General features: G+C 69.7%; 48 protein-coding genes and 1 other RNA gene (1 of these 49 cut by a window edge). 18 read left to right on the top strand and 31 right to left on the bottom strand.

Features of this window, described 5'->3' with window-relative positions:
- Positions 1–33: 33 nt before the first annotated feature.
- The 14 genes from I4Q42_RS00510 to I4Q42_RS00445 all read right to left on the bottom strand — a co-directional run bounded on the left by I4Q42_RS00510 (position 34) and on the right by I4Q42_RS00445 (position 13,775).
- Positions 34–1,167 carry an alpha/beta fold hydrolase gene (locus tag I4Q42_RS00510; RefSeq protein WP_198574119.1) on the bottom strand — a complete coding sequence of 378 codons (1,134 nt, stop codon included), beginning with the start codon at positions 1,165–1,167 and terminating at the stop codon, positions 34–36.
- 257 nt (positions 1,168–1,424) lie between these two features.
- Entirely contained in the window at positions 1,425–2,837 is a 1,413-nt protein-coding gene (gene murD / locus I4Q42_RS00505) for a UDP-N-acetylmuramoyl-L-alanine--D-glutamate ligase (RefSeq protein WP_198574118.1), read from the bottom strand.
- A gap of 14 nt (positions 2,838–2,851) precedes the next feature.
- Positions 2,852–3,967 carry a phospho-N-acetylmuramoyl-pentapeptide-transferase gene (gene mraY / locus I4Q42_RS00500; protein WP_198574117.1) on the bottom strand — a complete coding sequence of 372 codons (1,116 nt, stop codon included), beginning with the start codon at positions 3,965–3,967 and terminating at the stop codon, positions 2,852–2,854.
- Positions 3,967–5,358: a UDP-N-acetylmuramoyl-tripeptide--D-alanyl-D-alanine ligase gene (locus I4Q42_RS00495; protein ID WP_198574116.1), complete on the bottom strand. Its 1,392-nt coding sequence runs from the start codon at positions 5,356–5,358 to the stop codon at positions 3,967–3,969. The genes mraY and I4Q42_RS00495 overlap by 1 nt, the downstream gene beginning before the upstream one ends.
- Positions 5,351–6,808 (bottom strand): UDP-N-acetylmuramoyl-L-alanyl-D-glutamate--2,6-diaminopimelate ligase, encoded by a 1,458-nt coding sequence (locus tag I4Q42_RS00490; RefSeq protein ID WP_198574115.1) that lies wholly within the window; start codon positions 6,806–6,808, stop codon positions 5,351–5,353. The genes I4Q42_RS00495 and I4Q42_RS00490 overlap by 8 nt, the downstream gene beginning before the upstream one ends.
- Complete coding sequence (locus I4Q42_RS00485) at positions 6,805–8,571, bottom strand: peptidoglycan D,D-transpeptidase FtsI family protein (RefSeq protein ID WP_198574114.1); 1,767 nt, start codon at positions 8,569–8,571, stop codon at positions 6,805–6,807. The genes I4Q42_RS00490 and I4Q42_RS00485 overlap by 4 nt, the downstream gene beginning before the upstream one ends.
- The gene (gene ftsL, locus I4Q42_RS00480) at positions 8,568–9,005 is read right to left on the bottom strand and encodes a cell division protein FtsL (protein WP_198574113.1); all 438 of its coding nucleotides are present in this window, start codon (positions 9,003–9,005) and stop codon (positions 8,568–8,570) included. Before ftsL ends, I4Q42_RS00485 begins: the two co-directional genes overlap by 4 nt.
- A complete protein-coding gene (gene rsmH / locus I4Q42_RS00475) occupies positions 9,002–9,943 on the bottom strand; it encodes a 16S rRNA (cytosine(1402)-N(4))-methyltransferase RsmH (protein ID WP_198574112.1) in 942 nt (313 codons plus the stop codon). The genes ftsL and rsmH overlap by 4 nt, the downstream gene beginning before the upstream one ends.
- Positions 9,940–10,407, bottom strand: a complete 468-nt coding sequence (locus I4Q42_RS00470) for a division/cell wall cluster transcriptional repressor MraZ (RefSeq protein ID WP_198574111.1) — start codon at positions 10,405–10,407, stop codon at positions 9,940–9,942. The genes rsmH and I4Q42_RS00470 overlap by 4 nt, the downstream gene beginning before the upstream one ends.
- 275 nt (positions 10,408–10,682) lie before the next feature.
- An RNA gene (gene rnpB / locus I4Q42_RS00465) (RNase P RNA component class A) lies at positions 10,683–11,066 on the bottom strand.
- 213 nt (positions 11,067–11,279) lie between these two features.
- Positions 11,280–11,885, bottom strand: coding sequence for an FMN-binding negative transcriptional regulator (locus tag I4Q42_RS00460; RefSeq protein WP_198574110.1), 606 nt, complete (start codon positions 11,883–11,885; stop codon positions 11,280–11,282).
- On the bottom strand, positions 11,885–12,160 hold the full coding sequence (locus tag I4Q42_RS00455) for a hypothetical protein (protein ID WP_198574109.1): 276 nt from the start codon (positions 12,158–12,160) through the stop codon (positions 11,885–11,887). The genes I4Q42_RS00460 and I4Q42_RS00455 overlap by 1 nt, the downstream gene beginning before the upstream one ends.
- On the bottom strand, positions 12,160–12,885 hold the full coding sequence (locus I4Q42_RS00450; protein WP_198574108.1) for an N-acetylmuramoyl-L-alanine amidase: 726 nt from the start codon (positions 12,883–12,885) through the stop codon (positions 12,160–12,162). Before I4Q42_RS00450 ends, I4Q42_RS00455 begins: the two co-directional genes overlap by 1 nt.
- A complete protein-coding gene (locus tag I4Q42_RS00445; RefSeq protein WP_198574107.1) occupies positions 12,882–13,775 on the bottom strand; it encodes a DMT family transporter in 894 nt (297 codons plus the stop codon). Before I4Q42_RS00445 ends, I4Q42_RS00450 begins: the two co-directional genes overlap by 4 nt.
- A 163-nt stretch (positions 13,776–13,938) precedes the next feature.
- Here I4Q42_RS00445 and I4Q42_RS00440 point away from each other — a divergent pair, with 163 nt between their 5' ends.
- Both I4Q42_RS00440 and I4Q42_RS00435 read left to right on the top strand, forming a co-directional pair.
- Entirely contained in the window at positions 13,939–15,414 is a 1,476-nt protein-coding gene (locus I4Q42_RS00440) for a flavin-containing monooxygenase (protein WP_198574106.1), read from the top strand.
- A gap of 240 nt (positions 15,415–15,654) precedes the next feature.
- Positions 15,655–16,230, top strand: a complete 576-nt coding sequence (locus I4Q42_RS00435; RefSeq protein ID WP_198574105.1) for a hypothetical protein — start codon at positions 15,655–15,657, stop codon at positions 16,228–16,230.
- A gap of 121 nt (positions 16,231–16,351) precedes the next feature.
- Here the strand turns inward: I4Q42_RS00435 and I4Q42_RS00430 are convergent, their stop codons facing one another.
- Both I4Q42_RS00430 and I4Q42_RS00425 read right to left on the bottom strand, forming a co-directional pair.
- Positions 16,352–16,957, bottom strand: coding sequence for a DUF3052 family protein (locus I4Q42_RS00430; RefSeq protein WP_198574104.1), 606 nt, complete (start codon positions 16,955–16,957; stop codon positions 16,352–16,354).
- A gap of 2 nt (positions 16,958–16,959) precedes the next feature.
- Entirely contained in the window at positions 16,960–17,763 is an 804-nt protein-coding gene (locus I4Q42_RS00425) for a crotonase/enoyl-CoA hydratase family protein (protein WP_198574103.1), read from the bottom strand.
- Positions 17,764–17,996: 233 nt separating this feature from the next.
- Between I4Q42_RS00425 and I4Q42_RS00420 the strand changes: the two genes are divergently transcribed.
- Together I4Q42_RS00420 and I4Q42_RS00415 are read left to right on the top strand one after the other, a co-directional pair.
- On the top strand, positions 17,997–18,359 hold the full coding sequence (locus tag I4Q42_RS00420) for a response regulator (protein WP_332872993.1): 363 nt from the start codon (positions 17,997–17,999) through the stop codon (positions 18,357–18,359).
- 66 nt (positions 18,360–18,425) lie between these two features.
- The gene (locus I4Q42_RS00415; protein WP_198574102.1) at positions 18,426–19,040 is read left to right on the top strand and encodes a pyridoxamine 5'-phosphate oxidase family protein; all 615 of its coding nucleotides are present in this window, start codon (positions 18,426–18,428) and stop codon (positions 19,038–19,040) included.
- 125 nt (positions 19,041–19,165) lie between these two features.
- Here I4Q42_RS00415 and I4Q42_RS00410 read toward each other — a convergent pair whose 3' ends face one another.
- From I4Q42_RS00410 to fliX, 3 genes are all read right to left on the bottom strand, one after another.
- Positions 19,166–20,992, bottom strand: coding sequence for a DUF885 domain-containing protein (locus tag I4Q42_RS00410; protein WP_198574101.1), 1,827 nt, complete (start codon positions 20,990–20,992; stop codon positions 19,166–19,168).
- A 205-nt stretch (positions 20,993–21,197) separates the two neighbouring features.
- A complete protein-coding gene (dksA, locus tag I4Q42_RS00405) occupies positions 21,198–21,626 on the bottom strand; it encodes an RNA polymerase-binding protein DksA (protein ID WP_198574100.1) in 429 nt (142 codons plus the stop codon).
- Positions 21,627–21,840: 214 nt separating this feature from the next.
- Complete coding sequence (gene fliX, locus I4Q42_RS00400; RefSeq protein WP_198574099.1) at positions 21,841–22,269, bottom strand: flagellar assembly regulator FliX; 429 nt, start codon at positions 22,267–22,269, stop codon at positions 21,841–21,843.
- A 234-nt stretch (positions 22,270–22,503) separates the two neighbouring features.
- Between fliX and I4Q42_RS00395 the strand changes: the two genes are divergently transcribed.
- The 3 genes from I4Q42_RS00395 to I4Q42_RS00385 are packed head-to-tail and all read left to right on the top strand — an operon-like array spanning position 22,504 to position 24,391.
- Complete coding sequence (locus tag I4Q42_RS00395; protein ID WP_198574098.1) at positions 22,504–23,619, top strand: flagellar basal body P-ring protein FlgI; 1,116 nt, start codon at positions 22,504–22,506, stop codon at positions 23,617–23,619.
- Positions 23,619–23,954, top strand: a complete 336-nt coding sequence (locus I4Q42_RS00390) for a rod-binding protein (protein WP_198574097.1) — start codon at positions 23,619–23,621, stop codon at positions 23,952–23,954. The genes I4Q42_RS00395 and I4Q42_RS00390 overlap by 1 nt, the downstream gene beginning before the upstream one ends.
- On the top strand, positions 23,951–24,391 hold the full coding sequence (locus tag I4Q42_RS00385; protein ID WP_198574096.1) for a flagellar basal body protein: 441 nt from the start codon (positions 23,951–23,953) through the stop codon (positions 24,389–24,391). The genes I4Q42_RS00390 and I4Q42_RS00385 overlap by 4 nt, the downstream gene beginning before the upstream one ends.
- Before the next feature lie 171 nt (positions 24,392–24,562).
- Here I4Q42_RS00385 and I4Q42_RS00380 read toward each other — a convergent pair whose 3' ends face one another.
- A complete protein-coding gene (locus I4Q42_RS00380) occupies positions 24,563–25,876 on the bottom strand; it encodes a M20/M25/M40 family metallo-hydrolase (protein WP_198574095.1) in 1,314 nt (437 codons plus the stop codon).
- A gap of 151 nt (positions 25,877–26,027) precedes the next feature.
- Between I4Q42_RS00380 and I4Q42_RS00375 the strand changes: the two genes are divergently transcribed.
- Positions 26,028–26,540, top strand: coding sequence for a hypothetical protein (locus I4Q42_RS00375; RefSeq protein WP_198574094.1), 513 nt, complete (start codon positions 26,028–26,030; stop codon positions 26,538–26,540).
- A gap of 161 nt (positions 26,541–26,701) precedes the next feature.
- On the opposite strand, the gene I4Q42_RS00370 is transcribed toward I4Q42_RS00375, so the two are convergent.
- The 4 genes from I4Q42_RS00370 to I4Q42_RS00355 form a co-directional block, all read right to left on the bottom strand.
- Positions 26,702–27,427 (bottom strand): response regulator, encoded by a 726-nt coding sequence (locus I4Q42_RS00370; RefSeq protein WP_198574093.1) that lies wholly within the window; start codon positions 27,425–27,427, stop codon positions 26,702–26,704.
- Positions 27,428–27,435: 8 nt separating this feature from the next.
- On the bottom strand, positions 27,436–30,675 hold the full coding sequence (locus tag I4Q42_RS00365) for an autotransporter outer membrane beta-barrel domain-containing protein (RefSeq protein ID WP_198574092.1): 3,240 nt from the start codon (positions 30,673–30,675) through the stop codon (positions 27,436–27,438).
- Between the two features lie 522 nt (positions 30,676–31,197).
- Positions 31,198–32,718 (bottom strand): aldehyde dehydrogenase (NADP(+)), encoded by a 1,521-nt coding sequence (locus tag I4Q42_RS00360; protein WP_198574091.1) that lies wholly within the window; start codon positions 32,716–32,718, stop codon positions 31,198–31,200.
- A 111-nt stretch (positions 32,719–32,829) separates the two neighbouring features.
- A complete protein-coding gene (locus tag I4Q42_RS00355; RefSeq protein WP_232792756.1) occupies positions 32,830–33,771 on the bottom strand; it encodes a Gfo/Idh/MocA family protein in 942 nt (313 codons plus the stop codon).
- Between the two features lie 434 nt (positions 33,772–34,205).
- On the opposite strand from I4Q42_RS00355, the gene I4Q42_RS00350 reads away from it, so the two are divergent.
- Positions 34,206–36,005, top strand: a complete 1,800-nt coding sequence (locus I4Q42_RS00350; protein WP_198574090.1) for an IlvD/Edd family dehydratase — start codon at positions 34,206–34,208, stop codon at positions 36,003–36,005.
- 479 nt (positions 36,006–36,484) lie between these two features.
- Here the strand turns inward: I4Q42_RS00350 and I4Q42_RS00345 are convergent, their stop codons facing one another.
- Positions 36,485–36,946: an Lrp/AsnC ligand binding domain-containing protein gene (locus tag I4Q42_RS00345; protein ID WP_110119836.1), complete on the bottom strand. Its 462-nt coding sequence runs from the start codon at positions 36,944–36,946 to the stop codon at positions 36,485–36,487.
- 446 nt (positions 36,947–37,392) lie between these two features.
- On the opposite strand from I4Q42_RS00345, the gene putA reads away from it, so the two are divergent.
- The 4 genes from putA (at position 37,393) to I4Q42_RS00325 (ending at position 44,629) form a co-directional block, all read left to right on the top strand.
- A complete protein-coding gene (gene putA / locus I4Q42_RS00340) occupies positions 37,393–40,482 on the top strand; it encodes a bifunctional proline dehydrogenase/L-glutamate gamma-semialdehyde dehydrogenase PutA (RefSeq protein ID WP_198574089.1) in 3,090 nt (1,029 codons plus the stop codon).
- A 37-nt stretch (positions 40,483–40,519) separates the two neighbouring features.
- Entirely contained in the window at positions 40,520–40,786 is a 267-nt protein-coding gene (locus tag I4Q42_RS00335) for an antitoxin (RefSeq protein WP_198574088.1), read from the top strand.
- Positions 40,787–41,022: 236 nt separating this feature from the next.
- Positions 41,023–42,363 (top strand): glycoside hydrolase 5 family protein, encoded by a 1,341-nt coding sequence (locus tag I4Q42_RS00330; protein ID WP_198574087.1) that lies wholly within the window; start codon positions 41,023–41,025, stop codon positions 42,361–42,363.
- 94 nt (positions 42,364–42,457) lie between these two features.
- Positions 42,458–44,629 (top strand): hybrid sensor histidine kinase/response regulator, encoded by a 2,172-nt coding sequence (locus I4Q42_RS00325; RefSeq protein WP_198574086.1) that lies wholly within the window; start codon positions 42,458–42,460, stop codon positions 44,627–44,629.
- A gap of 42 nt (positions 44,630–44,671) precedes the next feature.
- Here the strand turns inward: I4Q42_RS00325 and cydX are convergent, their stop codons facing one another.
- The 3 genes from cydX to I4Q42_RS00310 are packed head-to-tail and all read right to left on the bottom strand — an operon-like array spanning position 44,672 to position 47,525.
- A complete protein-coding gene (gene cydX / locus I4Q42_RS00320) occupies positions 44,672–44,791 on the bottom strand; it encodes a cytochrome bd-I oxidase subunit CydX (RefSeq protein ID WP_198574085.1) in 120 nt (39 codons plus the stop codon).
- A gap of 12 nt (positions 44,792–44,803) precedes the next feature.
- Positions 44,804–45,946: a cytochrome d ubiquinol oxidase subunit II gene (gene cydB / locus I4Q42_RS00315; protein ID WP_198574084.1), complete on the bottom strand. Its 1,143-nt coding sequence runs from the start codon at positions 45,944–45,946 to the stop codon at positions 44,804–44,806.
- 13 nt (positions 45,947–45,959) lie between these two features.
- A complete protein-coding gene (locus tag I4Q42_RS00310; protein WP_198574083.1) occupies positions 45,960–47,525 on the bottom strand; it encodes a cytochrome ubiquinol oxidase subunit I in 1,566 nt (521 codons plus the stop codon).
- 124 nt (positions 47,526–47,649) lie between these two features.
- Between I4Q42_RS00310 and cydD the strand changes: the two genes are divergently transcribed.
- The 4 genes from cydD to fixJ are packed head-to-tail and all read left to right on the top strand — an operon-like array spanning position 47,650 to position 53,071.
- On the top strand, positions 47,650–49,293 hold the full coding sequence (gene cydD / locus I4Q42_RS00305; RefSeq protein ID WP_198574082.1) for a thiol reductant ABC exporter subunit CydD: 1,644 nt from the start codon (positions 47,650–47,652) through the stop codon (positions 49,291–49,293).
- Positions 49,290–50,945 (top strand): ATP-binding cassette domain-containing protein, encoded by a 1,656-nt coding sequence (locus I4Q42_RS00300; protein ID WP_198574081.1) that lies wholly within the window; start codon positions 49,290–49,292, stop codon positions 50,943–50,945. Before cydD ends, I4Q42_RS00300 begins: the two co-directional genes overlap by 4 nt.
- Before the next feature lie 3 nt (positions 50,946–50,948).
- A complete protein-coding gene (locus I4Q42_RS00295; RefSeq protein WP_198574080.1) occupies positions 50,949–52,466 on the top strand; it encodes a PAS domain S-box protein in 1,518 nt (505 codons plus the stop codon).
- On the top strand, positions 52,463–53,071 hold the full coding sequence (fixJ, locus tag I4Q42_RS00290) for a response regulator FixJ (RefSeq protein WP_198574079.1): 609 nt from the start codon (positions 52,463–52,465) through the stop codon (positions 53,069–53,071). The genes I4Q42_RS00295 and fixJ overlap by 4 nt, the downstream gene beginning before the upstream one ends.
- Here fixJ and I4Q42_RS00285 read toward each other — a convergent pair.
- From I4Q42_RS00285 to I4Q42_RS00275, 3 genes are read right to left on the bottom strand one after another with little or no spacing between them, the layout of a single operon-like run.
- Positions 53,068–53,400, bottom strand: coding sequence for a gamma-glutamylcyclotransferase family protein (locus I4Q42_RS00285; RefSeq protein ID WP_198574078.1), 333 nt, complete (start codon positions 53,398–53,400; stop codon positions 53,068–53,070). The two genes, fixJ and I4Q42_RS00285, sit on opposite strands and share 4 nt — an antisense overlap.
- 1 nt (position 53,401) lies before the next feature.
- On the bottom strand, positions 53,402–54,103 hold the full coding sequence (locus tag I4Q42_RS00280) for an alpha/beta fold hydrolase (RefSeq protein ID WP_198574077.1): 702 nt from the start codon (positions 54,101–54,103) through the stop codon (positions 53,402–53,404).
- Positions 54,096–55,316 carry an MFS transporter gene (locus I4Q42_RS00275; RefSeq protein ID WP_198574076.1) on the bottom strand — a complete coding sequence of 407 codons (1,221 nt, stop codon included), beginning with the start codon at positions 55,314–55,316 and terminating at the stop codon, positions 54,096–54,098. The genes I4Q42_RS00280 and I4Q42_RS00275 overlap by 8 nt, the downstream gene beginning before the upstream one ends.
- 76 nt (positions 55,317–55,392) lie before the next feature.
- Here I4Q42_RS00275 and I4Q42_RS00270 point away from each other — a divergent pair, with 76 nt between their 5' ends.
- Positions 55,393–56,141 carry the 5' portion of a LysR family transcriptional regulator gene (locus I4Q42_RS00270; protein WP_198574075.1) on the top strand. The gene runs 139 nt beyond the window's last position, so only the first 749 of its 888 coding nucleotides appear in the window; the start codon lies at positions 55,393–55,395; the stop codon falls past the right edge of the window.

The following is a 56,141-nucleotide window of genomic DNA, read 5'->3' as shown; positions in this document are numbered from 1 at the left end:
GCGACGAAATCGCGGCCGTCGTCATTTTCCCCATTATTCCGCAGGCTTGACCGCAGAGACCGGTGCCGGGGCCCCATACTCCCGCGCCTTGGCCAGGGGCAGCACATAATCGTGCAGGGCCTGGCCGAAGCGGACCGACTGCATCTGGATCGCCGCGTGGCCCGTGCCCGGCAGCACCACCAGCTGCTTGCTCGGCGCCTTGAGGCCGTCGAACCACGGCCGCACGAAGTCGGGATGATCGTACTCGCCCTGGATCAGCACCATCGGCATGGCGAAGTCCCGGCCCAGCGGCGCGGCCGTCCAGGCGTTGTTGGCGTTGTAGACGGCCAGGGTGCGCTGGCGACGGATGATCCTGCCGCCGTCCTTGTAGGTCAGCAGGTCCTTGACGCTCCAGTCGGGCATGGCCAGGGCCTGGGCATAGAGCTGGCCGTCGCTCTTCTTCGGCCCTTCGGTCTTCAGATAGATCGGCTCGAGGTCGTCGACTTCCTTCCAGCGGCTGGGCGGATCATAGGGCGGCGGACCCAGGCCGGTCAGCTTGGCCAGCAGTTCGGGATGCTTGCCGGTCTTGGCCACCGCCAGCATGTGATCGTAGATGTGGCGGTCGCGGGCGCTGTTGTCGACCGCTTGGCCGGTGCCGACATAGACCGAGAACAGGTCCGGCCGCTGGTGCGCCATGGTCAGCGACACGCGCGAGCCCCACGACCAGCCCAGCAGAGCGATGCGCGGCTTGTGCAGGCGCTTCCTCAGGTCCTCGGTCAGGGCGATCCCGTCGGCGACGAAACTGTCGACGCCCTGGTCCGGGTCGATGCGATTATCGGCGTGGGACAGGCTCTTGCCATGGTCGCGGCGGTCCCAGTGGACGACCGTGAAGTCCTTCTCCCAGCTCTTGAAGTCCTCCGCGAACAGCGAGGTCGCCACCCCGCCGCCGTGCACGATCAGCAGCACCGGGTTGTCGATGTTCTCGCCGCGGACCACGACCCATTGCTCGCCGCTGGGCAGCTTCACGAAGCCGCTTTCCTGGACGCCCTTCTGGGTGTCGATCCGCAATCGCTCGGCCGTCTCGTACTGGAAGAACGCCCGCGTCGCCGCCGCGCCGCCCACCACGGCCACCGTCAGCGCCGCCAGCCCGACCGCTCCCCGGCGCAGCCATGTCTTCGTCTTGCTCATCTCGCCCCCTCGAATGAAAACTACAGTCGTAGTTACATGAGGGCGCAAGCAAGATTCTTACAAGCGTAAAATTGAATCCCCTTCCATAGGGAGAGGGAGGGGCCCGCCGCGCAGCGGTGGGAGGGTGAGGGGTTTCAGCGTTGGGGGAGGACACGCAGCCTTATGGCCGCGCCTGGTTTGGTGAGTTTGTTACCTCTCACCCTCCCACGCCAAAGGCGCGGGCCCCTCCCTCTCTCGATGAGAGAGGGCTCACGAACCTAAGCCCTTTTCGCCTTCGGCTTGGCCACCAGCCCGTTCACGGCGGCGCGGAAGGCCTCGCCGCGGGCTTCGAAATCCGCGAACTGGTCGAACGAGGCGCAGGCCGGCGAGAGCAGGACGATGGCGTCCTGGCCGGTGGCGGCGGCGTCGGCATGGGCGGCGGCGACGGCGGTTTCGATGTCGCCGCACTGCTTGACCGGGGCCTTGCCGTCCAGGGTCTTGCCGAACGCCTCGGCCGCCTGGCCGATCAGGTAGGCGGTGGCGACGCGCGGGAACAGGTCGGCCAGATCCTCGATGCCGCCGGCCTTGGGCACGCCGCCGGCGATCCAGTAGAACTTGGGATAGGACGACATCGCCTGGCGGGCGGCGTCGGCGTTGGTGGCCTTGCTGTCGTTGACGAAGGCGACGCGCCCGATCTTGCCGACCGTCTCCATGCGGTGGGCGAGACCCGGGAAGGTCATCAGACCCTCGACCGCCTGCTGGGGCGGGATGCCGATGGCGATGGCGGCGGCGTAGGCGGCCGCGGCGTTCTGCCAGTTGTGGCGGCCCGGCAGGCTGCGGGCGCGCAGCAGGTCGGCCATCTCGGTGACCCGCTCGCCGGTGGCGTCGTACAGCACGCCCTGCAGGGCGTAGACGCCCCGGCCCATCGCCTTGCCGGCGCTGATCGGCCAGATGGTGCGGCGGTTGGCGGCGGTGATCTCGGTGCAGATCTGCTGGCACCAGGGATCGTCGACCCCGATGATCGCCGTGTCGCCCTTGCCCTGGTTGAGGAAGATGCGGCGCTTGGCGGCGATGTAGCCTTCCATCGAGCCGTGGCGGTCGATGTGGTCGGGCGACAGGTTCAGCAGCACCGTGGCGTCGGCATGCAGGCTGGAGGTCAGGTCCAGCTGGTAGCTCGACAGCTCCAGCACGTAGACCGCCCCGCCGTGCATGTCTTCCAGGCCCAGGATCCCGGCGCCGATATTGCCGCCGACGCGGGTGTCGCGGCCGGCCTTCTGGCACAGATGGCCGATCAGGGCCGTGGTCGTCGACTTGCCGTTGGTGCCGGTGATGGCGATGATCTTCGGCTTCTTGTGGGCCGGCGCGGCGTTGACCGTGCGGGCGAAGAGCTCGACGTCGCCGAGGATCTCGACCCCGGCGGCCTTGGCCTTGTCCACCGTCCAGTGCGGCTTGGGATGGGTCAGCGGCACGCCGGGCGACAGCATCAGGGCGGCGAACTGGCTCCAGTCGGCGGTCGAAAGGTCGACCACCGGCAGGCCCTCGGCCAGGGCGGCCTCGCGGCTGGCGGGCTTTTCATCCCACAGGGCGACCTTGGCACCGCCGGCGATCAGGGCGCGCGCAGCCGTCAGGCCGGTGCGGCCCAGGCCGAACACCGCCACCGTCTTGTCCTCGAACCCACGGACCGGGATCATCGCGCGCCCTCCCCCTACCGTAGCTTCAGCGTGGCGAGGCCGACGAACGACAGCATCATCGCGACGATCCAGAAACGGACGACGACGGTGCTCTCGGCCCAGCCCAGCTTTTCGAAATGGTGATGGATCGGCGCCATCAGGAATATGCGCTTGCCGGTCTTCTTGAAGTAGGCGACCTGGATCATCACGCTCAGGGCCTCGGCCACGAACAGGCCGCCGACGATGCCCAGGACCAGCTCGTGCTTGGCGCAGACGGCGATCGAGCCGAGCGCGCCGCCGAGGGCCAGCGAACCGGTGTCGCCCATGAAGATCTTGGCCGGCGGGGCGTTGTACCAGAGGAAGCCCATGCCGCCGCCGATGATGGCGCCGCACAGCACCGCCAGCTCGCCGACGCTCGGCACGTAGTGCAGGTTCAGATAGTCGGCGAACTTCACGTTGCCGACCAGGTAGGCGATCAGGCCGAAGGTCGAGGCGGCGAACATCACCGGCACGATGGCCAGGCCGTCCAGGCCGTCGGTCAGGTTCACGGCGTTGGAGAAGCCGGCGATCGTGATCGCGGCGAAGGCCACGTAGAACCAGCCGAGATTGATCACCAGGTTCTTGAGGATCGGGAACACCACCGAGGTCTCGAGCCCCGGCGTGGTCGGCGACTGCGGCGCGAAGATGATCAGCGCCACGGCCGCCAGGATCGAGACGATGAACTGGGCGACCAGCTTCTGGCCGCTGGAGAGGCCGGCAGTCGTCTGCTTGGTGACCTTGGCGTAGTCGTCCATGAAGCCCAGCACGCCGAAGGCGGCCGTGATGCCCAGCACCACCCAGACGTGGATGTTGCGCAGGTCGCCGAACAGCAGCGAGCCGACGAACAGGCCGGCCAGGATCATGAAGCCGCCCATGGTGGGCGTGCCGGCCTTCTCGGTGACGTGACGGGCGATGCCGTCGGTGCGGATCGGCTGGCCCTTGCCCTGCTTGGCCTTCATCCAGCGGATGAAGCGCGAGCCCATGGCCACGGCCACGATATAGGCCGTCAGCATCGACATGCCGGTGCGGAAGGTCAGGTACTTCAGCAGGTTCAGCACCGGAACGTGCTCATGACCGCCGCGCGAGAGCCACTCGTAGAGGAAATACAGCATCAGACTTTTTCCCGCAGGCCGAGCGCGGACAGGGCGGCGGCGATGACGCCGGCCCGTGACCCGTTCGACCCCTTCACCATCACCACGTCGTTCGGCTCTATGGCCGATACGATCTGCGTCGCCAGATCCGACGCCGCGTCCGCATAGCCGCCGCGGCGCTGCGCCGGAAGCGCCTCCCACAGCGATTTCATCAAGGGTCCGGCGCAGAACACCAGATCGATGTCCGCCTGCGCGATCGGCGCCGCCAGCTGGGCATGGAAGGCGCCGCTGTCGGGGCCCAGTTCCAGCATGTCGGTCAGGGCCACGATCCGGCGACCGGCGACCTTGCGCGCGCCCAGGGTGGCCAGGGCCGCCTGCATCGACACCGGATTGGCGTTGTAGCTCTCGTCCACCAGGGTGAAGGCGCCGCCGTCGATGGCGACCACCTGCTCGGCCCCGCGGCCCTCGATCGGCGCGAACTCGGCCAGGGCGGCCAGGGCCGTGGCGCGATCGACGCCCAGGGCCTCCAGCATCAGCAGCACGCACAGGCTGTTGGGACCCCAATGCACGCCGGTCTGGCGGATCGGGAAGGACAGCGCCTCGCCGTCGAGCTCGACGGAGACGGTCGCGCCCTGCCCCTCGACCGCGAAGCCGACCAGGCGGGCGTTCGCGCGCTCGGCCTTGCCGAAGCTGCGCACGGTCGCGCCGACCCTGTCGGCCTCGGCCTTCAGCAGGTCGAACCATTGATTGTCGGCGTTCAGCACGGCGACGCCGCCGGGCTCGAGGCCGGCGAAGATCTCGGCCTTCGCCTTGGCCACGCCGATCTCGCCGTCGGCGAAGTTCTCCAGGTGCACCGGGCCGACCGTGGTGATCGCCACCGCGTGCGGGCGGATGAACTTGGAAAGGGGTGTGATCTCGTCGGCGTGGTTCATGCCGACCTCGAACACGGCGCGCTCGGTGTCGCGCGGCATGCGGGCCAGGGTCAGGGGCACGCCGAGGTGGTTGTTGTAGGACTTCACCGACGCGTGGGCCTTGCCGGCGCGGCGCAGGCCGGCCTCGACGGCGCGGGTGACGCTGGTCTTGCCGACCGAGCCGGTGACCGCGCCGCGACGGGCCTGGGGCGCGCGCTCACGGGCGGCGACACCCAGGGCTTCCAGGGCCTTGAAGGTGTCGGCGACGACGACGGCGGGGGTGGCGACAGCTTGCGAGACCAGGGCGCCGGCCGCGCCCTTGGTGGCGGTCTGGGCGACGAATTCGTGGCCGTCGCGCACGCCGGCCAGGGCGATGAACAGGTCGCCCGGTTCGAGGCTGCGGCTGTCGATCGACACGCCGGTGGCGGCGAAGTCGCCGGCGACCTGGCCGCCGGTGGCGGCGGCGATCTCTTCAGCGGTCCAGAGCGCGGCTTCAGGCATCGACGGCCTCCAGCGCGCTGAGGGTCTCGGCCACGTCGTCGAACGGGTGGACGACGCCGGCGACGGTCTGGCCCTGCTCGTGGCCCTTGCCGGCCACCACCAGCACGTCGCCGTCCTCCAGCAGGGCGACGCCGGCGCGGATGGCTTCGCGGCGGTCGCCGATCTCGCGCGCGCCCGGGGCGGCGGCGAGGATGGCGGCGCGGATGCTGGCCGGCTCTTCCGAGCGGGGATTGTCATCGGTGACGATGGCGACGTCGGCCAGGCGGGCGGCGATCTCGCCCATCTGCGGACGCTTGGTGCGGTCACGGTCGCCGCCGGCCCCGAACACCGCCACCAATTTCCCACGAACGTGCGGACGCAGGGCCTTCAGCACCGTTTCCAGGCCGTCGGGGGTGTGGGCGTAGTCGACATAGGCCTCGCCCTTGCCGCTGCCCTTGCCGACCCGCTGCAGCCGGCCGGCCGCGCCTTCCAGCTTTTCCAGGGCGGCGAGCACGGCGTCGAGATCCTCGCCGGTGGCCAGCACCAGCCCAGCGGCGACCAACACGTTGGAGGCCTGGAAGTCGCCGGCCAGCGGCAGCTTCACCTCGAACTCGCGGTCCTGGGCGGCGATCTTCAGCAACTGGCCCCACGGCGTCGGCTCGCGCGAGATCAGCTTCAGGCCCTGGCCCTGCGCGCCCACCGACAGGATGGTCTCGCCCGAGGTCACGGCGGCGGCGGCGAAGGCCGGGAAGGCGTCGCTGTCGGCGTTGAGCACGGCGGTGGCGCCGCGCGGCAGCAGGGCCTCGAACAGGCGCAGCTTGGCGGCCCGGTAGCAGCCCATGGTGCCGTGATAGTCCAGGTGGTCCTGGGTGAAGTTGGTGAAGCCGGCGGCGCGAATCTTCAGCCCGTCCAGGCGGCGCTGGTCGATGCCATGCGACGAGGCCTCGACGGCCAGGTGCGTCACGCCCATGCCGGCCAGCTTTGCGGCCATCTCGGCGACGTCGGCGGCGTCGGGCGTGGTCAGGCCCGGCGGGGTCAGCTGCTGGTCCGCAACGCCCGGCGCGCTGATCACCACGCCCAGCGTGCCCATGCTGGCGGCGGTCCTGCCCAGCAGGGCGTAGATCTGGCGGGCGAAGCCGGCGACCGAGGTCTTGCCGTTGGTGCCGGTCACCGCGATCACCGTCGCCGGTTGGACCGCCCAGAACTCGGCGGCGGCCAGGGCGTAGGCGCGGCGCAGGTCGCCGGCGTGGGCCACGGGCACGGACAGATCGGTCACGTCGTCGGGGGCCAGGATGGCGGCCGCGCCCGAGGCGATGGCGCCGGGGACGAAGGTCCGGCCGTCGACCTTGCTGCCCGGCAGGGCGGCGAACAGGAAGCCTTCACGCACCTTGCGGCTGTCGGCGGTGACGCCGGCGATGGCCGGGTCAGCGTCGAACGAACGATGCAGGATCTGTGAAAGCGTCTTGGTCAAAGTCCCGCCCCTGGCGTGGTGGCTTTCGGCTGGCCGCCGGCGATGGTCAGAAGGTCGTTCTTGCGCTGGACGCCCAGGAACGGCGCGATGCGGTCGATCACCCGGCCGGCGGCCGGCGCGGCGACCCAGCCGCCGGTCGAGAAGCCGAAGGTCTTGGGCGTGCCGTGCGGCTCGTCCATCAGGATCAGCACGAAGTAGCGGTCGGCCTCCAGCGGCCCGTCGGTGGGGAACACCGCGGCGAAGGACGAGACCTGACGCTGGTGGTTGTAGCCGCGGATCGACGGGTCGTACTTCTCGCCGGTGCCGGTCTTGCCGCCGACGCTCAGGCCCTTGATGTCGGCCGACTTGCCGCTGCCGCCGGTGACGTTGGCGCGCATGATCTGCAGCATCTGCTGCGAGGTCTCTTCCGACACCACCCGTGGGGCTTCGGGGCGAACGCCCGGGGCCAGCTTGCGGATGGTCAGGGGCGGCAGCACGCCGCCGTTCAGCAGCGGGCCGAAGGCGCGGGCCAGGGCCAGCGGGCTGACGTTCATGCCGTGGCCGAACGAGGTGGAGGCCACCGCGTCGTTGTCCCACTTCTTCGGGGTCAGCGGGCGGGCGGACTCGCGCAGCTCCACCTTGGCCGGCTTGGTCAGGCCCAGATTGGTGAAATACTGGCTCAGCCGCTGGGGACCGACGCCCTCGGCCAGGCGCGCGGTGCCGATGTTGGACGAGTGCTGGAACACCTCGACCAGGGTCAGGATCTTCCGGGCGGCGTGGTAGTCGTGGATCGTGCGGTAGCCGAGCTTGTAGGGCTCGCGGGCGTCGAAGGTCGAGTTGGGGGTGGCCACGCCGGTGTCGAGGCCGATGGCCACGGTGAAGGCCTTGAAGGTCGAGCCCATCTCGTAGACGGCGGCGGCCGCGCGGTTCAGCTTGACATCGTCGCTGGCCTTGCCCGGATCGTTCGGGTCGAAGTCCGGATAGCTGGCCAGGCCCAGGATCTCGCCGGTGTGGACGTTGGTGACGATGCCGACCGCGCCCTTGGGCTGGAACTCCAGAGCGGCCTTGCGGACCTCGTCCTCGAGGGCGGCTTGGATGCGCAGGTCGATCGACAGGGCGATGGGCGCTGCGCCCTCGCCCTTGGCGGCCGCGGCGTGGATGTCGTCGTTCAGAGCGCCCTCGGCCCCGGCCAGGCCCTTGCCGGCGATGTCGACGAAGCCGACGAAGTGGGCGGCCGAGACGCCGAGCGGATAGACCCGGCGGGCCTGCTCCTCGAACTCCACGCCGGGCAGGCCCAGGTTGAAGATGGCGTCCTTCTGGGCCGGGTCGAGACCGCCCAGCAGGAAGGCGCGACGGTCGCCGAACACGGCCTTGTCCAGGCGCTTGGCCTGCACCTGCGGCAGAGCCTTACCCAGGGCCGCGCGCGTCGCCTTGGCGTCCCAGACTTCCTTGGGGTCGATGTAGAGAGCGTAGTGGACCAAGTCGACGGCCAGCAGCTTGCCTTCACGGTCGACGAGGTCGCCGCGCGCGCCCTCCATGGCCGTCAGGTAGCCGCCGTTCTTGCCGGCGTTGGAGAACACCGCCGCCCAGGTGGCGCCGATGGCCAGCACCATGAAGGCGCAGCCGAACAGGGCCAGGACGAAGAAGATCCGGATGCTGGTGTCGTCTTCGGGCTTGGCCGCGGCGCGCGAACGCTCGAAGGCGTGCTCCAGGCGCCAGACGCGCTCGACCAGCCAGCGCCAGGCCGGACCGCCGCCCTGGGGCACGAGGTTGGCCAGGCTCATCGCGGCGCCTCCGCGGGCGCCGGATCGGCGGTGACGCCGTCAGGGGCGTCGGCGGCGGCCAGGGCCGGATCGGTTGCGGCGGCGACCGGCGCGGCGGACCTCTTCGACGGCGGAGCCGGACGGCGGGCGACGTCGATCAGGGCGTCTTCGCTGGTCTCGCGGTCGGCGGCGATCGGGGCCAGTTGCGCGGCCTGGGCCAAGGACTCGATGCGGCGGGGCTGCTCCAGATGCGCGACCTCGGCCTGCAGCAAGCGCACCTTGAGGCGCTCGTCCTCGATCTGGCGCTCGACCGAGGCGATCTCGGCGCGCTCGCGGCCGGCAAAGGCCTTGGCCATGTAGACGCCCAGCACCAGCACCAGCAGGACGCCGACGCCGACCAGCTCGACGACGCGGAAGCCGCGGACGCGGCGGTTGAAGATCTCCGAGGCCCTCATGCCGAGGGCTCCCAGACGGGGGCTTCGGTGCGCACGGCGGCGCGCAGCTTCGAGGAGCGGGCGCGCGGATTGACCGCCAGCTCCGCCTCGCCCGGCGCGATGGCCTTGGTCGAGATCAGGGTGAAGCTGGGCGGCGCGCCGGCGGCGGTCGGCGGCGCGTGGCGCGAGCCGCCCGGCGTGCGCCCGGCGCGCTCGGCCAGGAAATTCTTGACGATGCGGTCTTCCAGCGAATGGAAGGTCACGACGGCCAGGCGGCCGCCCGGCTTCAGCGCGCGCTCGGCGGCGGCGAGACCCGCCTCCAACTCGCCCAGCTCGTCGTTGACGGCGATGCGCAGACCCTGGAACGAGCGCGTGGCCGGATGCACCTTGGCGCCCTTGCGGCCGCCCAGGGCGCGCTCGATCACGGCGGCCAGATCGAGCGTGCGGGTGAAGGGCTCCTCGGCCCTACGCCGGACGATGAAGCTGGCCACGCGGCGCGAGGCGTGCTCCTCGCCGTAGACATAGAGGATGCGGGCCAGTTCGACCTGATCCAGGGTGTTGACGAGATCGGCCGCCGTGGGGCCGTCGTCGCCCATGCGCATGTCCAGCGGACCGTCGCGCATGAAGGAGAAGCCGCGCTCGGCTTCGTCGAGCTGCATGGATGAGACGCCAAGATCCAGGGTTACGCCGTCGACCGACGCATCCCCAAAATAGGCGCTGATTTGCGAGAAACGGTCCTGAATCAGCCGAAAGCGACCATCCGCCGCGGAAAGGTCGGCCGTAAAACGGACCACCGTCGGGTCGCGATCGAAGGCCGTCACCGAGGCCCCGCTGGCCAGGATCGCGCGGGTGTAACCGCCGGCCCCGAAGGTGCCGTCGAGGATCATGTCGCCGGGCTTGGCGTCCAGCGCCTCGACCACTTCGCCGAGCAGGACCGAGATGTGCGGGGCGGCGGTCATGCGGCGCCTCCGAGGCGCATCGTGCGCTGCTGGGCGCGCAGCGCGGCCAGGCCGTCGCAGGCCAGTTCGCGCTGAGCGGCGCGGTGGGCCTGGAAGGCGTCGCGCGACCAGATCTGGAACCGCTCGCCCAGGCCGACGATCGTCACCTCGTCGGTGAGACCAAAGGTGTCGCACAGCACGTCGGGCAGGGTGATGCGGCCGGCGGTGTCGAACGACAGCTTGGCCATGCCGCCCAGGACGCTGACTTCCAGCGCCGAGCGCACCGGATCGCCGAAGGGCAGTTCGTCGATCACCGACTGGTAGCGGTCGAACAGCGCCTTGCCGCCGGCTTCGAGGCAGTCGGCCTCGATCGAGGGGAAGCAGAAGATGCCGTCGAACGGGCCCGAGACGGCAGCGCGGAACTCCTGCGGCACGACGATGCGCCGCTTGCTGTCCAACTGCTTCTCGAACGTCGAGAGGAACACCCCGCCAACCCCAAACGCCGTCGCCCCGCCATGGATCGATCCAGCCCGAATGGGTTAACATGGGATGAACTGGGAGACAATGACACCAGAGGCCATTTCATCAGGAATTCAAAGGCGCTAGCGGTAATATCAGACCGCATGAAATGGTTAATTTCGGAACATACAGACAACGCTAAATCCATCCACAGCCTCGCGCACAGACGCGTCCCATCGCGGCCCATTTCGCGGCGCGCGAAGACTCCCCAGGCGGGGCTGGGAGTCGCTGAAAAATGTGATGGACCAGACGGCCTGTAAGCCGGGTTCTGTGCCGCCCCTGTGTACAGGGACGCGACGATCATTCCTCTTGGCCGCCCATTGCTGGACGGCTCTCGCGACCAACCCGGATCCTCTTGGCCAGTGACGGCCTAGCCGGCAAGCCGGCGCGGGATCCCTATTCGGTCTTGCTCCAGGCGGGGCTTGCCATGCCGTCCCTGTCGCCAGGTCCGCGGTGGGCTCTTACCCCACCCTTTCACCCTTCCCGCCCCGTAGGGAGGAGGTTTGCTTTCTGTGGCGCTTTCCCTGGGATTGCTCCCGGTGGGCGTTACCCACCGCCTTGTCACCGTGGAGCCCGGACTTTCCTCGATTCCCGTGAAGGGTACCGCGATCGCCCGGCCATCTGGTCCGCGCGCTGTTTGCGGCGCCGGGGCGGCGAGGTCAATGACGGATCACGCCGCCCTCACTCCCGTCATTCCCGCCCTCGTGGCGGGAAACCCTGGTTCCGCTTGCACGTGAGGCGCAAGCGACGTGCTGAGCACGTCGCCCCTCCTGCCCTTGCGGCTGACAGAGGGGTTCCCGCCACGAGGGCGGGAATGACGGGAGAAGATGGAGGCGGTCTAACTCTCGCCCCGCATCCAGCCCGCCACCGGGTGATCGCCCAGCGCGGCGATCACGCCCGCGCGCTCGGCGTCGCGCTTGTTCTGGCCGAGCTTGAACGTGCCTTCCAGGCGCTCGACGTGCAGCCGCGCGCCGACGATGCCGCGCAGCATGGCGTCGAACTTCGCGGGCGTCATCTTGTCCCGCGTCCATGGCGGCTTGGGCAGGAGGCGGGCCTCCTCCTGGGCCGACAGGTCGTCGAGCAGTTGAACCGTCTCGGCCTCCGACAGAGGCGTCACGAAGCCTCCGGCCTCGACCGAGACGTAGTTCCAGGTCGGCACCTGGTCGTCGGTGCCGTACCAGTCGGGGCTGACATAGGCGTGCGGGCCGGTGGCCAAGGCGACGGCGGAGAAGCCTGTCACCACCGCGCCGGCCACGGCGTTCATCCGCGACAGGTGGAAGTCGAGGAACAGGCCGTCGCTGCCGAGGTCGCGCACCACCACCGGCGCCTGGGCCGCGAAGGGCCGGCCGGCGACGCTGGCGCACAGGGTGACGAACGAGTGGTCGCTGAGGGAGGCCAGCAGCCGCGCGCGATCCTCGACATGGAAAGCCTTGGCCGGATGCATCAGACGTCGGCTCCACAACGCGAGCAGCGATCGGAGGGCCAGAGGGTCCGCCGATAGCGAAAAAGGGAGGACGTGTTCGGGCCGCAGTCCTGCAGATTCACATGCAGGCCGCACGACCGGCAGCGCGACTTCGACCAGATGAATACCAGCCACAACGGCAGCAACACACCCAGCACCCAGGCGCCGGGCAACAACCACCCGCCAAACGCGGTGAACGGCAAGAGGAAGGCCGCCGTACCGCCCATGCCCAGACGATGGACCGTCGATGGCTTCATCAGACCCCCGCCGCCGCCCGCAGCAGGCCCACCAGCCGCGCCCGGGTCTCGCCGTCGGCGACGCCGTCGAAGCGGTTCTGCAGCCAGTGGCGCTGGAAGGCGCCGACCACGGTCTCGGTCCACTCGTCGTACTGGCCGGACGGGGCGCAATCGAAGCCCAGGCGGGTCAGGCCGGCCTGAAGGGCGAAGACGCCCGTCCCCCCCTCGCCCCGGCCCAGCGGCGCGCCCGGCGAGGACGGCGGCTCGACCCACAGGCCATGGCCGCTTTCGGCCAGGCGCTTCCACGGGAACAGCTCGCCCGGATCGATCTTGCGGGCCGGGGCGACGTCGGAGTGGCCGATGATGCGGTCGTCGTCGATGGTCCAGCGCGAACGGATGTCGGCCAGCAGGTTGATCACCGACGCGATCTGGACGTCGGGAAAGGCGCGATAGCCGAACTCATGGCCCGGATTGACGATCTCGATGCCGATCGACGACGAGTTGATGTCGCGCACGCCCTTCCAGAAGGCCGCGCCGGCGTGCCAGGCCCGCCGCTCCTCTGCCACCAGGCGCAGCACCTGGCCGTCTTCCTCCACCACGTAGTGGGCGCTGACCTTGGCTTCGGGATCGCGCAGGCGCTCGATGGCCGCCTCGCCGCTTTCCATGCCGGTATAGTGCAGCACGACGGTGTCGGGCACGGCCTTGCGGGCGTCGAAATTCGGCGACGGGGCCTCGACGATGGTCATTGCGAGCGGTCCTTGAGAAGCATCAGCAGCGGCGTCACCTGGTTGCGGCGCAGGGCGACGATCAGCACGCCCGCAAGCGCCAGCGCCGCGCCGATCCCCATGCGCAGGTCGAAATGGTCATGGGTGATGGCCACGCCCAGGCCGATGGTCATCAGCGGGGTCATCAGGGTGAGCGGAGCGATCAGGTTGGCCTCGTAGCGCTGGATCAGGCCGTAATAGCCGGTGTGGGCGATCACCGACACCACCAGGGCCGAATAGGCCACGGCCGCCACGAACGGCCAGCCGGCGGCCAGGGCCTTGTCGCTGGCGCCGGGCTCCAGGGCGAAGCTGGCCGCCGCCAGGATCCACACCGAGGTGAAGCCCACCCAGGCCTGCAGCTTCAGCGGTTTGACGCCCTGGATCTGCTTCATCATCACCGCGCCCAGTGACCCGGCCAGGGCCGAGGCCACGATCAGCCACAGGCCGACCGACAGCGAAAAGCCGTGCGGGTTCCAGATCACGATCAGCGCTCCGGCCAGGGTCAGGGCGATGCCGATCCCGCGCCGCCAGTGAATCTTCTCACCCAGCATCAGCACCGACAGCAGGGTGGTGAAGGGTACACCCGCCTGCACCACCACCGCCGCGGCCGACGGCGAGGCGGTCTTGAAGCCCATGAACAGCAGAGCAAAACCGCCCGCCCCCATCAGCACGCCGACGGCCAGCATCCGCCACGTCGGCCGCGGCGCGGGCAGCAGCCACGGCAGGGTCACGGCCGCGACCAGGGCGAAGCGCACCGCCGCATAGAACAGCGGCGGCACGCCCCAGTGGGCGACCACGATCTTGGAGACGATGTTGTTGCTGGCCCAGATCAGGCAGACCAGCACCAAGAGGCCGAAATCACGCAGGGACATGCCTTCCGCATACTTGGCCTGGAGGTCCATGCGCAATGAAAACCGACGCCGCCTTCGACGCCGCAATTGACGCAAGGTCCAAACGGTCGTTTGCTGGTGAACATCGTTCACTTGAAAACAGCATCCGGGCCAACCGGATCGCGAGGCGGGGACGGAGACGCGGATGAGCACGGACCATGTCGACGTCCTGATCGTGGGCGCGGGCCTGTCGGGGATTGGGGCGGCCCATCACCTGACGCGGCGGCTGCCGGGCAAGACCTACGCCATCCTCGAGGCCCGCGAGGCGATCGGCGGCACCTGGGACCTGTTCCGCTATCCGGGCATCCGCTCCGACAGCGACATGTACACCCTGGGCTATTCGTTCAAGCCGTGGCGCGAAGCGAAAGCCATCGCCGACGGCCCGTCGATCCTGCGCTATGTGCGCGAGACGGCGACGGAAGCCGGCGTCAACCAGCACATCCGTTTCCGCCACAAGGTGCGCCGCGCCGCATGGAGCAGCGAGACGGCGACCTGGACCGTCGAGGCCGAGCGCCTCGAGACCGGCGAAATGGTCCAGATCACCTGCGGCTTTCTCTATATGTGCGCCGGCTACTACGCCTACGACGCCGGCTACACGCCCGACTTCGCGGGAACCGAGCGCTTCAAGGGCGAGATCGTCCATCCCCAGCACTGGCCCGAGGACCTCGACTACGCCGGCAAGCGGGTGGTGGTGATCGGCAGCGGCGCGACGGCGGTGACCATCGTGCCGGAGATGGCCAAGACCGCCGCCCACGTCACCATGCTGCAGCGCTCGCCGACCTATGTGGTCTCGCGTCCGGCGGAAGACGGCCTGGCCAACTGGATGCGCAGGCGCCTACCGGCCATGACCGCCTACGGGATCACGCGCTGGAAGAACGTGCTGATCACCATGCTGTTCTTCAACCTGGCCCGGAAGAAGCCGGCCAAGACCAAGCAGCAGCTAATCGACCTGGTCCGCGAGCAGCTGCCCAAGGACTACGACGTCGAGACCCACTTCACGCCGCGCTACAATCCCTGGGACCAGCGGCTGTGCCTGGTGCCCGACGCCGACCTGTTCGCGGCGATCGGAAACGGCTCGGCCGAGGTGGTCACCGACCATATCGACAGCTTCACCGAGGACGGCCTGCTCATGAAGTCGGGCAAGACCCTGCCGGCCGACATCGTCGTCACCGCCACCGGCCTGCGCATGCAGCTGATGAGCGGCCTGGAGGTGGTCGTCGACGGCCGCGCCGTCGATCTGGCCAAGGGCTTCAGCTACAAGGGCATGATGTTCAGCGATGTGCCGAACCTGGCCTCGGCCTTCGGCTACACCAACGCCTCCTGGACGCTTAAGGCGGACCTCACCAGCGAATATGTCTGCCGCCTGCTGGCCCACATGGACCGCGCCGGCGCCGACTGGTGCGTGCCCCATCTGAACGAGCCGAACATGGAAGCCGCGCCCTGGCTCGACTTCTCGTCGGGCTACGTGCAGCGGGCCATGGACCAGTTCCCCAAGCAGGGCGTGAAGGCGCCGTGGAAGGTGCATCAGAACTACGCCCTGGATCTGGCGGCCCTGCGGCTGGGCAGGCTGGAGGACGGGGTGATGACCTTCGGGCGTCGCAAGGCCAGAGCGGCGGCGTAATTACGCTCAACGACACTTCGCCTCCCTCGCCCTCGTGGCGAGGTCCATGCCGACGACCGCGCAGACCTTAGTCATCCCGCAAAGATCTGAGCAACGGAACGATGGATCCTGGGCACGAGGTCCAGGAAGGCGTCCCTATGGTGCAACCCCGCAAGCGGGTGGGAACCCAAGGCCCAGCTTGCCGTTCCTGATCGGCGTTCATCCAGCTAGGATGGGCAGACCAACAGGATGGCGGGTGAGATGACGGGGACCTTGACGAAACTGGCGGTGCTGGCCGCCGCCGCGGCGATGGCGACGGGCTGCGCGACGGCGCAACCGAGCTATCCGGCCAAGACGCCTCCGGCCTCGACGGCCGGAAAGCCTCCGCCGCCCCCCGCCAAGGACTCCAACGGCGACGGCAGGCCCGACGGCTGGCGCGAGAAGTCGATGGACATCGGCAGCCAGCCGGTCCGCGACGTCGGCCTGTCGAAGAAGAAGATCCCGCCGGTGCTGGAAGAGGCCCTGAGCGACCCCTACAGCGTCAAGGGCCTGAAGACCTGCGCCAAGCTGACGGGCGAGATCGTCCGTCTGAACGAGGCCCTGGGTCCCGACTACAAGACCGACAACGAGTACACGGAAAACCGGGCCGGCAAGCTGGCCGAGGCCGGCGGCAAGGCGATCGTCAATTCGATCATCCCCTTCCGCAGCCTGGTCCGCGAGATCTCCGGCGCCGCCCCGGCCGACCGCCACCTCGACGCCTTGGTCGACGCGGGCCTGGCCCGCCGCGGCTTCCTGCGCGGCGTGCACCAAAAGCAGGGCTGCAAGCAGCGGTTCTAGTCTCGGCGAAGACCCCCTCCGGCCCTCCGGGCCACCTCCCCCAGAGGGGGAGGATCTAGGAGCGCCGCGCCCAGAAGATGCTCGCCCTCTGGGGGAGCTGTCGCGGAGCGACTGAGGGGGCCTATTCCCCCTTCCGGCGCACGAACCGCAGCGCCGTGTGCGTCGCCGAAAACCCGCAGACCTTGGTGTCCGACAGGCTCACGCCGCGCGCGGCGGCCAGGACATCGGTATCCTTCAGCGGCGCGCCCTTGCCCTTCTGGGAGACGATCCAGATCGCGCCCTTGTCGGCCAGCACGCCCTTGAGGTCCTCCAGCCGGTCCAGCTCGGCCAGGTCATCCGCGGCCAGGAACAGCAGGTCGACCTCTTCGAAGTCCTCCGCCGTTCCGATCTCGGCCTCGACGCGGCCGGCCAGCTCTTCGAGGAAGGCCTCGTCGTCGACGCCGTCGACCACCACCCTCATGCCCGGCTTGACGCCCAGCTTGTCCAGCCGCGAGGGCGGATTGAGGATGGCGTGCACCCACTTTTCGGCCTGACCGGGGTCCAGCGTGAAGCGCGTGCCGTCGCTGAGCACGATGTCGTCGCCCTCGACGCGGATCCCGCGCAGGGCGTGGCCCTGGTAGATGCCGCGCACCGCGCCGCGGAAGATCAGCTTGGGCGGCTCCCATAGCAGCTTGCCGTCGCTCTCGCCGTCGCTGAGCTGCCCCCAGGCCTTGGCCTCCTTGCCCATGCTCAGGCGCCCCGGAAGGTGGGCTGGCGTTTTTCGAGAATGGCGTCGACGCCTTCCATGTGGTCCTCGGTGTGGTGGGCGATGGCCTGAGCGGCGGCGCTCATCTCCATCAGGGTGTCGTAGCTCGCCGTCTGGCCGTGCTTGAGCAGACTCTTGGCCATGCGCAAGGCGTGCGGCGGCTGCAGGGCGATCCGCTCGGCCAGGGCCAGGGCCTCGCCCATCAGGTCGGCCGAGGGCACGGCGCGGCTGATCAGGCCCCAGTCGGCGGCCTTGGCCGCGTCGATGACGTCGCCAGTGAACAGCAGTTCGGCCGCCCGGCTCATGCCCACGGTGCGCGGCATCAGCCAGGCGCCGCCGTCGCCGGGGATCAAGCCCAGCTTCAGGAAGGTCACCCCGAACTTGGCGGTGTCGGCGGCGATGCGGATGTCGGTCATGCAGGCCACGTCGCAGCCCAGGCCGATGGCCGCGCCGTTGACCGCCGCGATCGACGGGACTTCCAGGCCGTAGATGGCCCGCACGATGCGGTGGATGTTCTTGCGGTAGCCATCGCGGACGGCCACGCCGTTGCCGCCGAAGGCGCCCTCGCGGGCCTTCATCGCCTTGACGTCGCCGCCGGCCGAGAAGGCCTTGCCCGCCCCGGTCAGGATCACGCAGCGGATCTCCTGGTCGTCGTTGATCGCCTCGCAGGCGGCCGCCACCTGGTCGCCGTCGCCCGGCGCGCCCAGGGCGTTCATGGCCTCGGGACGATTCAGGGTGAGGATGGCGACGTGGCCGCGCTTTTCGGTGAGGACGAGGGGCTGGGACATGGGTGTGGGCGCTCCTGCGGCTGTTCTGTTTTATGTTTGAATAGAAGCTTTCGGCCCCCGAGGGAAACGGCCTGGCGCGACTCTCGCGGAGCGGGCGGCGCCATCACGGCGGCGTGAGGGTTCGTGCGTGCAGAGACACATTTCTGCAAACCCTGGCGCGAAATCGATTGGCGCGGCATTAAAGTTCGGGTTGTAGTTCTTCCCAGGGACGACAGCGGATTGGCGTAAGTGCAGTGACAAGGTCCCAAGGCCACGCGCTCATTATCGAGGACGAGATCCTCATCGCTCTCGAGGTCGAGGCGCTCCTCGCCGCCCAGGGCTATTCCAGTTTCGACATCGCCGACAGTCCGCAGGAAGCGCTCAGCTGCGCCCTGGCCCGGGCTCCAGACCTGATCACGGCCGACTTCCGGATCATCGGCGGCACCGGGCTGGAGGCGGTCGAGGCCATCGAGGCCAAGCTGGGCCGCATCCCGACGGTGTTCGTCACCGGCAATGCCGACCAGCTGGCCAACGCCCGCCGCGCCATCGTCGACAAGCCGATCTCGCCGCGCCGCCTGGCCGAGGCCTGCCAGCAGGCGGTCACCGGCCAGGCCTGACAACCCCGAAACTGACATGGAAGATCGCGGCTGCTAGGTTTCCTCTCGAACGACGGGGAGACGCGCATGGCGATCATCGACACCGTGGAGGCGCTGGAGGCGATCTACAGCCCAGCCCCCGTTCCGGCCTCGACCGTCAAGGTCAGCGACCGGCTCACCCCGCACTATCGCGCCCTGGTCGAGGCCTCGCCGTTCCTGGCCCTGGCCACGGTCGGCCCCGAGGGCCTGGACTGCAGCCCGCGCGGCGACGCCCACGGCCTGGCGACCATCGCCGACGACCGCACGCTGATCCTGCCCGACCGCCGCGGCAACAACCGCATCGACAGCCTGCGCAACATCGTCCGCGACCCGCGCGTGGCCCTGCTGTTCCTGATCCCCGGCTCGGGCACGACCTTCCGGGTCAACGGCCGGGCGGTGATCAGCGTCGAGCCGGCGCTGCTCGAAAGCCTGGCGGTCGAGGGCAAGGCGCCGCGCACGGCCCTGATCGTCACCATCGAGGAATGCTACTTCCAGTGCGCCCGGGCGGTGATCCGCTCGGGGCTGTGGAAGGCCGAGACCCAGGTCGATCCGAAATCCCTGCCGACGGCCGGCGCCATGCTGGCGGCCGTCACCGCCGGCGAAGTCGGCGGCACGGCCTATTACGAGGCCTGGCCGGCCCGAGCGGCGGCGACGATGTGGTGAAGACCCCCTCCGGCCCTCCGGGCCACCTCCCCCAGAGGGGGAGGATCTAGGAGCGCCGAGCCAACGAGATGCTCCCCCTCTGGGGGGAGCTGTCGCGGAGCGACTGAGGGGGTTGCCGCAGGCGACTACCCCTTCGCCCCCTTCACATACCGATCCACCACCTCGCCCAGCACGGTCAGCGGCGTGCCGCCGGTCGAGACCACGACGTCGTTGAAGTCGCGCAGGTCGAAGCGCGGGCCGAGAGCCGCCTTGGCCTTTTCGCGCAGGCGCAGGATCTCGGTGTGGCCGATCTTGTAGGCGCAGGCCTGGCCAGGGCTGGCGCAGTAGCGGTCGACCTCGCTGACCATGGCCGGCTTGGCGCGGCCGGTGGTCGAGGTCATGAACTCCACGGCCTGGTCGCGGGTCCAGCGCTTGTGGTGCAGGCCGGTGTCGACCACCAAGCGGGCGGCGCGGAACTGCTGGGCCTGCAGGTAGCCCAGCTGGCCCAGGGGATCGCCCTCGTAATAGCCGGCCTCGTCGGCGATCTGCTCGGCATAGAGCGCCCAGCCCTCGACGAAGGCGCCAAAGCCCATCAGCGAGCTGATGGTCGGGATCTGGTTGGCCCGCTCGGCCAGGTACGCGCCCTGCCAGGCGTGACCGGGGATGGCCTCGTGGGTGGTCAGGGTCGGCAGGCTGAACTTGGGCCAATTGCCGATGTTTTTCAGATTGATGTAGTAGATCGCCGGCCGCGAGCCATCGAGCGAGGCGAAGTTCATGTAGCCCTGCGGCGCGCCGTCCTGGATCTCCTTGGGCACAGCCTTGACCATGACGTCGGCCTTCAGGCCCAGGCGCGACAGCTTGGGCATCAGCAGGCGGATCGCGGCGATGCGGTCGTTCAGATAGGCCAAGAGCTCGGCCCGGCCGGCGTCGCTGTCGGCGAACAGATAGCGCGGGTCCTTGGTCAGGGCGGTGACGCGCTCGCCGACGCTGCCCTGCGTCAGGCCCTGGCCCTTCAGCAGCACGTCCATGCGCGATGCGATCTCGCGGCCCTGCTCCAGACCCAGGGCGTGGATCTCCTCGGCGCCCATCGTGGTGGTGGTGTTGTAGCGCAGGCCCCAGCCGTAATAGGCCTCGCCCTGCGGCAGCTTCCAGACGCCGGCCTTGTCGTCGGCCTTGGCGCGAGCGGCCTTGAGGGCGGCGATCTGGCGCTCCAGCGCGGGATAGACCTCGCCCTCGATGATCTTCGTCGCGTCGCCGGCCCGGTCGGCCAGGCCCTTCTCCTTGGCGCGTTCTGCCAGGGAGCCGACCATGCGGCTGTCGGCGGCCTTCTGGGCGCGCAGCTCGGTCAGCTGGCCGATGGCGTTGTCGAGGATGAAGGTCGGCGGGATCACCCCAGCGCCGGCGTCCTCGGCGATACGGTCGTTCTCCTGGTCGACGATCTTGGCGAAGGCGGCCAGGCGCGAGACGTAGGCGTCGACGTCGGCGGCGGCCTCGATGCTGTGCTGCGAGTTCAGGAACTCCGGCACGAACGAATAGGCCCCGCCCTGTTGGCTGACGACATAGGGGTTGGCGTAGTCGCCGCCGTAGCTGAAGGCCGCGCCCTCGGCGCCGATCTTCTGGGCCGCCAGCACGGTGTCGCGGATCGTCAGGTCGTGCGGGTTGAGGGTCTTGGGATCGACGGCGGCGATGCGCTTGACGCGGTCTGCATAGGCGGCGACCTGGGCGCGGCGGCCGGCGGCCGAGCTGTCCGACAGCTTGGCCTTCAGGCCGGCGCGGGCGCCCTTGTCGAGGCCCAGGCCCGTGGCCGCCTCGGGCGCGTCGTTGAGAATCTCGTCGACGAAGGCGTCGAGCAGCTTGGCCAGCTTGGGATCGGCGACGGGGCCCTTGGCGGGCGTGGCGGCGAAGGCCGGCAGGCCCGAGGCGGCGGTCGCGGCGGCGGCCGAGAGGAGAAGATGGCGACGGGACAGGCGCATGGTCGGCGGCTCGCTGCAAAGGGCTTCGAGCGGCCGTAGGCGCGGACCTCTCCCCGCTCAACGGCCCTCGACGGACGGGAGAAGATCATTCCTCCGCCGCCGTGAAAAGCAGCAAGCTTGGGCTGAAATCGGGCAAAAACGCAGACGGCCCCGCCCTGGTCGGGGCGAGGCCGTCGCGAAACACATCAGTCTGACCCAGAGGGCCTCAGTCGTCGCGGTGGACCCGCTCGCGGCGCTCGTGACGTTCCTGGGCCTCGAGGCTCAGGGTGGCGGTCGGACGGGCGTCCAGACGGGCAAGGCCGATGGGCTCGCCGGTCTCTTCGCAGTAGCCGTAGCTGCCGTCTTCGACGCGGCGCAACGCCTGGTCGATCTTGGAGATCAGTTTCCGTTGCCGATCGCGGGTCCGCAGTTCCAGCGCTCGGTCGGTTTCCGACGACGCCCGGTCGGCGAGGTCGGCATGGTTTTCAGTCTCAGTCTGTAGGTGGGACACCGTCTCGCGAGATTCCCGCAGGATCTCTTCTTTCCAGGCGAGCAGCTTAAGCTTGAAATATTCAAGCTGACGCTCGTTCATGAAAGGCTCGTCCTCGGAAGGACGATAGGTGTCCGGTTCTTTAAGAACAGTGGCCGTCTGCATCAACGCCTCACGCCCCGATGAACTCCGCCCTCAGCGGGCGGTGTGCTTATACCAAAACGATAGCCCCGTTCAATGAACGTCGCATGAGCGTCGCGTTCAAGCGCGCGAGCCTGCCTGGAACGGCGGCGGCGACGTTCGGGGGCGACGAGCTTCGCCGCGCCGGCCGGGGCATTAAAATCGCGGGAGAGGGCTTGAGGTTCCATCCCGCCGCTCCTCACGAACCGCGCATCACGGAGAGCTTGGCCTCTTCGACGGCCGCGCGGGTCTCGATCTCGTTGAGCAGGCTCTGCAGCTTCGGATCATCGACGGACTCGCGATGCTCGCGAACGGCGCGCTTGAGCTTGTCGATGGTGCTGGAGGAGACCTCCCCGTCCAGCACGGCGATCTTCAGCCCGTCGAGGATGTCGAGAATGTCGTCGGCCCGGCGGATGGCGCGACGCTTGCGCTCCATCGGGTCCATGTTGGCCTGCAGGGCCAGCAGGGCGTCCAGGGAGCCCACGCCGGCCAGGCCGCCGGCCGCGGCCGCTCCGGCCACGCCGCTGGCGGCGCCGACGCTGGGCAGGGCGAAGTTCGACCCGCCGCCCGCTGGCCGCGCGCGTGATGCGCCAGCCGCGCCCACGCCTCCCGTGCTCGAAACCTTCATGACGACCGTCGCTCCACGCTGGTCTTGTACGCCTACATATAGGGAGTCGCGCTCCCCGATGAGAGCTCATCTTCGAGAAGCGCGCTTGCAGTATGGTTAATGCCGGGCAGAATCTGCCGGATACGAATGTCGCAGGCGTTTCTGCCCGCCTTTTTCATTGATTTTCCTCACCTTTTCCTCTGGCCCGGTTCTGGCATGGGCCGCGACGGAATTGCGTCTCCGATGTGGAAACCCATGCGTCGTTCATTTTTCAGCTCCGTTCTCGCCGGCCTGGCCCTCGCGGCCATGGCGGTCGTCGCCAGTCCGGCCGCCGCCAAGTCGCGGATCAAGGACATCGTCGCCTTCGAAGGCGTCCGCGAGAACCAGCTCGTCGGCTACGGCCTGGTCGTGGGCCTCAACGGCACGGGCGACAGCCTGCGCAACGCGCCGATGACCAAGCAGAGCATGGAATCGGTGCTCGAGCGCCAGGGCGTCAACGTCCGCGACGCCAACCTCAACACCAAGAACACCGCCGCCGTCATGGTCACGGCCAAGCTGCCGCCGTTCGCGGCCACCGGCTCGACCATCGACGTCACCGTCTCGACCATGGGCGACGCCAAGAGCCTGCAGGGCGGCACCCTGGTGGTCACGGCCCTGCAAGGCGCCGACGGCCAGACCTACGCGGTGTCGCAAGGCACGGTGCAGACCGGCGCCGTCTCGGCCGGCGGGGCCTCGGGCAGCTCGGTCACCCGCGGCGTGCCGACCTCGGGCCGCATCGCCGCCGGCGCGACCATCGAACGCGAGACCGGCTTCCAGATGGTGGCCATGACCGAACTGCGCCTGACCCTGCGCAACCCGGACTTCACCACCTCGCGCCGCATCTCCGACGCCATCAATGCGAAGTTCCCCGGCTGCGCCCAGGCCCAGAACCCGACCATCGTCGCCATCCGCTCGCCGGCCAACATGGACATGATCAGCTTCGTCACCGCCATCGAGAACCTGGAAGTCGAGCCCGACGGCCCGGCCAAGGTGGTCATCGACGAGGTCAACGGCGTGGTGGTCATGGGCGACGACGTCCGCATCAGCCAGGTGGCGATCGCCCAGGGCAACCTGACCATTACCGTCCAGGAGAGCCCCGCCGTCAGCCAGCCGGCTCCGTTCAGCCAGGGCCAGACCAAGGTCGTTCCGCAGTCGGCCATCAGCGTCGACGAGGAAAAGGGCAAGAAGCTGATCACGCTCGGCGGCGGCGCGTCGCTGAAGAGCCTGGTCGGCGGCCTCAACGCTCTGGGCGTGACCCCGCGCGACATGATCTCGATCCTGCAGGCCGTGAAGGCCTCGGGCGCCCTGCAAGCCGACATCGAGGTGATGTGATGAGCGCCTTCTCCGTCGCCTCCACCCCGGTCACCGGCCTGACGGCCACAGTCGGCCCCACCGCCTCCTCCGCCGCCGAGCTGCTCAAGCGCGGCAAGATCAAGGAAACGGCCCAGAAGTTCGAGGCCTCGTTCCTGTCGTCGATGATGCAGGCGATGTTCGAGGGGGTGAAGACCTCCGAGCCCTTCGGCGGCGGCCAGGGCGAGGAGATGTTCAAGTCGATGCTGACCGACGCCATGGCCAAGGAAGTGGCCAAGGCCGGCGGCGTCGGCGTCTCGGCCTCGGTCCAGCGCGAAATGCTCAAGATGCAAGGTCTCCAGGAGGTCGCCCAATGAGCCTCTCCCCCGCCGACGATCGCGTCGAACAGCTGATCATCCTGACCGAGCGCCTGACCGACCTGATCGCGCGCCAGGCCACCGCCTTCGAGGCCCGCCGCCCGCACGAGGCCGCGCGCCACGTCGAGGAGACGGCCAAGCTCGCCAACATCTACCGGCACGAGTCGGCCCGGGTCCGCGCCAACGTCGCCATCGTCCAGGCCGCCGCGCCCGAGCGCCGCATGCGCCTGGTCCGCGCCACCGAGGCCTTCGACGCCGTGCTGGCCCGCCAGTCGCGCGCCATCGCCGCGGCAAAGACCGTCACCGAGGGACTGGTCCGCGCCGTCGCCAACGAAATCGCCGCCCAGCGCCCGCAAGCCGCCGGCTACGGCCCCAGCGCCCAGGGCGCGGCCTACCGCAACAGCGCCACGGCGATCACGTTGAATCAGCGGGCCTGATCTTCCCTCTCCCCTTGCGGGAGAGGGTGGCCTCCCGGAGGGAGGTCGGGTGAGGGGTCGCACGAACAGAAACGCCGCGAAAGCCGATCAGCTTTCGCGGCGTTTTGCGTCTGAGAAACCCCTCATCCGTCAGCTTCGCTGACACCTTCTCCCGCAAGGGGAGAAGGAAACCTATTCCACCCCCGCCACGGCCAGCAGCGCCGCCAGGCCGACCTGCATGCCCTTCAGGCTCTCGCCCTTCTCGACGTCGATCCATTCGTCCAGGGCGTGGGCCCGGCCGCCCTTGCCGCCCGAGCCGATGGTCACGGCCGGGATGCCCAGGCTCATCGGCAGGTTGGCGTCGGTCGACGAGGCTTCGTGGGTGGGCGAAAAGCCCAGCGCAGACGCCGCGGCCGCCGCGGCCGTGACGATGGCCGCCTTGGGATCCGTGCCCCCGGCCGGACGCTCGCCGATCACCTTGGCCTCGTAGGAGACCTCGCCCGGCTTGGTCGATCGGGCCGCGTTCTCGCCGGCCACGGCCTTGTCGAGGATGGCGACCAGGGTCTTGTCGAGCTTGGCCAGTTCCTCGGCGCTCTCCGAGCGCATGTCGAACTCCATGAAGATCGCATTGGGGATCGAGTTCACAGAGGTGCCGCCGCCGACCACGCTGGCCGAATAGGTGGTCTTGGGATGGGCCGGCGGCTTGATGGCGTAGAGATCGACCACCGACTGGGCCATGGCCGTCATCGGATTGACCACGCCGAACGCGCCGTAGCTGTGGCCGCCCGGTCCCTTGAAGGTGACGCGGTAGCGCTTGGAGCCGACGCCCTTGTCGACGATGCGCGAGGGGTCCGAGCCGTCCATCGAGAAGAAGGCGCTGATCCGGCCCTGGTACTTGCCCTTGGTGAACAGGTGGCGCACCCCGCGCAGGTCGCCCGGCCCCTCCTCGCCGACATTGCCGACGAACAGGATGTCGGCCTTGGTCTTGATCTTGGCCGCGTCCAGCGCCCGCACATAGGCCAGCAGCACGGCCAGCGAGCGGGTGTCGTCGCCGATGCCGGGGGCCGACAGCTTCGTGCCCTCGCGCTTGACCGTCACGTCCGTACCTTCGGGGAAGACGGTGTCGAGGTGGGCGGCGATGACCACGAACGGCCCCTTGCCCTTGGTCGCCGTGCCGGGCCGCACGCCCATGACATTGCCCTCGGCGTCCATCTCGACGTCGCTTAGCCCTGCGGCCTTCAGCATCTCAAGATAGGCGCGGGCGCGCTTTTCTTCCTTGAACGGCGGCGCGGGGATCTCGGTCAGGGTGACGATGTCGGCGACCGTGCGCTCATAGTCGGCGTCGAGCTGCCTGACCGCGGCCTTGAAGCCTGCCCCGCCGACGATCTTCTGCACGGCCTTGACCGAGGTGTCGGTCTTTTCGGCGGCGTCGGCCTCGGGGCCGTAGAGCGCGCCGGCCGCGAACAGCGAGGCGGCGAACAGCAGGGAACGCGACAGGCTGCGCATGGACGAGGCTCCGATTCTTCCGTGCGCCGACCAGAGCGACGAGGCCGGCGAATTGGCAATCCCCAAATCGACGCTCGAAATCGAAGACGCCGCGCCACTGGACGAACCGCCCTCGCCGCCCGACATTGACCCATCGTCAAGGAGATCCGTCATGGCCCACGCAAAAGCCGCTTCCGCGCTCGCCGCACTGGGCCTGCTGCTGCTCGCCGGGCCGGGCCTTGCCCAGGCGCAGACCCAGACCACGCCTCAGGGTCCGCTGGGCGTCGGCGGCAAGTGGATGCTGGACCTGCCGCGCTCGCACTTCAATGAGGCCCTGACCGGCGCCGCGCCGCTGAGCGGCGAGCTCGACATCACCAAGGACGACGGCAAGTCGATCGCCTGGACCCTGGTCGAGGAGGACGACGAGGGCGTGGCCGCCATCCAGTTCGCCGACGCAAGCCTCGACGGCGGACCGACCCGGGCCGTCGTCAACTTCAACTTCGTGACCCTGAGCGTCGAGCGCACCGGCCAATCCAGCGTGGCGGTGATGACCCACGGCCAGACCGGCCGTCGCCAGACCATGCACGTGGCCCTCTCGGCCCCCGACACCCTGCTGATCGAACAGGACGTCGACGGCAAGCCCGGTCCGCCGGACCAGACCCTGACGTTCGTGCGGAAGAAGTAGCGGGGATGGAGAACGAGACCCTCCCCCTGAAGGGGGAGGTGGCCCGGAGGGCCGGAGGGGGAAGGACTTCGAAGGCCCGTTCACCCGCTCACGCGGCAGACACTGTCCCCTCCGTCGCCTCCGGCGACACCTCCCCCTTCAGGGGGAGGGTCTCTAGTCGTCTAGTCCGCGTGCACGCGGTCCACGCGCGGGGCGAACATGTAGCCGGCGTGACGGACCGTGCGGACCATCTGCGCCCCGCCCTCGGCCCTGCGCAGCTTGCTGCGCAGACGGCTGATGGTGACGTTGATCTGCTGCGGCGGGGCCTTGCTGCGGGCTTCGGGCGGACCCTGCTGCAGCTGGTCGCGGGTCAGGATCTGCTGGGGCTTGGCCACCAGGGTCCACAGGACCAGGAACTCGGCCGACGACAGGTTCACCGACTCGCCGCGCGGGTCGAACAGCTCGTGGGTGGCCACGTTCAGGCGCCAGCCGCTGAACTGGTAGACCGGCGGCGCGGCGATCGGCTCGGGCGCGCGCCAGGCCTGGCGGCGGCGGACCGCGGCGCGGATGCGGGCGGCCGTCTCGCGCGGCCGGAACGGCTTGGCGATGTAGTCGTCGACGCCCATTTCCAGGCCGACTACCACGTCGCTCTCGTCATCGACGGCGCTGACCACCACCACGCCCGGCGCCGGGTTCATGCGGCGCAGGCGGGCGCAGACCGACAGGCCCGCCTCGTCGGGCAGCAGGATGTCCATGACCACCAGTTCGATCTGGGTGCGGCCGAGGATCTGGTCCATCTCGCGGGCCGAGGCGGCCTCGAGCACTTCCAGGTCGAACCGGCCCAGAAGGGCGCTGATGGCGGCGCGGGAGTCGATATCGGGATCGACGATCAGCAGGCGGGGTCTCACGGGCGTTCTCAGAACATCGCCCGGCCGGAAAGCCGGGCCGTATAACGGGTCTGGCGACGCGAGGCCTCGGCCCCGCCCTCCAGGGCGAAATAGGAAAGGTCCGAACCCGCGCGCAGCGCGACGTTCAGGGTCACGGCGCCGGCCGTGGCGTTGTTGGCCAGGATCGTGAACGGCGTGCCGCCCGAGAACGAGGCCGTGGTGTCGGCGTACTTGCCGGCCAGGGTCTTGCGGTAGCCGATGCGGACCTCGGGGCGAACCCAGACGTCCGTGCCGAACTCGCGGCCGAAGGCCACGCCGATGTCGCCCGACAGGTTGCTGAACTTGCGGGCGGCGACCGTCTGGTCGAAGCCTTCCCCGCCGCCGTGCTCCTTGCGCGCGCCTTCCCACAGATAGACATAGTCCAGGCGGGTCTCGGGGCGGATGTAGTTGCGGCCGAACTTGGCCTCGTAGCCGACGCCGGCGAAGGCGTTGGCGGTGAAGCCGTTCCAGGCGGCGGTGTTGCTGACCATGACGTCGGCGACGTCGTCGCCATCGACATCCTCGCTGATGAAGCTGCGGTCGCCGTTGAAGCGGATGTAGCCCGCGCCGCCGCCGAGGTTCAGCCGCCAGCCGCCGATCGACCGGCGCCAGTAGGTTCCGGCCTGGAACAGCGAGGCGGTCGTCTCCTCGCCGACCTTGGCGACGGTGTCCTCTTCCTCGAGATTGACGAAGGCCAGGGTCACGCCCAGCGCGCCGCCGGCGTCGCCCATGGCCTCGTAGCCGGCGACGAAGCCCATCGCCTTGGTGTCGGAGCCGAGGTTCTCGCCGTCCTCGATGCGGACCAGAGCGTTGATCTCCTGCACCCAGACACTGTCGGGACCGTAGCGGTCCTTGCCGTCGGGACGCAGGGCCGTCGCGGCCGAGGCCTGCTGCTGCACCGTCTGCAGGGCGGTGAAGATGCCCGCGCCGGTGCTGGGCAGCATCTGGTTGTAGAGGTTGTAGAAGCCGTCCCGCGACGACTGGCTCAGGAAGGCGCCGGCGATGTCGTCGTTGGCGCTCAGGGCCGCGAACACCGCGTCATAGGCCGAGGCCTGGCCGCGGGTCATGCCCGCTTCCGTCGCCGTGCGGCGGCGCACGTCGATCAGGACGTCGTTGTCCTGGCTGTAGGCGTTGGCGACATAGAGGTAGGGGGCGTCGCCCAGCAGGTCCTGGTCGATGTCGCCGATGGTCAGGGAGCCGGCCGAGATCACCTTGAAGGTGCTGGCCGTGGTCAGCAGGTTGTTGAACACCAGGCCCAGGTTCGCGCCGCTGGCGATGGTCGCGGTGTCGACCACCAGCTGGGTCGCCGTGCCGGCCGAGGGATCGACGGTGAACACCAGGGACGCGTCGGCGCCCAGGGTCAGGCTGGTGGCCTTGATGGTGTCGGTGTTGGCCAGCAGCAGGCCGCCGTCGCCGACGTTGATCGACAGCAGGCCGTCGCTGTCGCTGATCTTGGTGAAGGCGTAGGCCCCGCCGTCGATGTTGAAGACGTCGGCCCCGTCGCCGAACGAGATCTCGCCGTAGAGCGTGCCGTTCAGCAGGTTGAGGGTGTCGGCGCCCGAGCCGAGCAGCACCTGCCCGACGATCGAGGGCTCGTCGGCGTCGTCCACGCCATCGCCGTCGGTATCGGTGTCGGCCACGTCGTCGTCGCCGTCATCGCCATCGTTGACGCCGGTCTGGGTGATGGTGACGCCGGTGGTGTTGGCCTGCAGGTTGATGGCCACGGCCTTGCCCGTCATGACCTCGTCGTCGGCGTCGTCGTTGCTGTCGTCGAGGTCGTAGTCGTCGTCGGTGGCGGCGACATAGGCGGCGATCGTGCCGGTGTTGTTGATCGTGGTCAGCGTGCCCGAACGGTCGACGATGGCGTTGGCGTCGCCGCTCTCGCCGTACAGGTAGGCGACGATGCCGCCGCTGTTGTTGACCGTGGTCATGGTCGCCCCGGCGTCGATCAGCAGGGCGTAGGCGTTGGACTCGCCCTCCGCCGTGACCGAGCTCGAAAGGCTGCCGCTGTTGTCGAGGATGCGGGCGATGGCGCCCGAGGTCAGGCGCAGACCCACCGCGTCGGCCTCGTAGGCGCTGGCCGCGATCGAGCCTTCCAGGTTGATCCCGTTGGTCACCAGGGTCTCGTAGCCGGCCGAACCGCCGATCTGGACGCCGGTGGCGGCCACGCCCGGATGAATGCCGTAGGCGGCGACCGAGCCGCGGATCACCAGACCGTAGTCGTAGATCCCCTCCCCGGCCGAGCCGAGGGTGACGGTCTGGCTGTCGGAGCCGATCTGGATCGCCGGCGCGCCGCCATAGACCAGGACCGAGGCCGTGCCTTCGTCGCTGTCGGTGACGTCGTCGCCGTCCTCGTCGTCGGTGGTGTCGTCGTTGGTGTCTTCCGGCGGAGCGTCCAGCACCAGGCCCTGGCTGACATTGCTGCTGACCTGGATGGCCGAGCCGCCCTGCAGCAGGTCGTCGGCGTCGAGCAGGGCCTCGTCGTCGGGATCGGTGTAGCGGCTGGTGTAGCGATAGCCGGTGGCGCTGATCGAGCCCTGCACGATCACCGAACCCTCGACCTCGCCGTTCACGGCCAGGCCGACGCTGCCCGCGCCCGTGACGCTGATCGAGCCGTCGCTGACGATGTTTCCCGTCACCTTGGCGGTGTTGCGCAGGCCGTAGCTGTCGTCGCCGGTCACCGCGATCGAGCCGGAGTTCAGAATGTCGCCGATCACCGACGATTCCAGGATGATCCCGATCGAGTCGTTGCCCTCGATGGTGATCGAGCCCGAATTCTCGATGGTCCCGGTGAAATCGCCCGAGCCGGCCAGGCGGATGCCGTAGCGGTTGGTCCCCAGCGCGAACTGGCCGTCGTAGTCGCCGTCGCTGTCGGTATCCTCGTAGTCGTAGTCTTCGACCAGCGAGATCGTCCCGCCGTTGGTCACCGTCGAGGTGACGCCGGCGTTGATCAGGATGCCAGTCGAGTCGGAGATGTCGGTGCTGGTCAGCGAGCCGTTGTTGGTCAGGGTGTTGCTGCTGTCGACGGTGGCGATCGCGCCTGACGAGCTGTAGGTGATGACCCCGTCGCTGGTGATCTTCACGTCGTCGGCCGCGCCGTCGTTGGCCGTCGAGGTCGCCACCGCCTTGGTGCGGCTGCTGCTGGTGATCTCGGTCTCGGCGACGGCTCCGCCCGCATGCAGCAGCATCGGCAGGGCGGCGGCCGAGAGGATCAGAAGCTTACGCGACATGGAGGACCCGCTTTCAGGAACCTCCGAGCCTTAGGCGCCGTGCGTGGCTCAGGCGTGTCTATGAAATTTCCGCCACGCCAAGCTTGGGGCCGGTTCGATACACTTCCGTTTCAAAGCGACCGGCAGGTTGTCGCCAGCTTTCCGGCTCGCCTGCGAAGTGTTGCCGACCCGCGCCGCAAGCCGTCGTCATTTCGACGAAAGCGCAAAAAAATCCCCGCCGGAGCGACCTCGTCCAATCCTGTGATTCCAGACCGTTGCAGGCTGGCTGGATCGCCGAAAGGACCCGGTCATGGACAAGATGCTGATCTCCGCCGCTTGCCTGGCCTTCTGTGTCTGGCTGCTGGTCGAGCGGCTGACCTGAAAAGAAAAGGCGTGCGCCCCGGAGCGGGTCGCACGCCTTGTCGCTTCAGTGCATGGCCCTCGTCCTTTGACGAGCTCAGGATGAGGACCAAGTTACAGGCCGGAGCAGTCGAGAACCTCACCCTGAGCTTGTCGAAGGGCGGGGTTCTCGCACCCTGTAAACTACAGCACGCCGTCGACGGCGCGCTTGACGCCCCACGGGTTGGCGTCCTTCAGGGCCGCCGGCAGCAGCACGTCGGGCAGGTCCTGGTAGCAGACCGGGCGCAGGAAGCGCTCGACGGCGCGGGTGCCGACCGAGGTCGAGCGGCCGTCCGAGGTGGCCGGGAACGGGCCGCCGTGGACCATGGCCGGAGCCACTTCCACGCCGGTCGGCCAGCCGTTGGCCAGGATGCGGCCGGCCTTGCGCTCGAGGATCGGCAGCAGGCCGCGGGCGGCCTCGGCGTCTTCGGCGTCGAGGTGCAGGGTGGCGGTCAGCTGGCCTTCCAGGCCTTCCAGCAGGCTGGCCAAAGTGGCCAGATCCGGCGCGCTGACGATCACCGACGACGAGCCGAACACTTCGTGGCTCAGAGCCGGGTCGGCGGCGAAGGTGGCCGCATCGACCACGAACAGGGCGCCCTGGCCCTGGTTGCAGCCTTCGCCGACCAGGCCGCGGGCGGCGACGGTGACGCCCGGACGCGCGCCCAGCTTCTCGACGCCCTGCTCATAGGCGCCGAAGATGCCCGGGGTCAGCATGACCTGCGGGTGAGCGCCGGCCAGGGCGGCCGAGGCCGAGGCCACGAACGCATCGAGGTCGGGGCCTTCCAGCGCGAAGACCAGGCCGGGATTGGTGCAGAACTGGCCCGAGCCCATGGTCAGCGAGCCGACGAAGGCCGCGCCCAGGGCCTGGGCGCGGGCGGCCAGGGCGTGCGGGAACAGGATGACTGGGTTGACGCTGCTCATCTCGGCATAGACCGGGATCGGCTCGGGGCGTTCGTTGGCGATCTTCATCAGCGCCACGCCGCCGGCGCGCGAACCGGTGAAGCCGACGGCCTTGATGCGGCTGTCGCGGACCAGGGCGCCGCCCAGCTCGTGGGTCTGGCCGGTCAGCAGCGCGAACACGCCGGCCGGCAGGCCCGCCTTTTCCACGGCCTTGCTGACGGCGGCGCCGACCAGGGCGGCGGTGCCGGGGTGGGCCGGGTGGCCCTTGAAGACGACCGGGCAGCCGGCGGCCAGGGCCGCGGTGGTGTCGCCGCCGGCGGTCGAGAAGGCCAGCGGGAAGTTGCTGGCGCCGAACACGGCGACGGGACCCAGGCCGATGAAGCGCTGGCGCAGGTCGGCGCGCGGCAGCGGCTTGCGCTCGGGCAGGGCCGGGTCGACGCGGGCGCCGAGGAAGTCGCCCTGGCGGACGGTCTTGGCGAACAGGCGCAGCTGGCCGGTGGTGCGGCCGCGCTCGCCTTCCAGGCGGGCGCGCGGCAGGCCGGTCTCGGCCATGGCGCGCTCGATCAGTTCGTCGCCGATGGCCTCGATCTCGGCGGCGACGCCTTCGAGGAAGGCCGCGCGGGTCTCGAGGTCGGTCTCGCGATAGACGTCGAACGCCGCGTCGGCGGCGGCCAGGGCCGCCTCGATCTGGGCCGCGGTCGGCTCGGGGAAGACGTCGCCGAAGTGCTCGCCCGTGGCGGGGTTCAGGCTGCGGAGTTCGGTCATGACGGCGCTCGCGGTTTTGGCGGACGGGAATGGGCCCGCATATAGGCCCTTCCCCCGCGTTTTGTCAGGTCAATGTTAGCGCAACCATCGCTTATTCGATGGCCCGTTGATTTATTCGATGAAGGCCGGCGCGGTGACCCGCTCGCCCAGCAGGAAGGCGTCGGCGACGTGGCGCAGCGGGCTGACGTCGACGTCCGAACCGCCGGCCGCGATCAGGCGGGCGAAGGCGTCGTAGAGGCCCGGATATTCCTCGTCCGGCCCCTCGTGCGTCAGCACGCCGTCGACCCACAGACGCGAACCGCCGTGCGAGAGCTTCAGCTCGCCGCCGTCGGTCTGGATGATGATGTCCCAGCTCTGCGGACCGGTCTGCAGGAAGTCGAACGCGGCCTCGACCGGCGCGCCGGCGACAGTCACGAAAGAGAGTTGAGCCTCGACCGGCGACTGGCAGTTCTCCGGCACGTGCAGCGTGGCCTTCTGCAGGAAGAACGGCGGCAGCACGACGGTGGCGATCGACAGGGCGTTGATGCCGGGATCGAAGACGCCCAGGCCGCCGGCCTGCCAGATCCAGGTCTGGCCCGGATGCCAGACGCGCACGTCTTCCTTCCAGTTGATCTGCACCGACTTGATGGTCTTGCCCGACAGCCAGGTCTGGGCCGGGGCCACGGCGGTGGCGTAGCGCGAGTGCCAGGTGGTCTGCAGGGTCACGCCCTTGGCCTGGGCGGCCAGCTTCAGGTCCTCGACCTCGCTCAGCGTCGCGCCGGGCGGCTTTTCCAGCATCACGTGCTTGCCGGCGTCGATGGCCTGGCGGGCGATCGTGTGGCGCACCTGCGGCGGGGTGCAGAGGGCGACGGCGTCGAATTCGACGCCCGAGGCCAACAGTTCGGCCAGGTCGGTGAAATGGGGCACGCCATCGACGCCGGCGCTGCGGCTGGCCACGGCGGCCAGTTCGAAGCGCGCGTCCTTTTCGATCGCGGGCAGGTGCTGGTCGCGGGCGATCTTGCCCAGGCCGACGATGGCGATGCGGATGGTCATCTGGACGAAATACCTGGGCATGGAGCGCCGCCTGCGCGGCCTTATCATTAGTCAGACAAATAGCGCCCTCCCCGCGCCTGTCAAACAGGACGATGAGAACGCGCTGCGTTCTTGCTTTTCGCGCCGCCCATCGCGTGGCCGCCGCACCGAAAGAAGTCGCACCATTCGACCGGAGCGAGTAATCGTCCTACATTATCGGCGCTCGCCGAACATCGTCGTGGGTGACAAGCCGCAGACCCAGACCTTACAATGTGAGCGCTATCATCGGCGCATCGGCGCCCTTTCGGCAATTGCGAATTGCTCGCAAGGCCTTGAAGGCGCGCGACGTTCCGCCTCCCGGCCGCCCCCATGGCGGTCGTTGACGACCCCCGTCGGCCGGTATAGTCAGACAAATAGTATAAACCTCGCCCGGCGAGGCGATCCGCTTGGATCGACCGAGGAAAAACAGGACCATCATGACCACCAAAGCCGCGCCTCGCTCCCTTCGTTCGCGGGCCTGGTTCGACAATCCGGACAACGTGGACATGACCGCGCTCTATCTGGAGCGCTACCTGAACTACGGCCTGACCCTGGAAGAACTGCAGTCGGGCAAGCCGATCATCGGCATCGCCCAGACCGGTTCGGACCTGTCGCCCTGCAACCGCCACCACCTCGTTCTGGCCGAGCGCCTGCGCGAAGGCATCCGCACAGCGGGCGGCATCGCCATCGAATTCCCGGTCCACCCCATTCAGGAAACCGGCAAGCGCCCGACCGCGGGCCTTGACCGCAACCTGGCCTATCTGGGCCTGGTCGAGACCCTGTACGGCTATCCGATCGACGGCGTGGTGCTGACCATCGGCTGCGACAAGACCACCCCGGCCTGCCTGATGGCCGCCGCCACCGTGAACATCCCGGCCATCGCCCTGTCGGTCGGCCCGATGCTGAACGGCTGGCACAAGGGCGAGCGCACCGGTTCGGGCACCATCGTCTGGAAGGCCCGCGAAATGCTGGCCGCCGGCGAGATCGACAACGCCGGCTTCATCAAGCTGGTCGCCTCCTCGGCCCCGTCGACCGGCTTCTGCAACACCATGGGCACGGCCACGACGATGAACTCGCTGACCGAAGCCCTGGGCATGTCGCTCACCGGCTCGGCCGCCATCCCCGCGCCCTACCGCGACCGCCAGGAAAACGCCTACCTGACCGGCCTGCGCATCGTCGACATGGTCAAGGAAGACCTCAAGCCCTCGGATATCCTGACCCGCGAGGCGTTCCTGAACGCCATCGTCGTCAACTCGGCGATCGGCGGCTCGACCAACGCCCCGATCCACCTGAACGCCCTGGCCCGCCACATCGGCGTCGAGCTGACGGTCGACGACTGGCAGGAAAAGGGTGAGGACGTGCCGCTGCTGGTCAACCTGCAGCCGGCCGGCAAGTACCTGGGCGAGGACTATTATCACGCTGGCGGCGTGCCCGCCGTGACCGCCCAGCTGATCAAGCAGGGCCTGATCAACGAAGACGCCCTGACCGTCTCGGGCCAGACCATGGGCGACGCCTGCCGCGACGCGACGATCGAGGACGCCGACGTCATCCGCACGTTCGACAACCCGCTGGTCGAGCGCGCCGGCTTCGTGGTCATGCGCGGCAACCTGTTCAACTCGGCGATCATGAAGACCAGCGTGATCTCCGGCGAGTTCCGCGACCGCTACCTGTCGAACGACGAGGATCCGGACGCCTTCGAAGGCGAGGCCGTGGTCTTCGACGGTCCGGAAGACTACCACCACCGCATCGACGACCCGTCGGTCGGCATCACCGAGAACTCGATCCTGTTCATGCGCGGCGCGGGCCCGGTGGGCTATCCCGGATCGGCCGAGGTCGTGAACATGCGCGCCCCCGACTACCTGATCAAACGCGGCGTCAAGCAGCTCCCCTGCATCGGCGACGGCCGTCAGTCGGGCACCTCGGGCTCGCCCTCGATCCTCAACGCCTCGCCCGAAGCCGCCGTCGGCGGCGGCCTGGCCCTGCTGAAGACCGGCGACAAGGTCCGCTTCGACCTGCGCAAGTCGCGCGTCGACGTGCTGATCACCCCGGAGGAAGTCGCCCAGCGCCGCAAGGCCCTGGAGGCGGCCGGCGGCTACAAGTACCCGGAAAGCCAGACCCCCTGGCAGGAGATCCAGCGGGCCATCGTCGGCCAGATGGACACCGGCGCGGTGCTGGAACCGGCCGTGAAGTACCAGCGCATCGCCCAGACCAAGGGCCTGCCGCGCGACAGCCACTAAGGCTCTCCGCCTCGCTGAAAATGAAGAAGCCGCCCAGGTCGAACCTGGGCGGCTTTTTTGCTTCCGGCTTCTGACGCCGGCGACGGGTCAGTCGGCGATCAGCCGATCTGTTCGATGACCAGTTCGCGCAGCTCGGCGCGGGTCAGGCCCGGCCAAGCCCAGTCTGTCCGGGCGGCGGGCGCGGGCGTCATGCTGCGCAGGGGTCGTTGGGTGCGGGGCTCGTGCCGAACGGCGGCCACGCGAGTAGAGACAGATTTCATGTAGTTCCAAGTCAGGGTCTGGCGACGATCGCCAGGCCACGAAGTTCAAAGGGTGAAAGTCTCGCCGGGAACCGTCGAAGCCTAGGCTCGGAGACGGTAGGTGTCTGGCGATACAGCGCCTCGCGATTTTCCATCTCGGAAGACGGCAAGCGATCGGCGCTGAACGCATATATGAGGAGCCGATCGGCCCTTTCAACCCCTAGGCGTCGAAAAATCTTCCTACAGCGGCAGTTGCACCGTGCTCTTGACCTCTTCCAGCACCGCATAGGTGCGGGTCTCGCGCACGCCCGGCATCTTGACCAGGATGTCGCCCAGGAAGCTGCGATAGGCGTCCATGTCGCGCACGCGGGCCTTGATCAGGTAGTCGAAGCCGCCGGCCACCATGTGGCACTCAAGCACCTCGGGCGCGCGGCGCACGGCGGCGGCGAAGTCCTCGAACACCTCGCCGGTCGTGCGGTCCAGCACCACTTCGACGAAGATCAACAGGGCGCGGTCGACCTTGGCCGGATCTAGCAGGGCCGCATAGCCGGTGATGAACCCGCGCTCGCGCAGGCGACGCACGCGGTCGAAGGTGGCGGCCGGCGACAGGTTGCAGCGCTTGGCCAGCTCGGCGTTGGTGATCCGGCCGTCGGCCTGCAGCACGCGCAGGAGCCGGCGATCGGTGTCATCTAGAGCGGACATGGAATTTCGTCACTTTCAGCGAAGATAATTTTGAAAATACCGATAACAAACAAAGCACCTTCGGTGCGAAGAAGCCTACACCCTCAATCGTCCTAGCGAAGCTTCCCCACGCCGCTTCCCCCAGTCGGCGCGCTTCGCATTGGACCTCCCGCTCGGCGGGAAACCATCGCCGCGCATCCCCCAGCGCAGGCGACGAGCGGAAGGGACGCGCGGTCCCCCCCGAGACGCGTCCCTTCCAGTGCTCCCCTTCCCCTCTTAGTCTGCGACCACGATCGCGCGCCGCGACGCCCTGTCGCGGGGTTTTCGCGTTGCCGGGAGGCCGTTTGGAGCGGACAACGTTTTTCGACGTCTACGCCGAACAGGATACGGAAGCCAGACCCAACAAACGAAGCACCTTCGATCATAGCCAGGTTACAGCGACGATAAATCATCTGCGAGGACGCGTCATGACCGCTTGGGACTCCCTGGACGACGGCAAGTACCGTGACGAGAAGGCAGTGATCGCCGACCTGCTGGCCGCCCAGGCCCTGTCGAGCGAAGACCGCGCCGCCGTCCGCGCCGAGGCCGAGGCCCTGGTGCGCGGCGCCCGTCGCAGCGTCCGCAAGCAGGGCGTGGTCGAAAGCTTCCTGCAGGAGTTCAGCCTGGGCACCCGCGAGGGCCTGGCGTTGATGTGCCTGGCCGAAGCCCTGCTGCGCACCCCCGACGACGACACCCGTGATCGCCTGATCGCCGAGAAGATCGGCTCGGCCGACTGGGCCTCGCACCTGGGCGGCAGCGACAGCCTGTTCGTCAACGCCTCGACCTGGGGCCTGATGCTGACCGGCAAGATCGTCGAGCCCGACGACGAGGCCAAGAAGGACATGCCGACCTTCATCAAGAAAATCGCCGGTCGCCTGGGCGAGCCGGTGATCCGCGCCGCCGTCGGCCAGGCCATCCGCATCATGGGCGAGCAGTTCGTGCTGGGCCGCACCATCGAGGCGGCCATCAAGCGCGCGGCGAGCGAAGACACCATGTGCTCGTTCGACATGCTAGGCGAAGGCGCCCGCACCGCCGCCGACGCCGCCCGCTACGAGAAGTCTTACGCCGACGCCATCGAAACGGTCGGCAAGCTGTCCAACCGCGCCGGTCCGGAAAAGGGCCATGGCGTGTCGGTGAAGCTGTCGGCCCTGTGCCCGCGCTACGAGGCCACGCACGAGGACCGCGTGTGGGAGGAACTCTATCCCCGCACCCTGCGCCTGGCCCTGATCGCCGCCAAATACGACATCAACTTCACCATCGACGCCGAAGAAGCCGACCGCCTGGCCCTGTCGCTGAAGCTGCTCGACAAGCTGTGCCGCGAACCGGCCCTGGCCGAGTGGAAGGGCCTGGGCCTGGCCGTGCAGGCCTACCAGAAGCGCTGCGGCGAGGTGATCGCCCGCCTGGAGGCCCTGTCGAAGGAAACCGGCCGCCGCCTGATGGTGCGCCTGGTCAAGGGCGCCTACTGGGACAGCGAGATCAAGCGCGCCCAGGTCGCCGGCCGGCCGGACTATCCGGTGTTCACCACCAAGCCCGCCACCGACCTGTCGTACCTGGTCAACGCCAAGGCCCTGGTCGCCGCCGCGCCGCACCTCTACGCCCAGTTCGCCACCCACAATGCCCACACCCTGGCGGCCGTGGTGCGCATGGCCAAGAACGCCGGCGTCAAGATCGAGCACCAGCGCCTGCACGGCATGGGCGAGGCGCTCTACAAGGCCGCCGACGACCTCTATGACGGCGTCACCCTGCGCGCCTACGCCCCGGTCGGCGGCCACGAGGACCTGCTGCCCTACCTGGTCCGTCGCCTGCTGGAGAACGGCGCCAACACCAGCTTCGTACACGCCCTGCTCGACGAGCGGGTGCCGGTCGAGAAGGTGGTGGTCGATCCGATCTCGGCCGTCGAGGCCCATCCCGACCGCCACGCCAAGATCCCGACGCCGATCGACGTCTATGGCGAAGGCCGCAGGAACAGCGCCGGCCTGGATCTGTCGATGAAGGCCGATCGCGACCGCCTGGCCGCCGCCGTCGCCAAGGTCGACGCCGCTCCGCTGCAATCGGGTCCGCTGATCGGCGGCAAGCTGGAAGCCGGCGGCCCGCCGCTGCCGGTGGTCTCGCCAGTCGACGCCGGCCGCGTGGTCGGCGCCGCCTCGGAAGCCCAGCTGCCGCAGATCGACAAGGCCTTCAAGCTGGCCCGCGCCGCCCAACCGGCCTGGGATCAGGCCGGCGGCGTCGCGCGCGCCAAGGTCCTGCGGGCCATGGGCGACGCCCTGGAAGCCGACATCGACCGCCTGATCGCCATCCTGGCCCGCGAGGCCGGCAAGACCCTGTCGGACGGCGTCGCCGAGGTGCGCGAGGCCGTGGACTTCTGCCGCTACTACGCCCTGCTGGCCGAAAAGCAGTTTGGCGAGCCCGAAGTGCTGAAGGGCCCGGTCGGCGAGACCAACACCCTCGCCCTGGCCGGCCGCGGCGTCTTCGTCTGCATCAGCCCGTGGAACTTCCCGCTGGCCATCTTCACCGGCCAGATCGCCGCGGCCCTGGCCGCCGGCAACGCCGTGCTGGCCAAGCCGGCCGAGCAGACCCCGATCATCGCCTACGAGGCCGTGAAACTGTACCACGCCGCGGGCCTTGATCCGCGTCTGCTGGCCCTGCTGCCCGGCCGCGGCGAGACCGTGGGCGCGGCCCTGACCGCCCATGAGGGCCTGGACGGCGTGGCCTTCACCGGCGGCACCGACACGGCCTGGCGGATCAACCAGACCCTCGCCCAGCGCCAGGGTCCGATCGTGCCGTTCATCGCCGAGACCGGCGGCCTCAACGGCATGTTCGTCGACACCACCGCCCAGCGCGAACAGGTGATCGACGACGTCATCGTCTCGGCCTTCGGTTCGGCCGGCCAGCGCTGCTCGGCCCTGCGCCTGCTGTTCCTGCCCACCGACACCGCCGACCACATCATCGACGGCCTGAAGGGCGCGATGGACGCCCTGGTCGTCGCCGATCCGGCCGACGCCGTCACCGACGTCGGCCCGGTGATCGACGCCGACGCCAAGGACGCCCTGGAAAAGCATCTCGTGCGCCTGACCCGCGAGGCCAAGGTGCTTCACGCCCTGGAAACCCCGGCCGGCGGCACCTTCTTCGCGCCGGTCCTGGCCGAGATCCCCGCCGCCGACTTCCTCGAGCGCGAGGTGTTCGGCCCGATCCTGCACGTGGTCCGCTACAAGCCCGAAGACCTGGAACAGGTCGCCGGCGCCCTGGCGGCCCGCCGCTACGGCCTGACCCTGGGCGTGCACTCGCGCATCCAGGCCTTCGCCGACGAGGTGGTGCGCCTGGTCCCGGCCGGCAACGCCTATGTCAACCGCAGCATGACCGGCGCGGTCGTCGGCGTGCAGCCGTTCGGCGGCGAGGGCCTGTCGGGCACCGGCCCCAAGGCCGGCGGCCCCCACGCCCTGCTGCGCTTCGCCGTCGAGCGCGCCCTCAGCGTCAACATCACCGCCCAGGGCGGCGACCCGACGCTGCTGAATCTCTGATCTTGACCTCTCCGGCCATGGGCGAGACCCTTCGCCCATGGCCGACGGCTTCGACATCCACATCGACGAAGAACGGGCTTTCCGGCTCGGACCCATGGCCGCCACGTTGGACATGTCGGTCGTCGACTATGTGATGTCGCTGATCGACCGCGACATCGCCGCCTCGCCTTTCCGCGAGATCGATCCCGACCCCGCCATCGACGAGGCGATCGCCAACGCCGTCGAGGCCGGCGAGGAAGAAGCCATACCGTGGGCAGTGTTGCGCGATCGCCTGCTCGCTCGCCAACGTTCGGCAGACCGCTAGAGCGGACCAACCTTTCACCCTACCCAAATCCGTCCAATCCGCCGAAGGCGGGGATGCTCGGTGACAAGTGACCACTATCGCCAGACGCTTACGCATGACCATCACTTGGATCTGGCACGGCCTGGAACAGCGCTAAGTCCGATGGAATAACTTCACCAAATTTATTTAATCACTGGACCCCGGCGGACGCCCTCCGCTAACGTCGCCGCAAATCAAACGTGGGGAGACACCGGGAAATGCTTTCGCGACGCGCGATCCTGGCCGCCGGTGCGGCTGGTCTGACGGCTGGTTCGGCCGCCCTTCCGACCTTGGCCGCGGCGCGACCCGGCTTCGTCACCGTCAAGGACGGCCGCCTGGCCCTGGGCGGCAAGCCCTATCGCTTCGTCGGCGCCAATCTCTGGTACGGCGCCTGGCTGGGGGCTCCGGCCGCCTTCGGCGACCGCGCGCGTCTGACCCGCGAGCTCGACAAGCTGAAGGCCCTGGACGTCACCAACCTGCGCGTCCTGGGCGCGGGCGAGCGCTCGCCGGCCAAGGTGGCGCTGGATCCCACCTTCCGCGGTCCCGGCGAGGACTACGACCAGGACCTGCTGAAGGGCCTGGACGTGCTGCTGGCCGAGATGGGCAAGCGCGGCATGAAGGCCGTGATCTACGTCAACAACTTCTGGGACTGGTCGGGCGGCATGCCCGCCTATCTGAACTGGACCGGCAACGGGACCTGGTTCCAGCAGGGCGACCCGGCCCACCCCTGGCCCGAGTTCGCCGACTATTCGGCCCGCTTCTACGCCGACGAAAAGGCCAACGCTCTCTTCCGCCACTATGTGAAGACCCTGGTCGGCCGCACCAGCAGCGTCAGCGGCAAGGCCTATCGCGACGATCCGACGATCATGGCCTGGCAGCTGGCCAACGAGCCGCGCCCCGGCGGCAGCGACGCCTTCGGGAACGCCAACCGTCCGGCCTATGACGCCTGGATCGACGGCACCGCCCGCTTCATCAAGTCGATCGACGCCAACCACCTGGTCTCCAGCGGCAGCGAGGGCGACATGGGCTGCCTTGGCAGCGAAGCCTGCGTGGCCGAGAGCCACAAGACCCCGGCCATCGACTACCTGACCCTGCACGTCTGGCCCAACAACTGGAGCTGGATCTCGATGACCGACCAGCCCTCGACCTACGAGGCCGGCGAGGCCAAGTCGCGCGACTACATCCGCCGCCACATCGCCCTAGCCAAGCGCCTGGGCAAGCCGCTGACCATCGAGGAGTTCGGCCTGATCCGCGACGAGCGCGCCTTCGCGCCCGGCTCGCCGGTCACCTTCCGCGACCGCTTCTACAAGATGGTGTTCAGCGAGGTCGAAGCCGACATGCAGGCCGGCGGCCCGATCGCCGGCGTCAACTTCTGGGCCTGGAACGGCGAGGGCCGCGCCCAGCACGCCGACGCCTGGTTCAAGAAGGGCGACCGCTCCTATGTCGGCGATCCCCCGCAGGAGGAGCAGGGCCTGTTCGGCGTCTTCGACGGCGACGCCTCGACGCTTGCGATCATTCGCGACCACGCCAAGGCGGTGAAGGGCATCAAGCGCGCCTGACCTTGCCGCGAACGGAAGCGGTAAGCGGAGGCTCAACCCTTCCTTCAAAGCTTGGCCTGTAGGGTTCCCGCCGCAACGAGCGTCGGGAACCCGAATGAGCAGGGCCGGTCCGAAGACCAATGACCAGCAGGGGACGCGCCGGCGTCGCCTGGCGGCGGCGTACGACACGCTGCTGGCCTCGCCGTTCCAGGTGCATGGCCTGACCGCGCGACTGGCGTTCAGCATCGCCGTGTGCCTTGCCACCCTGCCCTTTTCGCCCTGGCTTCTGCCCCTGGTCTGGATCGCGGTGATGGCCGGCCTGGCCGTGGCCGAGCAGCGCAACGCCCCGCCCGGACGCAACCTCTTTGCCTGGCTGCAGAGCGCCGGCTACGCCGCGGCGGCCTTCTACCTGACCTCCTTCGAGACCGGCGCGGCCCAGACCTTCGGCGTCACCCTGTTCGGCGTGGTGATGTTCGAGATCGTCGCCCGCGACTACGCCCGCCCGATGCGCCTGGCGATCAATATGTCGCCGATGGTCGGCGCCATGGTGCTGGTGCAGGCCCTCTGCGGCTGGTTCCTGCTCGACACCGGCCAGCCTTGGCGGCTGATGACGGTGGCGGCCACCTCCTATGTCGTGTTCCGCGCCCTGCGCACCGTGCAGGTCGACCTGGCCCGGGCCCGGCTCGAACTGGCCGACGCCTCGGCGCGCGCCCAGGCCGACGCCCGCACCATCCGAGAGACCCATCGCATCGCCCTGATGGCCGAGACCATGGCCGGCGTCGGTCACTGGCGGGCCGATATCGGCAGCGGCGTCATCACCTGGTCGGAAGGCGTCTACCGGATCTTCGGCCTCGCGCCGGCCGCCAGCGCGCCAGGTCTCAGCGAACAGCTGACCTTCTTCGACCCGTCCGAGCGCGACGCCCTGGAAACCCAGTTCCGCACCGCCGCCGTCAGCGGCGAGCCGTTCGAGATGACCCTGCGGCTGACCCGCACCGACGGCGCTTTGCGCCACGTGGTCTGCCACGGCGCGGCCGAGCTTGGCGCGGACGGCCAGGTCGAGACCCTGTTCGGCGCGGTGATGGACGTGACCGAGGCTCACGTGCGCGAGGCGGCCCTGCTGGACGCCAAGCTGCAGGCCGAGGCCGCCGCCGAGGCCAAGGCCGAGTTCCTGGCCAATATGAGCCACGAGATCCGCACCCCGCTGACCGCCATCAACGGTTTCGCTGGCCTGTTGGGCGAGATGGACGACCTGCCGCCGACCGCCAGCGCCTATGTCCGGCGCGTCGACACCGCCGGCCAGACCCTGCTGGCCGTGGTCAACGACATCCTCGACTTCTCCAAGCTGGAGGCGGGCCATGTCGCCCTGTCGCCCGCGCCGTTCGCCCTGGCCCCGTTCCTCGACGACCTGACGGCGATGTTCGCCGAGCAGGCCCGCGCCAAGGGCCTGACCCAGACCGGCGAGATCGATCCCGACACGCCGGCCGCCCTGAACGCCGACGCCGGCCGCCTGCGCCAGGTGGTCGTCAATCTGCTGGGCAATGCGGTGAAGTTCACCGAGGCCGACGAGATCCGCCTTGAGGCCGCCTTCCGCGACGCCCGACTGCACGTGGCGGTGTCCGACACCGGCTGCGGCGTGCCGCCCGAGAAGCGCCAGCGCCTGTTCCAGCGGTTCTCGCAGGTGGACGGCTCGATCAGCCGCCGCCACGGCGGCACGGGCCTGGGCCTGTCGATCTGCAAGGGCCTGGTCGAGTTGATGGGCGGCGACATCGCGATGGTCCCCGCCGAGCATGGCGGCTCGGTCTTCCGCTTCCACGTGCTGGCCGCGCCCGCCGACCTGGCCGCGACCGACGCCCCGACGCGCGCAGCGGCGATCGCTGGCCCGGCCGCCCAGGTCCTGGTCGTCGACGACCTGGACGCCAACCGCGAACTGGTGCGGGCCATGCTGCAGGCGATCGGCCACGAGGTGATCGAGGCGGCCAGCGGCGCCGAGGCCGTGCTGCTGGCCTCGTGCCGGCCATTCGACCTGATCCTGATGGACCTGCAGATGCCTGGCATGGACGGCTTCGCCGCCGCCCGCATCATCCGCGACCCGTCCGGCGCCAATGGCGCCACACCGATCATCGCGCTCAGCGCCGACGTCCTGCCCGAGCACGTCGGGGCCACAGCCGCGGCCGGCATGAACGGCCACATCGGCAAGCCGATCTCCGCCACGGCGCTGATCGGCGCGGTGCAGCGCTGGTCGGGCGTGCGGCTCGACGAGACGGAAGCGGAACGGGCGGAAGCTTAGAAACAAGCTCCTCCCCCGTGAAGCGGGGGAGGAGTTAGAGACTCAAGGCTCCGACGCTCCCGCGTCGCCCTCGTCGGTCAGGTTGAACTCGTACCAGACGCCGTTGAGGACGCCGAAGGCGAGGGCCAGGCCAAGGCCCAGGATCCAGGTGAAGTACCACATCGGTCGATCTCCTCAGTACAGGGCCGGGTCGGTCTTCAGGGCGGCGCTGCTCGTGCGGCCCCACAGCACCCGGTAGACGAAGGCGGTGTAGGCCAGCACCACCGGCAGCAGCAGCACGACGACCACCAGCATGATGAACAGGGTCGTGTGGCTGGACGAGGCGTTCCAGACCAGGAAGCTGGAGTGAGCGTCGACCGTGCTGGGCAGGATGAACGGGAACATCGACAGGCCACTGGTGGCGATGATGCCTGCCGCCGAGGCCGAGGAGCCGCCGAAGGCCAGCCCTTCCTGCCGCTTCAGCAGGCCGAAGGTCGCGAAGGCCGCGCCGACGAAGCCCAGCACCGGGGCGATGATCATCCACGGATAGCGGCCGTAGTTGTCGAACCAGGCGCCCGGCGCTGCGACGGCCGTGGCCCGCAGCGGGTTGGAGGGACCGGCCGGATCGACCACGCCCTCGACCCGGAAGCCAAGCTTCATGGCCAGCAGGCCGCCCAGGGCGAACAGCACCAGGCTGGCGACGCCGGCCACGAGGCCGAACCTGCGGGCGCGCTCGACGATCGGCCCCGGCTCGGTCTTGATCGCCAGCCAGGCGGCGCCGTGCAGGGCCAGCATGGCCGTCGACAGCAGGCCGCAGACCAGGGTGAAGGGCGTGAACAGCTCGAAGAACGAGCCGTGGTAGGTGGAGCGCAGATCGCTGTCGAGCCTGATCGGGGCGCCCTGCAGCACGTTGCCGACGGCGACGCCGAACACCAGGGCGGGCACGAAGCTGCCGGTGAACAGCGACCAGTCCCAGAACGAGCGCCATTTGGCCTCGGGCCGCTTGGACCGGTACTTGAACGCCACCGGCCGCAGGATCATCGCCGACAGCACCAGGAACATGGCCAGGTAGAAGCCGGAGAAGGTGGCGCCGTAGACCATCGGCCAGGCTGCGAAGATCGCCGCCCCGCCGGTGATGAACCACACCTGGTTGCCTTCCCAGGTGGCGCCGATGGTGTTGATCACCGTGCGCCGCTCGTCGTCCTTGCGGGCGATGAAGGGCAGTAGGGCGCCGACGCCCATGTCGAAGCCGTCGGTGAGGGCGAAGCCGATCAGCAGCACGCCCAGCAGGCCCCACCAGATCAGGCGGAGGGTCGGGTAGTCGAGGGGGAGTTCCATGGCGGCGTCTCCTTCAGGCGACGGCTTCGGCGACGGGCGCGCCGGTGTTTGGAGGGAAGGCTTCCTGTTCGGCGAACGGACCCTTCTTGATGGTCTTCAGGATCAGCCCGACCTCGACCACCGCCAGGGCGCCGTAGAGCAGGGTGAAGCCGACGATGCTGGCCAGCAGCTGGGCCACGCTCAGGCTGGACGGGGCCAGGAAGGTGGGCAGGACCCCTTCCACCGCCCAGGGCTGACGCCCGACCTCGGCCAGCACCCAGCCCAGCTCCGTGGCGATCCACGGCAGCGGAATGGCCAGGACGGCCAGGCGCAGGAACCAGCGGGTGTCGTGCTTGCGCAGGGTGACCAGGACGAAGGCGGTGGCGAACAGGGCGATCATCAGCAGGCCCGTGCCGGCCATGATGCGGAAGGCCCAGAACATCACCGGCACGTTGGGCACGGTGTCCCAGGCGGTCTTGGCGATCAGCTCCCTGGAGGCCGTACGCGGATCGGCGACGTGGCGCTTGAGCAGCAGGGCGTAGCCCAGGTCGCGGCGGTTCAGCTCGAAGACGGCGCGGGCGCTGACGTCCTTGGGATTGGCCTTCAGCTTTTCCAGGGCGTCATAGGCGACCACGCCGCGCTGGATGCGGTCCTCGGCCGTGGCGACCAGCTCGAAGATGCCCTCGACCGGCCGGTCGATGCTGCGGGTGGCGATCAGGCCCAGCACATAGGGGATCTTGACCTCGGCGTGGGTCTGGCGATCGGCCAGGCTGGGGATGCCGAAGGCGGTCAGGCCGGCCGGCGCGGGCTCGGTCTCCCACATGGCCTCCAGGGCCGCGAGCTTCATTTTCTGGTTGTCGGTCAGGGCGTAGCCGCTCTCGTCGCCCAGCACGACGACCGACAGGGCCGAGGCCAGGCCGAAGGCGGCGGCGACGGTCATCGAGCGCTTGGCCACGCCCGTCCACTTGCCCTTCAGCAGGTAGAAGGCCGAGACACCGAGCACGAAGACGGCGGCGATCGTGTAGCCGGCGCTGACCGTGTGCACGAACTTGGCCTGGGCCACCGGGTTGAAGATCACCGCCTTGAAGTCGGTCACCTCCATCCGCATCGTGTCGGGATTGAAGGCCGCGCCGACCGGGTTCTGCATCCAGCCGTTGGCGATCAGGATCCACAGGGCCGACAGGTTGGTGCCCAGCGCCACCAGGAAGGTGACCAGCAGGTGGGCGACCGGCTTCAGCTTGTCCCAGCCGAAGAACATCAGCCCCACGAAGGTGGCCTCGAGGAAAAAGGCCATCAGCCCCTCGATGGCCAGCGGGGCGCCGAAGATGTCGCCCACATAGTGCGAGTAGTACGACCAGTTCATGCCGAACTGGAATTCCATGGTCAGGCCGGTGGCCACGCCGAGGACGAAGTTGATGCCGAACAGCGCGCCCCAGAACTTGGTGACCGTGCGCCAGATCGGGCGCTTGGTCATCACATAGACCGCCTCCATGATGAACAGCATGAAGGACAGCCCCAGGGTCAGGGGCACGAAGAGGAAGTGGTACAGGGCCGTGAGGGCGAACTGCAGGCGGGAGAGGTCGACGACGGCGGGATCCATGGGTAGCTCCAGGGTCGAACGGCGATCGGTCGCGCCGGACGAGCATCTCGCTCTAGGCGGGCTTTCGAAAGGGGTCTTTGATCCGGATCAAGGCCGCCCTCCGATGGAGCGCTAGACCCCGCTCATGACCGTCCGCACCCCCGTCGAGACCGAGATCCTCACGCTCGCGCGTCCGTGGCTGCGCGGCTTGAACAAAGTGGCCGCCGCCGATGGCCGCGCTGCGCTCGCCTGGCGCCTTGCCGACGTCGCGGGGGCGGCGGGTTTCGCCGCGGGCCTGGCCTTCGGGATCGACGCCCTGACGCGCGACCTTGCCGAGGCCCTACCCTTCCTGGCGCTCGCCCTGGTCTCGGCTCTGGTGCGCGGCGCCCTGGCGGCCCGGGCCAACCAGGCGGGCGCGCAGGCGGCCGCCCTGGCCAAGGCCCATGCCCGGCGCCAGGCCGCCGCGTCGCTGCTCGCTCCTGGCGCGCCGCGTGGAGGGGCCGCGGTCACCGCCGTCATGGACGGGGTCGAGGCGCTGGACGGCTATGTCTCGCGCTTCGCCCCCGCCCGCAGCGCCTCGGCGATCGCGCCGCTTCTGCTGATCGGCCTGACCGCGATCGCCAGCCCGGTGTGCGCGGGCATCCAGCTCTTCACCCTGCTGCCGTTCATCGTCGCCATGGCCCTGGCCGGCATGGCCGCCGCCGACGCCTCGCGCCGGCAGTTCCTGGCGCTGGAACGGCTGTCCAGCCTGTTCCTCGACCGGGTGCGGACCCTGCCGGTGGTGCTGGCCTTCCAGGCCGAAAGCCGGGTGACGGCGGGCCTCGCGCAGGCGGCCCAGGACCTTTCCAGGCGCACCCAGGCGGTGCTGCGGGTGGCGTTCTTCTCGTCGGCGGCGCTGGAGTTCTTCGCCGCCCTGTCGGTGGCGCTGGTGGCGGTCTATTGCGGCTTCAACCTGCTGCGCCTGCTGCCCTTCCCGGTTCCGGAGACCCTGGAGCTGAAGCGCGCCTTCTTCGCCCTGGTCCTGGCGCCGGAGGTCTACGCCCCGATGCGCAGGCTGGCGGCCGCCTATCACGACCGCCAGGCCGCCGAGGCCGCCGCCCTGACCCTGGCCCGCCTGCCGACGCCCGCCCCAGCCGCCGCGCCGCTCGCCCTTACGGCCGCGCCGGAGATCCGCTTCGAGGGCGTCGGCGTCGCCTATGCCGGTGGAGAGGCGGCGGTGTTCGACGGCTTCGACCTCGTTGCCCCCGCCGGTCAGATCACCGCCCTGCTCGGCCCCAGCGGCTGCGGCAAGACCACCCTGCTGAACCTGCTGACGGGCCTGGCCCCGCTGTCGGCCGGCGAGGTGCGGGTCGGGCCGGCGCGGCTGTCGGAAATCGGCGCCTTCGCCGCCGACCTGGCCTGGGCCGGGCAGTCGCCGCTGCTGCTGGCCGGCTCGCTGGCCGACAACCTCGCTTTGGCCCGGCCGGATGCCTCGCGCGCCGAGCTGGAAGCCGCCGCCCGGCGCGCCGGCCTCTCCGACCTGCTCGACCGTCGCGGCGGCCTGGACGCGCCGATCGATGAGCGCGGCGGCGGGCTGTCGGGCGGCGAACGCAGGCGGCTGGGCATCGCCCGCGCCCTGCTCAAGCCCGCCCCGATCCTGCTGCTTGACGAGCCCACCGCCGATCTCGACGCCGCCGCCGAGGCCGCGATGATCGCCGCCCTCCGCATGGCCGCCGCCGGCCGCACGACCCTGATCGCCACCCACTCCGAAGCCCTGGCCGCCGTCGCCGACAAGGTGGTGAGGTTGTGAGCGCGCTGTCGAAACTCATCGCCGAGCAGCGCCGCCGCCAGGTCCGGCCGCTGATCCTGGCCGCCATCTGCGCCGCCGTGGTCGGGGCCGGATCGACGATTCTGCTGGGCCTGTCGGGCTGGTTCATCACCGGCGCGGCCCTGGCCGGCGTCGCTGGCCTGACCACGGCCCAGGCCTTCAACGTGCTGCTGCCCAGCGCCACGATCCGCCTGCTGGCCATCCTGCGCACCGGTGCCCGCTACGGCGAGCGGCTGCAAGGCCACGCCGCGGCGCTGGACGCCCTGGCCGCCATCCGCCCGCGGCTGTTCGCATCGCTCGCCGCCGCCCCGCCGCGCGAGGCCTTGGCCATCGCCCGAGGCGACGCCGCCGCCCGGCTGGTGCAGGACGTCGACGCCGTCGAGACCCGTTTCGTGCGGCTGTCCGCGCCTTGGGGCGCCGGGGCCGGGATCGGCGCGGCGGTGCTGCTGGCGGCCCTGGCCGGCCCTGGCCCGGCGATCGCCATCGCGCTGGCCGTCGCCCTGCACCTCGTCCTGGCCCGTCTCCTGACCCGCAAGCTCAGCGCGCCCGCTGGCGCCACGATCCAGGCCGCGGCCGGCGACCTCAAGTCGGCCCTGGCCGCCTTCGCCGCCGCCGCGCCCGAGCTCAAGGTCTATGGCGCGCAAGGCCCGGCCCTCGACCGCATCGCCCAACTGGGCGGTGAACTCGACGCCCTGAAGGTCCGCGCCGTGCGGGCGCAGGGCGTGCTGGCCCTGTCGGAAGGCGCGCTGACCGGCCTGACCGTCGCCGCCGTCCTGGCCCTGGCCGCCCCGGCCTCCGCGCCGCTGGCCGCGCTCGCCGCCCTGGCGGCCGTGATGGCCATCGAGGCCGCCGCCCCCATCGCCCGCGCCTTCGACCAGGACGGCGCCGCCGAGGCCGCCGGCGAGCGGCTGGACGTCCTGCTGCGCCATACGCCCGAGGCCGCGTCACACCGCGAGACGCCGACGCGCCCGGCCCTGCGCCTGCTCGGCCAGGACCTCGCTCCTGGCGCCCGCCTGGCCCTGGTCGGCCCCACCGGCTGCGGCAAGACCACCCGGCTGGAGCAATTGCTGGGCCTGCGCGGCGCGCCCGCCGACGCCTTCGCCCTCGACGGCCAGGACGGGTCGGACCTGTCGCCCGCCGCTCTGCGCGCGGCCTTCGCCTACGCCCCGCAGGACGCCGCCCTGCTGGCCGGCACGGTGCGCGAGAACCTGCAGCTGGCCGCGCCCCAGGCCGACGACGAGACCCTGTGGGCCGCCCTCGACGACGCCGCCTTGGCCGACCGCGTCCGCGCCCTGCCCCAGGGCCTCGACACCTGGCTCGGGGAGGCCGGCGAGCGGCTGTCGGGCGGCGAGCGCCGGCGGCTGTCCCTGGCCCGCGCCCTGCTGCGCGACGCGCCCTGGCTGCTGCTCGACGAGCCGACCGAGGGCCTGGACCCGACCACCGAAGCCCGCGTCGTCGCCAGGCTCGACGCCCGCCTGCGCGCCACCGGCCAGGGCCTGGTGCTGGTTAGCCACCGCCCGGCCCCTCTGACCCTCTGCCAGCGGACAATCGCGGTCGAGACGCTGTCGCCGGCCGCCGGGTCGGCTATAAGCCGGGCCATGACCACACCCGTGATCACAACGGCGACGCCCTAGACCATGGCCTCGGCCCCGCGCCCGCCCGCGCCGCTGTACAGCGAGCTTCGCCCCGGCGTCTTCCTGGCCGCCGCCGGCATGGTGGCCGCCTGCGCCCTGCTCTATTTCACCCTGCCCAGCCGCTACGCCGCCCCGGCCACCTTCCTGTTGTTCGTGCCGTCGGTGCTGGTCAGCGCCGCCCTCGGCGGACTGATCCCGGGCCTGACGGCCACCGTGCTGGCCTCGGCCATGGTCTGGTTCCTGACCTTTTCGCCCCAGCCCGACCAGGCGACAGCGGTGTCGAGCCTGGTGTTCCTGATGATCGGGGTGGGCATGTCGATCGGCGGCGGCTGGTTCCACGCCGCCCGCCGGCGGATGGCCGACATCACCAACCACCTGCGCTCGGTGCTCGACACCGTGCCCGACGCCGTGGTGGTGATCGATCCGGGCGGGATCATGACCTCGTTCAGCCCGGCCGCCGAGCGGCTGTTCGGCTGGGTCGCCCACGAGGTGATCGGCAAGAACGTCAGCATGCTGATGCCCGAACCGCACCAGAGCGCCCACGACGCCTATCTGGAGCGCTACGAGCGCACCGGCGACAAGCGGGTGATCGGCATCGGCCGGGTGGTCACCGGCCTGCGCCGCGACGGCACGACCTTTCCGATGGAGCTGGCGGTCGGCGAGACCAAGGGCCCCAACCGCGCCTATACCGGCTTCATCCGCGACCTGACCGAGCGCCACGCCACCGAGGCCCGCCTGCACGAGCTGCAGGGCGAGCTGGTTCACGTCTCGCGGCTGACGGCCATGGGCGAGATGGCCACCACCCTGGCCCACGAGCTGAACCAGCCGCTGTCGGCCATCGCCAACCTGCTGACCGGTTCGCGCCGGCTGATGGACCGCGGCCGTCCCGAGGACCAGGCCAAGGTGCGCGACGCCATCGATCGCGCCTCCGACCAGGCGCTGCGGGCCGGCGACGTCATCCACCGGATGCGCGAGTTCGTCCGCCGCGGCGCCACCGAGCGCGACATCGAGAGCCTGGCGGAACTGGTCGACGACGCCCGGGCCCTGGCCCTGATCGGCGTTCGCGAAGGCCAGGCCGAGGTGGTCGTCGCCCTGGATCCGGCCTGCGCCTTCGTGTTCGCCGACCGGGTGCAGATCCAGCAGGTGCTGGTCAACCTGATGCGCAACGCCGTCGAGGCCATGGACGGCCAGCCCGTCCGCCGCCTCTCCGTCACCAGCCGCCGGCAGGACGACGGCGTCGTCGAGGTGGCGGTGGCCGACACCGGGGCCGGCGTCGACGACGACTTCCGCGCCCGCCTGTTCGAACCGTTCATGACCACCAAGGCCGAGGGCATGGGGGTGGGGCTGTCGATCTCGCGCTCGATCGTCGAGGCCCATGGCGGCCGCATCTGGGCCGACGCCAATCCCGGCGGCGGCACCATCTTCCGCTTCACCCTGCCGCCCGCCCCCGCCGCGTTCGTCGCCGAACACGCTGCCGGGGAGCCCGCCGCCGAAGAGACCGACCAGGAGACCGCCCGATGAGCGACGCCGTTGTGCACGTGGTCGACGACGACGCCGACGCCCGCGACTCCCTGGCCTTCCTGCTGGAGACCGCCGACTTCCAGGTGAAGACCTACGCCAGCGCCCCCGACTTCCTGGCCGCCCTGCCCTCCGTCGCGCCGGGCTGCCTGATCACCGACGTGCGCATGCCCGACATGACCGGCCAGGAGTTGGTCAAGCGGCTGAAGGCCGAAGGCTCGGCCCTGCCGGTGGTGATGATCACCGGACACGGCGACATCCCCATGGCCGTCGAGGCCATGCGCGACGGGGTCGTGGACTTCATCGAGAAGCCGTTCTCCGAGGCGCGCATCCTGGCGGCCCTGAAGCGCGCCCTGGCCAGCGTCGCGCCCGTCCAGCCGGCCGTCAGCGACGACCAGGCCGAGATCCTGGCCCGCATCGAGACCCTGTCGGAGCGCGAGCGCCAGGTGCTCGACGGCGTCGTCGCCGGCCAGCCCAACAAGATCATCGCCCGCGATCTGGGCATCAGCCCCCGCACCGTCGAAATCTACCGCGCCAAGCTGATGAGTAAGATGCACGCCGACAACCTGGCCGCCCTGGTGCGGATGACGCTGTCGGTGAAGGGCTAACCGGCCAGCACGTAGATCCAGGCTTCGACCGCGCCGTCGTCGGTCGTCACCGTAGCCAATGCCCGGCGATAGCCCTCGCCTTCGAAGGCGTCGAGACGGGGCCAGTGGGCGGGCAGGTCGTCAGAACTCAAGATCTGCACCGGCACGGCGACGCCGGAAGGGTCTAGCACCAGGCCCGGAAAGCCGAGATCCGCGCCCCAGCCCTGGGCGACCAGCCGTCCGAAGACGACACCCGGCCGCCACGCCCCGGCGAGCTCGGCCAGATGATGGTGGTTCGGCTTGCCGGGTGCGAGCGAGCCGTAGACGGCCAGGCGGTTGGGGTCGCTCATCTCAGGCCTCCGCCAGCCAGGCGCGCAGCAATTCGTTCGTCTCCGCCGGCCGCTCCATGGCCGGCAGGTGGCCGCAGTCGGCGAGGATGTGCAGGGTCGATCCGGTGATCCCGTTGTGGATCGCCTGGGACTCGGCCGGCGGCGTCAGCCGGTCGGCGTCGCCCACCGCCACCAGGGTTGGAACCTTGATGTCGGCCAGGCCCGGACGCGAGTCCGGACGGCCCAGGATCGCCCGCTGCTGGCGCAGGAAGGCCTCGCCGCCGACCCGACCGGCCATGGCCTTGACCTCTCCGGCCAGGGGTTCGGTCAGCCGGGAGGGGTGCAGCAACTGCGGCATCATCTGCTGGGTGACGCCCAGGAACCGGCCGACCGACAGGGCCGCCATGGCCCGACGACGCTGCTCGGCGCGCTCGGGGCTGTCGGGGGCGGCGCTGGTGGCGAACAGGGCGAGGCGCGTGACGCGCTCGGGGGCCTGGCGCAGGATCTCGAAGGCGACGTAGCCGCCCATCGACAGGCCGCCCAGGGCGAAGCGCTCCGGCGCGGCGGCCAGCACGCGCTGGGCCATGGCCGCGACGCTGTCGTCGAGGGTCAGGTCGGCAACGAGCGTGTCTGCAACGTCGTGCAGGTCCAGCACCTGCTCGCGCCACAGGCGGGCGTCGCACAGCAGGCCGGGCAGGAGAACCAAGGGCGTGCGATCAAGCAAGACGAGGCTCCTTCAGGCGCAAAGCCAGGACGGCGGCGGCCAGGGCCAGGACGGCGGTGAAGCCCGCCACCGCCGGCCAGCCGCCCAGACGCCAGAACGCGCCGCCGGCCGAACCGGCCAGGCTGGAGCCGACATAATAGAACAGCAGGTACAGCGCCGCCGCCTGTCCTTTCGCGCGGCCCGCCAGGGCGCCGACCCAGCCGCTGGCCACGGCGTGGGCGACGAAGAAGCCGATGGTCACCAGGGCCACGCCGACCACGATCGACGGCAGGCTGGCCGGCAGGGTCAGCAACACGCCAGCCAGCATGATCGCCAGGCCCCAGGCCACCAGGGTCCGCCGCCCCCAGCGGTCGGCCAGCCTGCCCGCCGTCGAGGAGGCGACCATGCCGAAGGCGTAGACCAGGAAGATCAGGCTGGTCTGGCCCTGACTCAGGCCGTACGGCGGCGCCTCCAGCCGGAAGCCGGCATAGTTGAAGATCGTCACGAACACACCGGTCAGGCAGAAGGCCACCGCGAACAGGGCCATCAGGCGCCGATCGGCCAGGGCCTCGCCCCAGGCGGCGGCCTGGGCCTGGCGGTCCCGCGCCGGGGTTGGCTGGAAGTTTCGCGAGCGCGGCAGCAGCAGGAAGAAGGCGGCCGCCGCCAGCAGGTCCAGGATCCCGATGGTCGCCATGGCCGAGCGCCACGAGCCGATCTCGACCAGCAGCCCCATGCCGACGCGACCGGCCATGCCGCCGAAGGCCGTGCCGGCCACGTAGAGGCCCATGGCCGCGCCCAGGTCGCGCGGCTCCATCTCCTCGCCGACATAGGCCATGGCCACGGCCGGCACGCCGCCCAGCAGGAAGCCCTCGGCCGCCCGCGCCAGCAGCAGCAGCGGCCAGGACGGGGCGAAGGCGGCGGCGAGGTTCAGCAGGGCCGCGAGACTCATGGAGGCGAACATCAGCCCCTTGCGCCCCAGCCCCTGCGACGCCGCCCCGGCCAGCAGGATGGCCACGGCCAGGGCCCCGGTGGTCAGCGACAGGGCCAGCGAGCTCTGGGCCGGGGTCAGGGAAAAGTCGCGGGCGAAGGTCCGCAACAGGGGCTGCACGCAATAGAGCAGGCTGAAGGTCGAGAAGCCGCCCAGGAACAGGGCCAGGGACATGCGCCGGAACCGCGCCGTGCCGGCGGCGATGCGCGGCGGGGCCAAGGCCACGGAAGGATCGAGAGCGGTCATGGCCGCCGGTCTAGGCCTCGGCCCGCCCATAGTCCAATATATGGAGAAGGCTTTCTTGATCGCTTTTGGAGATGGCATGGAGCTGCGCCACATCCGCTACTTCCTGGCCGTGGCCGAGGAGCGCAACTTCACCCGCGCCGCCGCCAGGGTCGGCATCGGCCAGCCGCCGCTGAGCCAGCAGATCAAGGACCTGGAAACCGAGCTCGGCGTGCAGCTGTTCCGCCGCCTGCCCGGCGGCGCCGAACTGACCGAGGCCGGCAAGGCCTTCCACGCCGCCGTCCGCACCCTGCCGGACCAGGCCGGCGCGGCGGCGGTGCTGGCCCAGCGGGCGGCGCGGGGCGAGACGGGCGTCCTGCGGCTGGGCTTCACCGGCTCGGCCAGCCTGCACCCCGTCGTCTCGTCGGCCGTGCGGGCCTATCGCCGCCTCTATCCGGAGGTCGAGCTGTCCCTGACCGAGAGCAACAGCACCCACCTCTCCGACCACCTGGCCGACGGAGCCCTGGACGCGGCCTTCCTGCGGCCCGGCTCGGTGAGCCTGGAAGGCCTGGCGGTGCATGACCTGGTCGACGAGCCGATGATCGCCGTGCTGCCGGCCGGCCATCCGGCGGCGGCTTCGGATCCGGTGGACCTGTCGCTGCTGCGCGGCGAGCCCTTGATCATGACCCCGCGCGAGCTTGGCCCGACGGTGCACGACGCGGCGCTGGAGGCCTTCCGCGCCAGCGGCGTCGAGCCGGTACTGGGCCAGCCGGCCCCGCAGATGGCCTCGGTGATCGTGCTGGTCGCCGCCGAACTCGGCGTCTCGATCGTGCCGGCCTCGATGCGCCA

Source organism: Caulobacter hibisci (assembly GCF_016135805.1).
Taxonomy (GTDB): Bacteria; Pseudomonadota; Alphaproteobacteria; order Caulobacterales; family Caulobacteraceae; genus Caulobacter; species Caulobacter hibisci.
The sequence above is the reverse complement of the archived record's forward strand: the minus strand, read 5'-3'. Positions and strand labels throughout refer to the sequence as shown.

Bases quoted from the DNA above. Each gene is read 5' to 3' on its own strand.
- I4Q42_RS00510 (WP_198574119.1), bottom strand. From the start codon at position 1,167: ATGAGCAAGACGAAGACATGGCTGCGCCGGGGAGCGGTCGGGCTGGCG.
- I4Q42_RS00375 (WP_198574094.1), top strand. From the start codon at position 26,028: ATGGCCCACGCAAAAGCCGCTTCCGCGCTCGCCGCACTGGGCCTGCTG.
- I4Q42_RS00450 (WP_198574108.1), bottom strand. From the start codon at position 12,885: ATGACCATCGTCGAGGCCCCGTCGCCGAATTTCGACGCCCGCAAGGCC.
- I4Q42_RS00415 (WP_198574102.1), top strand. From the start codon at position 18,426: ATGGCGATCATCGACACCGTGGAGGCGCTGGAGGCGATCTACAGCCCA.
- I4Q42_RS00350 (WP_198574090.1), top strand. From the start codon at position 34,206: ATGACCACCAAAGCCGCGCCTCGCTCCCTTCGTTCGCGGGCCTGGTTC.
- I4Q42_RS00495 (WP_198574116.1), bottom strand. From the start codon at position 5,358: ATGCCTGAAGCCGCGCTCTGGACCGCTGAAGAGATCGCCGCCGCCACC.
- I4Q42_RS00425 (WP_198574103.1), bottom strand. From the start codon at position 17,763: ATGTCCCAGCCCCTCGTCCTCACCGAAAAGCGCGGCCACGTCGCCATC.
- I4Q42_RS00310 (WP_198574083.1), bottom strand. From the start codon at position 47,525: ATGGATCCCGCCGTCGTCGACCTCTCCCGCCTGCAGTTCGCCCTCACG.
- ftsL (WP_198574113.1), bottom strand. From the start codon at position 9,005: ATGAGGGCCTCGGAGATCTTCAACCGCCGCGTCCGCGGCTTCCGCGTC.
- I4Q42_RS00485 (WP_198574114.1), bottom strand. From the start codon at position 8,571: ATGAGCCTGGCCAACCTCGTGCCCCAGGGCGGCGGTCCGGCCTGGCGC.
- I4Q42_RS00395 (WP_198574098.1), top strand. From the start codon at position 22,504: ATGCGTCGTTCATTTTTCAGCTCCGTTCTCGCCGGCCTGGCCCTCGCG.
- I4Q42_RS00380 (WP_198574095.1), bottom strand. From the start codon at position 25,876: ATGCGCAGCCTGTCGCGTTCCCTGCTGTTCGCCGCCTCGCTGTTCGCG.
- I4Q42_RS00365 (WP_198574092.1), bottom strand. From the start codon at position 30,675: ATGTCGCGTAAGCTTCTGATCCTCTCGGCCGCCGCCCTGCCGATGCTG.
- fixJ (WP_198574079.1), top strand. From the start codon at position 52,463: ATGAGCGACGCCGTTGTGCACGTGGTCGACGACGACGCCGACGCCCGC.
- I4Q42_RS00325 (WP_198574086.1), top strand. From the start codon at position 42,458: ATGAGCAGGGCCGGTCCGAAGACCAATGACCAGCAGGGGACGCGCCGG.
- cydX (WP_198574085.1), bottom strand. From the start codon at position 44,791: ATGTGGTACTTCACCTGGATCCTGGGCCTTGGCCTGGCCCTCGCCTTC.
- I4Q42_RS00360 (WP_198574091.1), bottom strand. From the start codon at position 32,718: ATGACCGAACTCCGCAGCCTGAACCCCGCCACGGGCGAGCACTTCGGC.
- cydD (WP_198574082.1), top strand. From the start codon at position 47,650: ATGACCGTCCGCACCCCCGTCGAGACCGAGATCCTCACGCTCGCGCGT.
- I4Q42_RS00390 (WP_198574097.1), top strand. From the start codon at position 23,619: ATGAGCGCCTTCTCCGTCGCCTCCACCCCGGTCACCGGCCTGACGGCC.
- I4Q42_RS00410 (WP_198574101.1), bottom strand. From the start codon at position 20,992: ATGCGCCTGTCCCGTCGCCATCTTCTCCTCTCGGCCGCCGCCGCGACC.
- I4Q42_RS00335 (WP_198574088.1), top strand. From the start codon at position 40,520: ATGGCCGACGGCTTCGACATCCACATCGACGAAGAACGGGCTTTCCGG.
- I4Q42_RS00460 (WP_198574110.1), bottom strand. From the start codon at position 11,885: ATGCATCCGGCCAAGGCTTTCCATGTCGAGGATCGCGCGCGGCTGCTG.
- cydB (WP_198574084.1), bottom strand. From the start codon at position 45,946: ATGGAACTCCCCCTCGACTACCCGACCCTCCGCCTGATCTGGTGGGGC.
- I4Q42_RS00275 (WP_198574076.1), bottom strand. From the start codon at position 55,316: ATGACCGCTCTCGATCCTTCCGTGGCCTTGGCCCCGCCGCGCATCGCC.
- rsmH (WP_198574112.1), bottom strand. From the start codon at position 9,943: ATGACCGCCGCCCCGCACATCTCGGTCCTGCTCGGCGAAGTGGTCGAG.
- fliX (WP_198574099.1), bottom strand. From the start codon at position 22,269: ATGAAGGTTTCGAGCACGGGAGGCGTGGGCGCGGCTGGCGCATCACGC.
- dksA (WP_198574100.1), bottom strand. From the start codon at position 21,626: ATGCAGACGGCCACTGTTCTTAAAGAACCGGACACCTATCGTCCTTCC.
- I4Q42_RS00355 (WP_232792756.1), bottom strand. From the start codon at position 33,771: ATGCCCAGGTATTTCGTCCAGATGACCATCCGCATCGCCATCGTCGGC.
- mraY (WP_198574117.1), bottom strand. From the start codon at position 3,967: ATGCTGTATTTCCTCTACGAGTGGCTCTCGCGCGGCGGTCATGAGCAC.
- I4Q42_RS00330 (WP_198574087.1), top strand. From the start codon at position 41,023: ATGCTTTCGCGACGCGCGATCCTGGCCGCCGGTGCGGCTGGTCTGACG.
- I4Q42_RS00385 (WP_198574096.1), top strand. From the start codon at position 23,951: ATGAGCCTCTCCCCCGCCGACGATCGCGTCGAACAGCTGATCATCCTG.
- I4Q42_RS00285 (WP_198574078.1), bottom strand. From the start codon at position 53,400: ATGAGCGACCCCAACCGCCTGGCCGTCTACGGCTCGCTCGCACCCGGC.
- murD (WP_198574118.1), bottom strand. From the start codon at position 2,837: ATGATCCCGGTCCGTGGGTTCGAGGACAAGACGGTGGCGGTGTTCGGC.
- I4Q42_RS00445 (WP_198574107.1), bottom strand. From the start codon at position 13,775: ATGTCCCTGCGTGATTTCGGCCTCTTGGTGCTGGTCTGCCTGATCTGG.
- I4Q42_RS00430 (WP_198574104.1), bottom strand. From the start codon at position 16,957: ATGGGCAAGGAGGCCAAGGCCTGGGGGCAGCTCAGCGACGGCGAGAGC.
- I4Q42_RS00440 (WP_198574106.1), top strand. From the start codon at position 13,939: ATGAGCACGGACCATGTCGACGTCCTGATCGTGGGCGCGGGCCTGTCG.
- I4Q42_RS00455 (WP_198574109.1), bottom strand. From the start codon at position 12,160: ATGAAGCCATCGACGGTCCATCGTCTGGGCATGGGCGGTACGGCGGCC.
- putA (WP_198574089.1), top strand. From the start codon at position 37,393: ATGACCGCTTGGGACTCCCTGGACGACGGCAAGTACCGTGACGAGAAG.
- I4Q42_RS00345 (WP_110119836.1), bottom strand. From the start codon at position 36,946: ATGTCCGCTCTAGATGACACCGATCGCCGGCTCCTGCGCGTGCTGCAG.
- I4Q42_RS00295 (WP_198574080.1), top strand. From the start codon at position 50,949: ATGGCCTCGGCCCCGCGCCCGCCCGCGCCGCTGTACAGCGAGCTTCGC.
- I4Q42_RS00435 (WP_198574105.1), top strand. From the start codon at position 15,655: ATGACGGGGACCTTGACGAAACTGGCGGTGCTGGCCGCCGCCGCGGCG.